Genomic DNA, 45,120 nt, shown 5'->3' with positions numbered 1-45,120 from the left:
GCCGGGACCCCATCATCACCGTTCACCTCAAGCTGCCGCAGCCAAATTGAATCAGCGGTCAGCTCCTCAAGCAAGGCGAGTTTTTCAACGGAATAGGTTCGAAGCCGACCTTCCCTGCACCCGCAACATAGCGAAAATTGATGCCCATCTCCCGAGAAACCATCCTCACTGCGCTGCACGCGCGGCTCTCAACGCTGCCCGCCACCGCGCTGCGCGGCGAGGTGCTGCCCGAGCGCGTTCCGACCGATGGCCTGCTGATCCTGCGCGATGGCGAGCCGGGAAAGCCCGAGGTGACACTGTCGCCACTGCGCTACCACTACCAGCACCGGGCCGAGATCGAAGCGGTCGTGCAGGGCATCGACCGTGACGCAGCCTTCGATACGCTGACCGCTAGTATTGGAGCAACAATTGCAGCGGACCGGACGCTAGGCGGCCTCTGCGACTGGGTCGAGGCGGAAGCACCGCGACCGGTCGATCTGCCCGTTGAGGGCACGGCCAGCCTGAAAGCGGCCGTGATCCCGGTGGTGCTGCATTATTCAACGGCCGACCCGCTGGCCTGATCCCGACAATCCAAGGAGAACACAATGGCACGAGCCCAAGGGGCGCGGGCGCAGATGGCGCTTGCGTTCGAGACGACCTATGGAACGCCGCCCGTGGGCGGTTTCACCAAGATGCCCTTCGCCAGCACCTCGCTGGGGGCGGAGCAACCACTGCTCAATTCGGAATTGCTGGGTTACGGCCGGGATCCGCTAGCGCCGATCAAGGATGCGGTGACCGCCGATGGTGATGTTGTCGTGCCGCTGGACGCCGAGGCCTTTGGGTTCTGGCTGAAGGCAGCCTTTGGTGACCCAACCACGACCGGCACCGGCCCCTGGACGCATGAGTTCCAGTCGGGCTCCTGGACGTTGCCCAGCATGTCCATCGAGACCGGCATGCCCGAGGTGCCGCGCTATGCGATGTATTCCGGATGCGTGCTCGACCAGATCAATTGGCAGATGCAGCGCTCAGGGCTGCTGACCGCGACGGCGCGGCTGGTGGCGCAGGGCGAGACCGTGGACACGACGACCAGCGCCGGGACACCCGCCGCTCTCGAATTGCAGCGCTTTGGCCATTTCAACGGGGCGATCACCCGCAATGGCTCGGCGCTCGGAAACGTGGTTTCAGCCGACATCACCTATGCCAACAACCTCGACCGGATTGAGACCATCCGCTCGGACGGTCGCATCGACGGGGCAGACCCCTCCATCGCCGCGCTGACCGGCTCCATCGAGGTGCGGTTCGCCGACCAAACGCTTGTGACGCAGGCCATCAATGGCGATCCCTGCGAGGTCGAGTTCGCCTATGTGCTGCCCTCTGGCGAAAGTTTCACCTTCACCGTGCACGCCGTCTACCTGCCGCGCCCGCGCATCGAGATTTCCGGACCTCAGGGCGTGCAGGCCACATTTGACTGGCAGGCCGCGCGCGACAGCACGGTCGGCCGGATGTGCACCGCAACCCTGATCAACGATATTGAGGTATATTGATGCTGACGCTCGATCTGACGAACCAACCGCGCTGGCATGACGTTGCGCCCGGCGTGCGTGTGCAGCTGCGCCCGCTGACCACGGCGCTGATGGTTGCAACGCGCAGCGATCCGGCCGTCGAGGCGGTTCCTGAGGATGTTTCCGAAGAGGAACGCGCTGTTGCCTTCGCCAAGGCGCTGGCGCGCCGGGCAGTTCTCGCTTGGGAGGGTATCGGCGACGCCGATGGCAATCTAATCGATCCCAGCCCAGAGGCCATCGACGCGCTTCTCGACATCTGGCCGATCTTCGAGGCTTTCCAGCTGACCTACGTCTCCAAAGGTCTGCTGCTGGACCAGGAAAAAAACGTCTCAGCGCCCTTGCCGAGTGGTCCTTCGGCGGGGGCGAGCGCTACTGTGAAGCGTGCGAAGCGGCCTGTGAAACCTGCCCGGCGCGGCTGAACCGTCCAGAAACTCCGGAGGGCTGGCAGGTCTGGGACCTCGTCGGCCGTCTTGGCGGCCAGCTGCGTGTTCTGCCCGGCGCGGTGATCGGCTGGGACATGTCGGCTGCACTGGCGCTCGGTGACGCGCTCGGCGTGCCGCCGCTCGCCATGGCCGAACTGCTGCCCGTCGTCGAGGCGGTGATGGTCGCGAAACTCAACGAACAGATGGATCATTCCAATGGCTGAGAAGCGCGTTTCTGTCCGCCTTGCTGCGGTAGGTGGCCGACAGGTGCGCGCCGAGTTGGAAGGCGTGGGCGAAGCCGGGGCGCGCGGCTTCGGCCGCCTCAGCCGAGAAATGGAAGCGGCCAATACACGGCTCGCGGCCTTCTCGCGGCGGGTCCGTGTGGCTGCCGCTGCCGCCGTGGCTGCAGCAGCCGCTGCTGGCGTTGCGATGGTCCGATCCGGGCTGCAAACCGTGGATGCGCAGGCGAAGTTGGCGCAATCGCTCGGCACCACCGTCGCCTCGATCCAGACCCTGGAGCGTGCGGGCGAACTGGCGGGCGTGTCGATGTCCGGCATCGAGCAGGCCACCAAGGATCTGACGCGCCGCCTCAGCCAGGCGGCCGCAGGGACTGGTCCCGCAGCCGACGCTCTGGACCGACTGGGCCTTTCCGCCACCGAGCTGATCGCTCTGCCACTGGACCAGCGGGTCGGTGCCATTAACGCCGCCATCGAGAAATTTGTGCCTGCTGCCGAACGCGCTGCCTTGGCAGGCCAGCTTTTCGGCGAGGAAGGCTCCATCGCCATGTCGCGGATCGACACCGCGACGCTGCGTCAGGCGACGGAGGACGTCCTCGCTTTCGGTGTCGTGGTCTCCGAGCAGGACGCCGACCAGATCGAGCGGACGAACGACGCCATCTCAAGGCTGGGGCTGATCTGGCGCGGGCTGTCGAACCAGCTGGCGGTCGCTGCGGCACCCGCGCTGGAAGCGGTCGCGAATGCCATGGCGGCCGTGGCCAGCCGCACCGGGCCACTCGGCATCGCGATCCGAGGCCTTTTCGACAACATCGGCCGTCTAACCACCTATGCCGCCACGTTTGTGGCTTTTCTTGCAGGGCGTTGGGTCGCCGGGATGGCGGTTGCTGCCCTGTCGGTCCGTGGGCTCGCCACGGCGCTGGTCCTATTGCGCGGCGCGCTGATCCGCACCGGCATCGGGGCGTTGATCGTTGGCGCGGGCGAGCTCGTCTACCAGTTCACCCGCCTTGTCTCCGGTGCGGGCGGCTTCGGCGAGGCGATGTCGCTCCTGAAGGAGCTCGCGGTCGACGTGTGGGACCGTATCAATATGGGGGCTGCAGCGGCGGGGGCTGCGGCCACGGCGATGTTCTTCGATCTGAAGGCCGATGCTGCCTCCGGAATGCAGAGCGCCATCGAGAGCGTGGTGGCTTTTGGCAACACTGCCGCGAACACGTTTGAGGGGGCATACGAGGCGATCAAGGCAATCTGGGGCATGCTCCCGGCGGCCATCGGCGATCTGGCGTTTCAGGCGGCCAACAGCCTGATCGACGGCGTCGAGGCGATGCTGAACGGCGTCGTCTCGCGGATCAACACGTTCATCGGCGGGATCAACCAGGGGCTGGAAGCGCTCGGCTCCGAGCGGCGCATCTCGATCATTCCCGATCTCGAACTGGGCCAGATCGAGAACCGCTTTGAGGGTGCTGCGACAGCCGCGACCACCGCCGCACAATCCGCCTTTGATCGCGCTTTTGAGGACAATCCGCTCACTGCGCCCGATCTCGGGCTCGCCGCGGCGGCCAATACTGCGCTTGCCACCGCCAAAACCTATCGCGGGGCGGCTCGCGATCTGGCCGAAGGCGCGCGTGCGCCGCTCGCCAGCTGGCAGGCCCTGCGCGATGCAGTGCGGGGCAGCGATGAAGGCGGCGCGGACGCGCTGACCGAGGCGACCAACGCAGCTGACCGCTTTGAGACAGCCCTTGGTGATGCCGGACGCGCCGCTGCCGGTGCGGGCGCAGCGGCCGGGGCTGCAGCGGCCGCCGCCGAACCCAATACCGAAGCCGCCGTCACCGGCTGGCAGGCGGTCACCGCTGCACTTTCCGACTATGCCAGCAAGGCCCGCGATATCGGCGGTGATATCGGCCAGGCGCTGGTTGGTGCATTTCAGTCGGCTGAGAACGCCGTCGGCGAGTTCGTCAAGTCCGGCAAGCTGGACTTCCGCGGTCTGGTCACCTCGCTGTTGGCCGATCTCGCCAAGCTGGCGGCGCGGCGGTTCATCCTCGGGCCGATCGCCAATGCGCTTTCCGGCGCGCTTGGGGGTGCGGGCGGGATTTTTGCGAACATCTTGCATGCAGGCGGCATGGTAGGTGCCTCCGCGCCAGGCCGGATGGTCCCGGCGATGGCGTTCGCGGCTGCGCCTCGGATGCACTCCGGCGGCGTTCTAGGGCTCCGCCACGACGAGGTGCCTGCAATCCTGCAGCGGGGCGAACGGGTGCTGTCGCGGCGTGAAGCACAGAGCTACGGCGGCGGTGGGGTCAATGTTACCATCATGGCCCGCGACGCTGAAAGCTTCCGGCAATCCCGCACGCAGGTCGCCGCTGATATCGCTCGCGCGGTGTCGCTCGGCCGAAGGGGCATGTGATGGCCTTTCATGAGGTGCGGTTCCCCGAAAATATCAGCCGCGGGGCGCGCGGCGGGCCGGAACGCCGCACACAGATCGTCGAACTGGCCTCCGGCGATGAAGAACGCAACGCCAGTTGGGCCAATTCGCGTCGCCGCTACGATGTCGCCTATGGCATCCGCCGCGCCGACGATCTGGCGGCCGTGGTTGCCTTTTTCGAGGCGCGCAACGGTCGGCTACATGGGTTCCGCTTCAAGGATTGGGGCGACTACAAGTCCTGCCTGCCTTCGGGCACGCCATCGCCGACGGATCAGTCGATCGGCACCGGCGATGGCACGACGACGGCCTTCCAGTTAGTGAAGCGCTACGCGTCCGGCGCACAATCCTGGACGCGCGCCATCGCCAAGCCTGTGACCGCAACCGTTCGCATCGCGCTTGGCGGGGTGGAGCAGCCCTCCGGTTGGTCCGTCGACACCACGACTGGCGTCGTCACCTTCAGCGCTGCGCCGGGCGCTGGCGTCGCCATCACCGCAGGCTTCGAGTTCGATGTGCCGGTCCGCTTCGACACCGACGCGCTCGACGTGACGCTCGACCTCGAGCGGCTTGGCTCGATCACCTCCATCCCGCTGCTGGAACTCCGCCGATGAAAAACATCACCCCCGATCTGCAAGCGCATCTGGACGACGGGACAACAACGCTCGCCTGGTGCTGGCGGATCATCCGTGCCGACGGCGTGACCTTCGGCTTCACCGACCACGACCGGACGCTCAGCTTCGACGGCACCGATTTCGAGCCGGAAAGCGGGTTGACGGCGTCAGAGGTCCGCTCTGGCTCGGACCTGTCGGTCGATGCGCAGGATGCTGAGGGCGTGCTGACCTCCGACCGGATCACCGAGACCGACATCCTCGACGGCCGCTGGGACAATGCCGAGGTCGAGGTCTGGCGGGTGAACTGGGCGGACAACGGCCAACGCGTGCTGATGCGACGCGGCGCCATCGGCCAGATCCGGCGCGGGCGGCTTGCCTTCGTCGCCGAGGTCCGCTCGCTCGCTCATGTGCTGGGCCAGACCGTGGGGCGAACCTTCCAGGCGACCTGCGATGCGGCACTTGGGGACGCGCGCTGCGGCGTCGATCTTGTGGATCCCACCTTCAAGGGCACTGGCGCTGTCATCGATCTCCTGCGTGATCGGGCCTTCAGCGCCTCGGGACTCGGCAGTTTTAACTCTGGCTGGTTCACCTTCGGCACGGTCGAATGGACCGGTGGCGCAAATGTGGGGCGGCAGGCAGAGATCATCGCACATGACCTGACTGACGGCATCGCCGTGCTGACGCTGCTCGAAGCGCCCGTGCGGTCTATCGCGGGCAGTGATGCTTTCACTATCCGAGCGGGCTGCGACAAGCGTATCGAGACCTGCAGTGCGAAGTTCGCCAATACCGCCAATTTCCGGGGTTTCCCGCACATCCCCGGCCAAGATGCGGTTCTGCGCTACGCCACCAAGGACGGCAGACACGAGGGGTCTGTGCTGTGAACGCCGATCCCACCCACGTCATCGCCATTGCTCGGTCTTGGCTCGGCACGCCGTATCACGACCAGGCCAGCCTGCGCGGCGTCGGCTGCGACTGCCTTGGTCTTGCCCGCGGCGTCTGGCGCGAGGTGGTCGGCCCTGAACCGTTCCCGATCCCGCCCTATAGCCGGGATTGGGGCGAGGCCGGCCCGCGCGAAGTGCTGGCCGAGGGCGCAAGGCTTATGATGCCGGAAATCGCACCCTCTGACGTCATTCCGGGCGCGCTGGTCCTGTTCCGCATGACGCCCCGCGCCATCGCGAAGCATGTCGGGATCCTGACCGGCCCCGACACCTTCCTTCATGCTTACGAGCGGCTTGGCGTGATCGAGGAGCCGCTCACCCTGTCCTGGCGGCGGCGCATCGCCTTCGCCTTCCTGTTCCCGCTACGCTGAGATCCCCACATGGCTACCCTTGTTCTCGGTGCCGCTGGCGCTGCCATTGGCGGCAGCATTGGCGGCGCGATCCTCGGCGTCAGTGCCGCCACCATCGGTGGCTTCATCGGCTCCACCATCGGCTCGGTGGTCGACAGCTGGATCGTGTCCTCGCTTGCGCCCACTCAGCGGATTGAAGGCGCGCGGCTGGACAATCTTCGCATCACCTCGGCCACCGAAGGAGCGGTGATCTCGCGCCTCTACGGCCGCATGCGGATCGGTGGCAACATCATCTGGGCAACCGATTTCCGCGAGGAGACCAAGACGACCACGCAGGGTGGCGGCAAGGGCGGCGGGGGTGGCGGCAAGGTCAAGACAACCGAATACTTCTACTATGCGAGCTTTGCGGTCGCGCTCTGCGAGGGTCCGATCACCGGCATTGGCCGGATCTGGGCCGATGGGAAACTGCTGGATACCGCCGGGATCACTTGGCGCTGGTATCCGGGAGACGAGAACCAGGCGGCCGATCCGTTCATTGCGGCGAAGATGGGGGCAGTAAGTACACCGGCCTATCGCGGCACGGCCTATGTCGTTTTCGAGGACCTGCCGCTCGGCAACTATGGCAACCGCATCCCGCAGCTGAGTTTTGAGGTGTTCCGCCCGCTTGCCGATCCGGACACGGCGGAGGGGCTGACACAAGCGGTCACCATGATCCCGGCGTCTGGCGAGTTTGCCTATGCCACGCAGGGCATCCGGAAGGGCAGCGGCGGGTCGTCCGAGCCCGAGAACCTCAACGCGCTGACCGACACCGCCGACATGGTGGTGGCGCTGGATCGGCTGCAGGCGATGGCGCCGAAAGTCGAGAGCGTATCGCTGGTGGTGGCCTGGTTTGGCGACGATCTGCGCGCGGGCTCATGCAAGGTGCGGCCAGGGGTCGAGGTATCCGCCAAATCGACCAGGCCGTCGGCTTGGTCCGTGAATGGCGTCAGCCGCGCCAATGCCTTTCTGGTCAGCCGCGATGATCAGGATCGCCCTGTCTATGGCGGCACGCCCGCCGATTTCGCGGTGGTGCAGGCGATCCAGGAGATGAAGGCGCGTGGGCTGCGCGTCACCTTCTACCCGTTCATCCTGATGGATGTCCCGCCGGGCAATATGCTGCCGAACCCGTATTCCAACAACGCCGCTGAGACGGGCCAGCCCGCTTTTCCCTGGCGGGGGAGGATCACCTGTTCGCCTGCGGCGGGATATGTCGGGAGCGTAGACAAGACCGGTACGGCCGCAAGCCAGGTCGCGGCGCTGTTCGGCGCGGCCACGCCCGCCAGCTTCAGCGTGGCGGGTCAGTCTGTCTCGTGGGCAGGGACGCCCGGCGACTGGGGCCTGCGGCGCATGGTGCTGCACTACGCACATCTTTGCGCGGCCGCAGGAGGGGTCGACGCCTTTCTGATCGGCACCGAAATGCCGGGGCTGACGACCATCCGCTCGGGCGCAACCACCTATCCGGCGGTGCAGGCCTATCGGGACCTTCTTGCGGACGTCCGCTCCATCCTCGGATCGGGTGTGAGCCTTGGCTATGCCGCCGACTGGTCGGAATATTTCGGACACCAGCCGGGCGATGGCAGCGGCGACGTGTTTTTCCACCTCGATCCGCTCTGGGCAGATCAGGAAATCGATTTCATCGGCATCGACAACTACATGCCGCTCTCCGACTGGCGGGACGGGTTTGACCATTCGGATGCGGTAGAGGGCTGGCCAGCGATCTACGACAGGGCGTACCTGCAGGGGAATATTACGGGCGGCGAAGGCTTCGACTGGTTCTATGCCAGCGCGGCGGACCGCTCAGCGCAGGTCCGCACACCGATCACCGATGGTGCCGCGGAAAAGCCGTGGGTCTTCCGCTACAAGGATCTGCGCGCCTGGTGGTCTAACCCGCATTACGACCGCCCGGGGGGGGTCGAGAGCGGGACGCCGACGCCTTTGGTGCCGCAATCCAAGCCGATCTGGTTCACCGAGCTGGGGTGTCCGGCCATCGACCGGGGCACCAACCAGCCCAACGTGTTCTTCGACCCGAAGTCGTCCGAAAGCTTCACGCCGCATTTCTCGCGGGGCTGGCGCGACGACACGATCCAGCGCGCCTATCTCGAGGCGACATATCTCTGGTGGGGCGAGGCCGAGAATAACCTGGTGTCCTCGGTCTACGGCGGCCGGATGGTGCATGTGCCGGACTGCGCCGCCTGGACCTGGGACGCGCGGCCCTATCCGTTCTTTCCGGCGCTGAACGACGTCTGGACTGATGGGGCAAACTGGCGACTGGGGCACTGGCTGACGGGGCGACTCGGGGCGGTGTCGCTGGCGGCGCTCGTCCGTCACCTCTGTCTGCGGGCGGGAATGCTAGAAGCCCGGATCGACGTCACCGGCCTGTGGGGCGCAGTTGAAGGCTACGCGATTGGTGCGCTGGAAAGCCCGCGCGCCTCGATTACCACGTTGTCGCGCCATTTCGGTTTCGACGCCGTCGAGACCGAGGGGGTGATCCGGTTTGTCATGCGCGGGCGCGCAGCGGTGGCCAGTGTGACACACGACGATCTGGTGGCCGCTCGCGACGGCGACGTTCTGGAGCTGACCCGCGCGCAGGAAACCGAGCTGCCGCAGGCGCTCAAATGGCAGGTTGCACGGGCCGACGAGGATTATGACGCCGCCCTCGTCGAGGCGCGGCGCATCACCGTGGACACGACGCGGATTGCCTCGGAGAGCTTTCCGATGGCGGTCCCGCCCGAGGAAGCTGAACGGCGTTGTCGCCGCGCGCTGATGGAAGCCTGGACCGGGCGGGAGACAGCTTCATTCCGCCTGCCGCCATCGCGGCTCGCAATGGATCCGGCGGATGTTGTCACGCTGGAACATGACGGGCGGCCAGTCCCGCTCCGGCTCGTCTCTATCACGGATGCCGAGGCACGCGGGATCGAGGCCGTCCGCCAGGATCGCGAGGCCCACGACCTGCCGCCCGGATCGCCACGGCAATCGTCCTTGTCAAAAGCGGTGGTGTTCGGCGCACCCGAGGTGATGCTGATGGACCTGCCACAGCTGACCGAGGATCAGCCCGCCCATCGCCCGTTTGTCGTGGCCCATGCCGTTCCATGGCCGGGCGAGATGGCAGTGTTCCGCAGCCCATCGACGGATGGGTTTGAGCTGCTGACCAGTTTTGGCGGCCGTGCCCGGATCGGGACGCTGGTGTCGGATTTCTATGGAGGACCGACTTCGCGCTTCGATCTCGGCAATGCGCTCGTAGTTGATCTGCTCTTTAGTACGCTGGAAAGTGTCACGGACCTGACGCTGTTCGGTGGGGCCAATGCGCTGGCCATCGAGAGCGCACCTGGCACTTGGGAAATCGTGCAAGCGGGCGTGGCGGAACTGGCACTTGGGAAATCGTGCAAGCGGGCGTGGCGGAACTGATCGCGCCGGGCCGCTATCAACTGACGCGCCTGTTGCGTGGCCAGCGCGGCACCGAGGGCGCGATTGGCAATCCGTCTTCGGCAGGCGCACGGGTCGTGGTGCTGGACGACGCTCTGGCATCATTGCCAATCGCCGAGGCGGATCTTGGCTTGCCGTGGAACTGGCGCATCGGTCCCGCAAGCCGGTCTGTCAGCGACGAGACCTATGTCGCCGCCAGTTTCATGCCGGTGGGTGTGGGCCTGAGACCATTCTCAGTCGCCCATGTCGAGCAGCCATGGCGGAAGCCGCACGCGTCCGGCGATTTGACGATCCGCTGGACGCGTCGATCCCGCGCGCTTTCGGCCGACAGCTGGGGTGCCGTGGAGGTGCCGCTGATCGAAGAGGTCGAAGCCTATGAGATCGAGATCCTCGATGGCGTTTTCGTGAAGCGCGCGCTGAGCGCGACCACGACCAGCGCAACCTACACCGCCGCCCAGCAGACCGCCGATTGGGGTGCGCCGCTCGGGCCCGGCGACACGCTAGATATCCGCATCTTCCAGCTCTCCGCCCTGATCGGGCGGGGTGCCGCCAAAACCGTCACGCTCCAGCTCTGAGGACCGCAATGCCCGACACCACAACCAACTTGTTGCTGCCCTACATTCTGGCGGCGCAGGCCCAGAAGCACGTCACCCACAACGAGGCGCTGCGCATCCTCGACGGGCTGATCCAGCTTTCCATCTTGGACCGGGATCTGACCGCGCCGCCCGGCAGTCCAGCAGACGGGGACCGATACATTGTCGCTAGCGACGGCACGGGTGACTGGGCGGGTTGGGACCTGAACGTGGCGCTGTTCACCGATGGGGCTTGGCTTCGCCTGCCACCTCGGACCGGATGGCGGGCGTGGGTCGAAGACGAGGCGCTGCTGCTGGTCTACGACGGTGCGACCTGGATCGGAACCACGCCCAACGCGCTGCAGAACCTCGCGCTGTTAGGGCTGGGCACCACCGCCGACGCCGCCAACCCGTTTTCGGCCAAGTTGAACGCGGCGCTCTGGACAGCCAAGACCGTGGCCGAAGGCGGGACCGGCGATCTCTTCTACACCATAAACAAGGAGGCCGCGGGCGACGATCTTGGGCTGACGCTGCAGACCAACTTCGTGACCAAGGCGCTGGTCGGTCTGTTCGGCTCGGACGGGCTCCGTCTCGCGGTTTCCGCCGACGGCAGCACCTTCTTCGATGGTCTGAGCGTCGACAACACGAACGGCATCGTCGATTTGCCACAGCTGCCGCGTTTCAAGGCCTGGACGAATTACGACAACTATGTGGGCGTCGGCACCTGGACGAAGATTGGCCTGAACAACACCGACTACAATGATCAGGGCGCGTTCGACGCTGGAACCGGCCTGTTCACCGCGCCAGTGGACGGCACCTACCTGTTGGGTGCGACGCTGCTCTACAAGGTCAATTCCAGCACCTCGGCCCGGATGCGCGGGCGGCTGGTGCTGAACGGGACCACAGAAATTCGCGGTTCCTTTGGCGAGAGTTCCGCCACCCATGTCTCGCTTGCCACCGCGATCTGGCTGCAGACGATGGTGCCGCTGACGGCGGGCGATACCGTTGAGCTGCAGGGATATTTCCGCGCGCAGGACGGCTACTTCGCGGCCGACCACACGTCCTTTTGGGGCTGCAAGGTCGGCTGAGCGGCGGAAGGAGGTTCTGATGACACCACCCCGATCTGATCAGGGCTTTGTCCGCATGCCCGATGCCGAATTCGAGGCCATGCTGGCACGCGCTGCTGAGAAAGGCGCCAAACGCGCGCTCGCCGATGTCGGCCTCGATGGTCAAGAGGCTGCGCTCGATATCCGCGACCTACGATCCTTGCTCGACTGCATCCGTCTTGTGCGCCGCACCGCGATGCAGACAGCCGTCCGAATGATCACCACCGGCGTGATGTTGGCGCTGCTCGCGGGTATCGCGATCAAGCTCAAGATCTTCGGCGGGGGCCCGTAGCTCTGCCGCATCCCAATCCGTTAGCCAAACCGACCCGCCCATGTGGCGGGGTTTTTCGTTTCTGGAGGACACCATGACCACGACCTTTTATGACCACTGGCGCGATGTACCCGAGGGCACTTGGCGCTGGCCCAACTTCTCCCCCGCCGAAATTGCCTGCCGCGGCACCGGCAAACTCCTGATCAACGAGCCCGCGCTCGACAAGCTGCAGGCGCTGCGGGATCGGCTGGGCAAGCCGCTGGTCGTCCGCTCCGCCTATCGCAGCCCGGAGCACAACCGCGCCGTCGGCGGCGCAACCCGCTCGAAGCACATGGACGGCGCGGCCTTCGACATCGCCATGTCGAACCAGGACCCGGTGGTGTTCGAAGCAGCTGCGCGGACAGTCGGCTTTCTTGGCTTCGGCTTCTATCCGCGCTCGGGCTTCATCCATGTCGATCTTGGCCCATCGCGCCAATGGGGCGATCGCTTCCCGGTCCGCGCGACTGCCTTCGCCGAGGAATTGCCTCCCGCGCGCGAGGTGCTGGCACAGAGCCGCACCATAAAGGGCGGCGGGGCGGCCGGTGTCGCAACGCTTGGCGCGGCTGGCGTCGAGGTGGCTCAGAGCGTTCTGGCTGACACGCAGGCCGCCGTTCTGCCGCTGGTGCCATACCTCGACACGCTTCGCTGGGTTTTCATCGCCGTGGCGCTCGGTGGGGTCGCAGTCACGATCTACGCGCGGCTGGATGACTGGAAACGGGGGCAGAGATGATCACTAGCATTCTCGGCGGGATCGCCGTCAATCCGTGGGCGAGAGCCGCGCTTCGCTACGGTGCAATCGCGCTGGCCATCCTTCTGTTCCTTCTTTCGATCCGCCGATCCGGCGAGCGCGTCGGACGCTTGGCAGAACGCCTTGAAACCAGGGAGAAGTCTAATGATATCCAACGCCGGATGCTGGAGGCGGCGGCTCGTCGTCCTCGCAATCGCGACGACTTGGTTGATCGGCTGCGCGACGGCAGGTTTTGAACAAGGCGGTACCGCGGCATGTCCGCCGGTCGTGGAATACAGCCGGGCGTTTCAGGTGCGAGCGGCCGAGGAATTGGAGTTGTTGCCAAACGGCTCGGCCGTGGTCGAGATGGTGGGCGACTATGCAGTTTTGCGGGACCAGGTGCGAAACTGCCGATGATCCCGAGAGCGCACTAGTTGTAAGTTTCGACCTTATAAATGTCGACCTTGGTTTCCAGGCATTTTCGAAGGCTCAGATCGTTTACCCCAACCTCAAACCAACTCGTAGGACGCTGATAAAAATCAAGACCCCGGCCAATTTTTATGACCCAGCCATTGTCCAGCCGAATTTCCCGATCATGCATGTTTGGGTTAAGCTTGACATCGAGTATGACGTCCACTTCGAGCAAGCTTTGTTTCAAGTCATCAAGTTTCTCGTGTATTTCTGCGAGCTGTGTCCGATCATCATAACCGGTGACGAGTTCTATCTTCTTTACCGTTCCTGATTTAAGTACTGTCTCGCAGAACCTGACAAAGTTTTGGATCTGATGCTGAAGCCTGATATAGGGATCCTCTATCACCACCGCCTTCGCACCTAAAAGATATGGGCCAAGAATTGACTCGTAGCTGTGCCCCGTGTCTCCATACATTATGGTGAAGTGCTGTTCGCGAGCCTGGGGCTGACTGGAGCTTGTCTCGTGCGCCACAGCTGGTGTTTCACTGTTCGAAACCTCAGGGGCGGGATTGGACGATGTCTCTTTATCATCGGGCTGAGCTTCAGTCTGCTCAGAAACGTTGAGCATTCTCCTTGTCGGCTCCTGAGTGGCCGCCGCGTCTTTCGACTCAGGGCAGTACACAACCACCTCTGTCCCATCTGAATTGAAGTACGATAGATTAATTAAGGCAAACTCATCATCTGGTTTGCGCTTGTTCATCTGTTCTTTTACCCGACGGCGGCATTCCATCGCATACGCTACATACTCCTCGAATTCATCATCACTTGGTGCGCCATTCGGATGAAGTATCTTTAGGAACGCCGCAACGGTTTTCTTGATGCCCTTCTCGTCACGCCCCTCAACAGCTTTCCCAAGCCGAATGCGTCGATTTACCTCTTCATATCTATTTGTGTGCTTGAATTGATAATGAAATGCCTCAGCAAGATAGTCAGTGATAAATCCGTACCTGCTGGTCAGAAATGAACTGCTATTTTTTGGAAACTCCCAGCCAGGAATATATGCTGCGAACCGGTCCATTATTGCCAGGTCAAGTTCGGGCGGCAGCGGCTGAAAGAGGTCGTATTCTGTCGAGTTGACGACCTGGCTCACGGACAGGTCGATGTTGCCTACAAAACTGAGACTGGCGTCAGCGATGACTTCCGCGCCGCGCGAAAATCGTCCATTTGCCATGAAGTCCTTCATGATTTGGATCGTATCCGGATCACGGACCTTAATCCCCCCAACTTCGTCAAATGCCACGGTGTCCCAGTAGCCAACCAAACCAACCTTACGACGAGCGTTGTTATAGAACAGCGTCGCCTTTGTTGCCTGACCGCCAGATATGAGCGTCGCGTAGGGCGAAAACTCACTGAAGAAATACGACTTTCCGGTTCCGCGAGGGCCCAGCTCGATATAGTTGTAGTTGGGCTCTACAAGGGGGGCCAAGCGGGCCACAAAGTGCATTTTAACGCGTTGAGAAAGCTTGGACGGTTCCAAGCCAACCGATCTCATGATGACGTTGAGCCAATCATCTCGTGTGAATGCGCTGCGGCCATCTGTGTACTGCTGAAAGTCAAAGCGCGAGAGCTGAATCGGGCGCAAGTCTTCTATGTAGAACGCGTAGTCATCTTCCTCGATGTCATTATGTGAAAGTGTTACCTCAGCCCAAATTCCACCCTCGAGGAGCCGTTCGTTGTCCCTATAAAATTTTTCGCCAATTGCAATTCTCTGGGAATTGAAGTTCTCCAGCGATGCCCAGTGCCGTTTTTCTTTTTCAACGTATCTAACGTGAACCTTATCAATGAAGCGGTGCTTTCCCTTGGTTGCCACCTTCGATTGAGCGGCATTGGCTTCGTCGGGCCTTACGTAATTATCCTGAAGGGTAGCAAGAACGGCTTCCATACCTGCATCCATTTCAGCCTGATCGTCGCTTGCGCAGTAGCGCGCCAAGAGAAACTCAAGCACGAATGTTGGGACGTTTGTGCCCTTTTTAATCCGATGAAGCAGATCTTTTCGAACCACCTTGCCATCGAAGGTTGACGTGAGGCTCTGGTCCAGTTCGTCCATATCATTCATACGGTATAGTCCGTCTCAAGATTCAGCGCGCTTAGGCTCGCTAGAGTTGTTGGGTTCAGGGACTTTATCGAGAATTTTCCCTCAAAGTCAGGATCCATTCGTAGCGCGATTTGCTTGCGCTGGCCCGGCGTCAACGTGATTGTGCGTGTTGCGGGGTTTACATCGCCACCGGCTCGCGGCTCACCAACCACATTCCCCTTTCCGTCCTGGGCTTCGATAAGGACCTCGACACTTTCCTCTTGAGAGAACATGTCGTCAGAAACCAATGCAATTTCCACTACTGGAACTCGTGTCGTAATTCGTTTCGCGCCGTTTTTGTAGCTGAGTTCGACACTCATTTTGGCGGCGCTCGCGTGCTCTTCATTATCGAGGCGGGCAATGATCACAGGTACAACGGCCTCCGCCAAGGAAGCTCCGCCGTGGAAGTAAAGATGTCCAGCTCTGTAGGGAGCCATGCTCTTGGGGAGCGCGACCTGTGCAAAGCTGCCTCGAATACCAAGCTTCTCAGAGTTTAAAACAACACTGTGAGAGTCGCTGTTTCCATTTCCAAGCAGGGCCCTGTCATGCGCATTTATCGGCCAATTTCCTTGTGGCTTGGTGCAAACGTCACCAGCTGCAGCGTGACCGTTTAGAAAAAATCCATGATCGGTGACAATCACGGCCTCTTTGAACCCCATTCCACGCAGCTTGTGCAGGGCGACACGAATGAGTTTCAAAGTGCTTGGTATTAAGCCGAGTGTGGTCTCAGGATTGCTCTCGAGCTGACTATCGATCTCGGTTGATCGTAGGACTAGGAGATCAACAGTGGACGTGATCTTTGGCTTTCCACGAACGAAGTCGCCCAGAGGCATCTCCTGGAACCGATCACCAAGTTTCTTTCGAAGCACATCCATTCTTTGGGTGACGTTCCCAACCTTGGCCGTTCCAAGTTTTGGGGCCAGCGCGTCGCTTTCGATCCCGAGCGACAGCTGTGTGCGGGCACCAGGAAGAAGGCTGGCCATACCGACAAGGGTTATCGTCGGTAATTGAGCATAGGCAGCCTGCAGCTCGACTGGCCCGTCTTCAGAGAGCCGCTTTTCAAGCGTCACGCCAAGCTCATACCGGAGGGCGTCGACCATGAGGTAAGCAACTCTTCGTCCGTTTTCTTTCAGACGGTCGGCCAGAAGTCGGTCATAGACGTCTGCATTTGCCAACCTGCCTTCCGGAGGCCATCCTGCACTCTCAATATGCTTAATGAAGATTGCTTGGATTTTTTCCGCCAGGCGGCGATACCGGGATCTGGCCTGATCAATGACTTCGTGCATGATGCCGTGTGGATCGAGAAAGTCTCCAACAGCCTGCTCAAATTCGCGTTGAAGGCGGTCCGCTTCGCGCAGGCTTCCAAGGTAGAAATCCAGCAAATCAGCTTGTGATCGGGCATGTTCCGGCAATTGGCGTTCGTTGTCGTCACAGCATTCAATCAGCGCTAGACCGGTGCGGATCAATTCCCACTGTGCTTGGCTTTCTCCTTTGCCGATCCAGACAGAGTTCTTATGGCGGCCGATAATGCGGCGAGTCGTGTCGGTTTCGTTGGTCGAGATGCCCTTGATCGCCGCCTTAAGGAAGGTGCGCTCCTCGAACGGGAACGTGTCACGATCGCCAAGGTCATCAATGTCGTGGCACTGATCTGGAAGAGAAAGCTCAACCTCGATGGCCTCCGCGCGCTCAATGTAGATGTCCCGAGTTGCGGGGTTGGTGCGGAGGCGATCGCACACATCCTCGACGATCGGCTTTGCTTCGATCGGTGAGTGAGGAACGCCCTTGAGAGACCCAGGCAAGGGAACCGGCAGATCAAAGACGAACTCGCTAAAAAGAACGAACCGCCACAGTTCGTCAGCGATCGACGTCCAGGTCTTGCCTCGCGTCTTGACGCTCATACCCAAGGTCGCGCGCAGGAATTCCCGGGCTTCGTCGCTCCAGCCTTCTTGAGACTTGAGGGCGTCAGCTTGCTTGGCACTCGGCGCCAACAGCGCCGTCAGGATTTCGCGGCCCGACTCCACCCTCAGCGCAGCCCTTAGTTGTGGCCAGCTCGCGCCACCGCCGATCGCATCAATCACAGAGAAGGACGGCCCATTAGGCGACCCTGCGAAGATACGGCGGATCTCCGTCGCATGATCTGGCTTCGCGCGCAGGCAAAGGCTCAAGTAGTCGTCACCATCGTCCTGGGGAAAAACTGCTCCGCTTTGCGCGTAAATCGAAAAGGGGTCAGACTGCTTTTCTTCATCGGTTTCCGTGCGCCGCTGCGGCACATAGACAACCAGCGCGTCAATCTCGCGTTTCGCCTTGCCGACTTCACGCAAGGCCATGATCGCTTCCTGGCGGCTCTCGATGCTGCTTTCAGAGGCGTCGATCACACGGATGCGGTCATCGCCAAGCCCCAAGCACAGATCGTGGTACCGGTGATCGGGGTCATAGACGACCATGCAGCCCGCTTGCAGAAGGCGGGGGCGCAAAACGGTGTCGCGGATGAAGGTGGCAATACTCATGCGTTACCCATTCTTTTTGCGGCCGCGGGCCTTTGTGGGTTTGGGCTCTGGCTCGACGTAGAGGTGTTCCAGGTCATGCGCGATGGCGAGGGATTTGTCGGTCTCGCACTTTTCGCGCACGCGGTCCGGCCAGTACGCCATGGCGAGGTGAGCCCAATCGTAGTCGCCCTTTTCCAGCTTGGCCCAGGTGTCCTTCAGGACCTTTTGCCATGGCTTGAGGCGGAACAGCTGCCAGAGCGGGGCGGCGGTGATCTGGACACCGTCGTCGTGGTTCGGGCGATAGGTTTGTGCGATGGCCAACAGGGTGTCGCGTAGCTCGATCAGTTCAAGCTCGAGCGCCTGGAGCGCCTCGAAGGCTTTCTCATCGTCGCGGGACCGGGCGCTGCCTTTGGTGCGCAGAGCGGCGACGTCCTGGCCGACCTGCTTCAGCTTCGGCTCGATGAAGTCGTTAACGGCTGTGAAGAGGGTCTGGTCGGTCAAGCTGGGATAGTACAGCCAGAGCGTGTAGCTGCCCGAACTGGTCGAGAGCGGCCAGTAGATCGGGGCCTTGCGGCGGCTCTTACTGTACTGACCGAGGTGGAACTTGAAGAAGTCGCGTTGCAGCCAACGGCGTACATCGGCGGGCACTGGGCCTTCGACGCGGGCAAGCACTTCCTCGATCAGGCGGGCGAGGTCATTCGGATGCCCCTGGTCGTCCACCAAGATGCCAGAATGGACATGGAACGGCTCTGCATCATCGGGCAGCATGCCGGGGCTTTTGGCTGGCAGCGGGTCGAAGGGTTCAGGCTCGGGCGGGGCTTCGCGTTCGCCGGTGGCCAAGCGCCAGTCGAAACGGCCGAAAGCGACACCAGCGGCCCAGCTGAGCAGACCGGCAGTTTGGTCGACCGCGTCGGCACCGTCGTCGTCTTCGCTCGCATCGTTGACGCCATCATCTTCGTCCACCGCGCCAGAAGACCCGAGCGCTGCGGCGCGGTCCGCGTCGCTGAAGCCGTAGAGATCAAAGGCGATGTCATCGATCTCGGCCTGGATATCGGCCAGTTCAGCTTCGATAGCCGGTGGATCGTAATCCCCGAGACGTGCGCACAATGCGGCTGGTAGGTGAAACGCGTGAGAGGTTTCGACAGCGGTGTCGAGTGTTCGCTTTAGAGACCATGCTCTTCCGGCGGTGCGCACCAAATCGGCTTCCCCTTCCCAGGGCCGAGGCGGAACGGGGAGCTTTAGAAATGGTCCGACGAGGAATTCGGGGTAACCAAATCGCCCCAGTGACATTTTGTAGACATAGTCAACCGCTCTGCCATTAAGCAGGCCGAGCAGGCCAGGTAACTCGTCGACAGGCGCAAAGCATGACTGCCCACGATTTGAAAAGATACAACCCGCTGGCAAGGCGCGGGGCTGAAATCGACTTGCTCGAAGTGCCCAAGTTATTCCAGGTCGATAGTAACAGTCTGCTCCGCGGCCATATCGTCCAATTTTCATTAAGCCGACTTGGTCTGCCCTCGAATATCCAACCACAAGTGCGATATCACCATAAAACGAGCCAAGCGATTCACCCTTTGCAAAGGGCACCCAACGGCCTGGAGTTGCACCTTGCGTAACTTCCCACCAACCGCGAACAAAACGATCATCTGCCGATGTCTGCAGCCCAACTTTGGCGGTTCGCGCGTCACCATCTTCATATGATGTCATAGTCACATGTAGATTTCTCACCGGCTTGCTTATCCAATAAGCGAAGGGGCTTCCTGGAATGTTCTCAAATTCAGACACATCAATATTAAAGATGGATGTGCTGGAATTCCCCTCTCGAATATCCTTTGAAATTGACCGTGTGGCGTTTTCTTTATCGCTTTCAGCAAGGGCGCGAATAAAATAGGTCATGCTGCTCGCTCCAGGACGTAGGCTGCCGCTTCGACCATGGCGTCATCCATGACGCCGAGTCCGAGATCAAGTACGATTTCTGGGTTGCTGGATTTAAGAACCACACTGCTTCGCCAATCCGTAAAACTTGACAAAAAGAAGCAGGTGCGTGAGGTGATCGCACCAATGCGACCACCGTTTCTGAGCAATTCCAAACCTCGCTCTACGAATATCCCCAACAGGTCGTTTTTGGTGAGTGGATAAGCCTTTAACAAATGTGCTTTTGTGCCTGTTGACAGCGCCCCGAATGGCGGGTTCATCACCACCACGTCGAATACCTCGCGGCAGTGGTCGATCATCCGAAGGCCCTGAAGTGCATCCTCCGCGAACAGCCGCCCCTGATAGGTAGAGCGTGCGGCGCGAGCGAACTCAGTCAGGGCCTCGCTTAGACGCACCTCAGCCTTCTGCCACTGCGCCATGTCCTCTTCGCGGAAGAGATCGCCATGCTCGCCAAACACCGCGCGCACTAGGGCAGGCAATTCCTTCTCAACCTGCAACAGCACCCCAAGCTCTGGCAGCCCCTTGAGCAGGAACAGCGTCTTCTCGAACAGCTCTGCATCCAGGGGGTCGAGCTCTTCCATGAACCGCTTGCGCAGGTCCACCTCGGCCGGGGGCGCGACCGCTGCCACCACATGTCCACGCCCCACCTGGGGCCGGTCCTTGGCCTTCACGCCTGCCTCGTGCCAGGCACGCTGCGCTCGCAGCCACAGCGCCAGCGAAGCGATCTGCGCCGCGCGCGGGTCAATATCAACGCCATAGATGTTGTGTTCGATGATCAGCCGCGGCACGTCGTGCAGGAACGCGTCCTGGTCAGCATAGGTTTGGCTGAGTGGTTTCAGATCAGCGCTGCCGCCGGTCTCGGTATCCAAGCAGCCGGGGCCATGGCTCTGCTCCCACGCCCAGGCCTCGCGATAGATCTCTAGGAACAGGTCAAAGGCGTAGAGCCCGAAATGCATCGACCCGCAGGCCGGATCGAGCAGCTTGATCGTGCGCGGATCGCGCAGGCGTTTGGCGGGCTCGGGCTGCTCATCCGGTTTCACAAGCAAGTATTGGCAGCGGTCGCGCAGGCCGGTCTGCCCGCCCGTCCAGTTGAACCAGAGCCGCCCCAGCGTGTTGTCGACCAGGAACTCCACCACATAGCGCGGGGTGAAGAACTGGTTGCGCACGGCCAGCTCGCGGCTGTTGCGTGGCGCCTGGGACGCATCGCGCATCGCTTTGCGCTCTTCCTTCGAGTTGAAGTACTGATAGATCCAGCCGATCGTCTCGTCCTCGGCCCAGAGCGGTTCGATCTCGCCGTGATTGATGAGGGCGAGGACCTGGATCAGCGCAGCCTCACGCGGGAACAGGCGGCCCTGAGGCGAGAAGCGGTCGAAGAGGCCGGGCAGATCCTGTGACAGCTCGTCGAAGACGCTCTGAAGATAGACGCGGTATGCGTCGCCGGTTTCACCCAGGCCAGTGCCTGCCAGGCGGGCGTAGAGCTGGAACCCCTTGGCCTGGTAGCCGTTGCCGACGGATTCCATCAGCAGCCCGCGGGCCTCGGCCATCCTGAGGGCCGCGAGGCGGTTCAGGACGGTGAATGCCTGTTCGCGCACGATGCGGTCGAGCCCGGCCTTCGTGTCGGTGTCCGCACTGGCGCAGTAGTGGGCCAGCGTGTCGCGCAGGATCCGCGCCGTCTCGCGCTGTTGGTCGTTGATGTGACGTAGGCTTTCGAGCGGAGAGGCCGTGCCGGAAATCGGGTCCAGCCCGTAGTCGTTCTGGAGCTGACGGGTGAATTCCTCTTCCAGGGTGCGGCGGGCATCGGTGACGAAGCGCTGGAGGCGGTTGCGGGTGGACTGATCAAACGCCATCCTTACTCCTCACTGCCGAAGCTGAATGAGACTTCGATCTCCTCATAGAGGGCGAGCTGGGCTTTAATCTCGTTGAGTTTGAGGATGAGCGCGTCCAGGTCGGCGGCCGTTGTCATTTTTGTGGGCACAGAAACCGATTGCTCGAATCTGGCCGGGCCCTTCTTGCCTTTCTCAGCGCGCTCGTCCTCGATCCGCTGGCGGATGCGTTCTTGGCCTTGACGTTGAATTGAGCGCCTGAGACCGTCGATCGTGCTGCTGATGTCATAGTCACGGGCAAGCAGCTTACGCAGGCCCGCAAGGTCGTGAGACGCCATCAGTTCAAGACCGTCCAGCTGGCAGATGGCGCTGCCGCGCTCTTCCTGGGTCAACTCTCCCCATTCAGGCACGCGTTGAAGCTCCACCGCACCTTCCTTGATGCGTAGTTTTTGCTGGTCCGAAAGCGAGATCACAGCCTCACGGACGCGGCCTTTGACATGCGTGAGCAACGAGCTGAAGTCTGCGCTATGCTTGAAGAAGTCCTCAGTTTTGAGGCGTTCGGTAAGTGCCGACAGGTCTTCGCTTAGTTCGTTTCGCAGTTCACCCGGCACGCCTGTATCCGGGAGCGCTTCGATATCTTGGCGGTGCGACTGAAGTTCGCGCAGGGTTCCATCAAGGCCATTGTCCAGCGCACGCTTTACCTCGAGTGCCCATTTGAGGTTGTCGGAGAGAGCGGACGTCTCCGCGCCTAGGCGTTGTGGCGCGTCTGAGGCGTCGGTGAACATGACGTCCGCGAGCTCCTGGTTCATCACTCGGACACGGTCGCCGCCAGCAAGCCCCAAACCGCCGAGCTTCTCTCCCAACGAGCCGTAGTCGTGTTGGAAGCGTGGGAAATGCTTGGCGGCGGCTTTGCTGATTTCCTGTTCAAGCGGAATGACAATGTCGCCGATCAACTCGGTTAGTCGATCTGCAGCGCGGCCAAGCGTTTCGTTGGACGGACGCTCATCCCGAAGGGCAACGCCAATCTGTTTGAACGAATTGTTTGTCTTGAGTGCGTCGATGGCCTGCTGACCAGCGGCGGTCACTTCTCGACCAGAGACCTTCAATTTGATCTCTCCGGCCATCAGCATGGCGGCAAGAATGTAGCGGGTCGTGTCAGGTGACCATCCGAAAGGATCGCTACTGAAGTCGTCGAGCAGCCGCTTTCCATCTACGGTGCCGCGTTTGTCGATGTAGTCCCGAATGCTTGTCATCGCCTTGTGGTCGGTCTTGAACGACGCTCGGCCGGAGGTTGTTTGAACAAGGCCAAGTGGATCAATCCCGCTGCTTATCGCGGCGGGGTTGGCCACCTTCAGGAATTTCTCAGCAGTATCGGTACCTGCACGAACAGGAGCCTCGATGTAGCGATCGAACACCTGCGTCGCCACATCGTTCAGGAGCTTCTTGGCTGCATCCAGCAGATTGGGATCCAGAGCAGACACAGCAGTCGCCTGGCCACGAAAGACGAACGATCCGGCCTGGAGCGTTTGCTTGATCTTGCTTTGAAGTTGCGTGGCCAACTTGGCCGCCCTGTCCAATTGGCCGGAACAGTAGTCGCGCACCTCCTGGTCGGGTTCGTTCCGATGAAGTTCGGCAATGCGTTGGCACCGATAGATATCGTTTGCCAAATCGTCCATTTCTGGGTTTGAGCGGGCAAGCAAGCCGATGATGTTCCGCCCGGTACGGCTGCGAGAATCGTCGAGCATCCTATTGCGCGCTGTGTCGTAGTCGGTGGCAGCTACCAACTCCAGGACCGTCTGGACGGTGTTTTGATCTCCAGCAAGGCTTGTTACGGCACTGCCAGATTGAACTTTGATCCCGGACGCAACAGCCAAAGTCCCGTGGAGGCTGACCCTTGGCAACGGGTCGAATACTTCACGAACAGAGTCGCTAAAGATCCGCCGAACATCGACGGAGCGAAGCGCCAACGCTCCACGCTCTTGCTCAATATCGCGAAGTTTCTCACTCAAGAAGACAAGGGTTCCGTCCTTCTCTCCGAGCGGAACCAACACGTCGCCCAGCATCTCATCAACAGCTTCTTTCACCTTGTCGAGTTGGGACGCTGAAGTGATTGAGGGATGCATCAAGCTGGCGACATTCTGGACGCTAACTGGCAAGTTCCCGAGGATCTGAAGAACCGCGACTGATTTAGCGATATCCTGATGGAGATCACCATCTGGGAAGCGAATGAGCACTTTCCCAACGGCCTGATGCACTGACGGGAAAGCCCGTCGAATGTCCTTCTCAAGTTCGTCGTAGAGCGTAACAGTCGTCGCAAGCCAGCCAATCGGTTGATCTGCCATGGCGGTTGATCCGCCTTCACCCTTCAGAACATCCTGGACGACCTTGATGGCCGATCGAAGGCCAATGCCGCCGGTCGACTTGGCTAGTGCACCGAGCAAATGGAGAAGAATGTCAAAGTGCGCGGGAAGGAAGGGGTACAGGTTTATGAACGTCTCACGGCTGAAGTCGGCATCGTAGTATTTCGCATCTTGAAGCCTCGTGTTGTGTCGAAGCGCTTGACCATGCGCGTCAAACAACTTCCCAAGTTGCTCCTCTCCGCTGGGTGATTTTCCAAGCAGGCGCCGGTAGCAGATTTCCTTAATATCGCTGGATTCGAGATCGATCTGAATCGGAAAACGATCCTTGAGCTTGTAGAGCTTGTCTGAGTTGAGTGCGGCCCGAGGATCGTCTTCCGTGAGCGTTTGCTGGGCCGTTGAGATGATCCAGGCTTTGCCATCTCCGAGACGTTTCAGGTTTTTCGCAAGACCATCCAGATTGAGGATCAGGTTGTCGCGCGAGGCAACATACTGACCCACCTCATCGACGATAAAGATGATGTTCTGCTTGCCACTCTTGGAGCGAACAATGTCGATCATCTCCTGGACGCGTTGGTCTTCAAACTGAAAGAATCCTTCTGTGCTCGAAGAGAAGCTCTTCGCCTCTGGGAACAACGCCGGATACATCTCGTGCGCGATTTTTGGGATTAGGCCATCAATGGCGAGGGGGTTGTTCTGGACACGATCCCATGTCGCTCCTGGCAGTGCTTCTGCGACAAGACGATATAGCTCCTCGGTACGGCCATCTTTTTCGACCATTCGCTCAAAAGCCGCGACCTTAAGGTTGCGGGAGTAGCCAGCCCATTGAAGCACTTTAAAGTAGAGAACGGTGGACACGTCCTCCATCGTCGCGCCTGCCAGCATTTCGCTTGCCAGGTCGAGCATCACAACGGCCGCGGGGAAACGCTGTGCAACCGTGTTCAGCAGGGCTTTGGTTTGCGGCTTATGCAGACGATCCTGCAGGTATTTGATGAAAGGCGTTCCTTCGATCGTGCGCTGGTCATCGAATGCGAGACCAAGGTACTTCGTGAACGAGCTTTTGCCCGATCCATAGAAGCCGGAAACCCACACGCCCACTTCATTTTCGCCGCCTGTCTCCATTGCGAGTTGCATGCGATCGAGAAGCCGTCTGAACTGCTCCTCTATGCTTTCAGTCACAACGTATTCGGCAATCTCCGACTTCAGGCGGTCTTCCTGAGCAGCGCCATAAGTGATGACCTTCTCGATGGTCCTGTAGATGTCTTTGCTTGGATCGAAGAGAGATCTAATGCTCATTTTGGTATCCCTGAAACCTTTCTGCCTCTAGCCGCCAACGTGGACAGAGCGGTAATTGCCGTCTTCGGGGTAGAACCCGAGAAACTTGAGGCGGGTCTTGCCGGTGCGAACCCCTGGGTAGAGGAAGATCGTCGGCACATGAAACTGGCCTTGGAGTTGGCTCTCGATCGCGCCAATCCGAAGGAAAGGATGCAGCGCCTCAAGGTCTGTGACCAAAAGCAATGCGCTTGGGTTGCCCTCAAGGGGCTTTAGAGCGTCCTCCAGCCTGCGCAATAGGCCGCCACCATTTGCAACAATATCTGCCAGCGCCAGGTTTGTTCGAGCCCAATCGCCTGGGGAAGCTTTGTCTTGTTGAACGCACAAGGACCAGAAGGGGTCTTCCTGCAGAAGTCCCCATAGATTTTCGGTCACCGAGAAGACGTGAACGTCCCATCCTTCTTGGTGCAGCTTTGCCTCCCAAGCTGGCGTTTGCCGCTTAACTTCCAAAATTTGGTCTGGAGAAAAGATGAGGTAGTAGATCGGCTCGAAGCTCGCATGCCCGAGCTCGCGGCCATGCCGAATCCTCTCACGAAGTTCGTCAAAGTCAGCCCTTAGCGAGGACATCGCAAAGCTCCTCCATGTCGTGTTGCTTCCAGCCGACCCGCACGACATCTCCCGCGGATTGGATAATGATGAGACCTTTCAGTGAAAGACGCTTCATTTCTTCAAGCACGTCGTCCCGCTCCAATCCAAAGAGCTTCCAGTCATCATGGTTCAGAATGGCGTTGTCGCCGATGCCACGGAAATGTAGCTCGTAGGCAAGATATGCGCTCGTCGTGGCTGAAATCCGAAACGGAAGAATGCGCCGACTTGACCGTAGCCCACGCTCGAGCAATCCGTAGTCTGCGCAACATCCAGTTAGGTACGCAGACACTCGTCGGATCGTTGATTCAGACCAGCGTTTCGATGTCTTCCCATCGTCAATTCCCCGTTCCACGAAGGCTCTTGCGTCGTCGCTGGAGACCTCTTGGTAGCCGCCCGCGTAACGTGCCCAGTAGACGTCGCGAATAAAGTCGCCAAGAATGGGGTTCGCTCGGCTGGTAAAGATGAGCATGAGCTGAACAAGCTCTGATGCAGGGAGTTCGGCGGATAGTTTCTTCAAATGCAGCGCGGGCTCGCCATCAGCCGTCAGGTAACGCGGCGCGAAGCACTCTGAGACAATGTTTCGTAGGCGGCGCGCAGTAATCTCCGGAAATCTCCCAGATTTCAGAGCAATATCATGCAGCTGGCTCGCCGACATGCTAGGTGACCACAACTCGAGAAGAGCTCTGGTCTCGTTCACAAGACCCAGCCCTGCCTGCAATTGAGTTGTGTATGGCGCCCGTTCCATCATACGACCAAGTAAGGAAGAGCTTGCGTGTCGGATGACAGCGCCATCCGGTAGATCTCGGCAATCTTGTCCAAGAGAGCGGATGAGCGGAGGTCGTCGATCTTTCCAACCAGAACAGGTCCGACAGCCTCATCAGCTGTTCCATTGCTGATCTTCGCAAGAGCGCTCAGAGCGGATGCCTGATCAACGATCAAGCTGGGATCAAAGAGCTCGAGCAGTTGTGCCTGGACCATTTCGTGCAGGTCTTGTTCGATCTCTTCTGGAAGCCGGAAAATATGGAATGAACCCACGCTCAAGTTTTCGTCGTGGAACCGACGTGCCGCTTCCACTGCGCCATGGTACTGTGCCAGAGGAGCCGTTCGCGAAAACACCGGTTCGAGAAATCGAATGCTTGAAGCCTCGTAAAACGATGTTGACCACCAATTGCACTGAGACTTCTCGCCGAGGAACCCGACAAGATATCGAAGCTTTATTATTCGCTGCATAAAATCAAACTGCTCACGAGGAACCATCTAGCCCTCTCTTTCTATAGAACTGCCTGGTGCCAGGCCTGCAATTGGGGACACCAAGACAATTTGTTGTTCTTGGGGAGGGCGGGCAGCAGCGTTGCTGTCGAGCCCAAGCCGTTTGAGCGCGTAGTAAAGCAGCGCGCGTCGAACCTTGATCTTCGCCTTGCCATCGCGCATCCCATAGTCCAGCGCGATCACCTTCTTCTGGTCCTCGGAGAGTTTAGGGTGGGGGCAAATCTCAAGCGTGACGTGCTCTTGCCAGTCCGCATCGGCAGCATCCGTGACCGCACTGGCTTCAACACTGCGCGTCGAGATGATGCGAGAGAGCAGGAAGTCCTTGAATACCTCGTCCGTCCTACAGAACGCCCGCGTGTGCCAGCGGAAGCCGTCGAACCCGATGGCGTGAGGCGCGATCCAACGCCAGCTCGGCTCGGGGCGCGAAAGGGACTGGTACTTCACCTCGATGGCCTCGGATCGGCGGATGGCACCGACAACGGATCGCAGGGTGACAGGGTTCACGCCACGGGCCGGGGTTGGCGCAGCATCATAGGATGGCAGTTCAGCGATCCAGGTATCGTCGCTGTCCATGATGCCATCGGCCAAAGACCGTAGCTGCGCGAGGTAGCGGCTGGCGTCAGGTTTCAGAAACTGTGCAGCGTAGTCGGGACCCCGGACATACGTCCGCGCGCTCTTGTCATAGACCATGTTGTCAGGCGCAAAGCCGATGTAGCGATTCAGGTCGGCGGACGCTTGGTTTACCGACAGCCCGAACTGCTCCATCAAATCGCTGCGGTTCACTCGCCCCTCCCAAAACAATCGGAACTCGATGAACTCGAGGCGCTGCGCGACTCCCCAACGAAGCTCTGATTTGTCACTTTCCACTTAGCACTCCCAGCTCGGCGCGTTTGATTAATATGCGCGTCCAATTTTTGTGCTGACTGGAGGCTAGCCGGGAGTCATGTCGCGTTCAATCGAAATGCTTCGGAAGATTGTCTTTTTCGCGATGTCGCAACCCTGGGAGGGGCGAGGTAGGCTGCTCAGCTTTCAGCCGGTAGCTCGTCCGGAAAGCTCTGAACCTCGCGTTCAAAGGCCTCGACGTCGGACACTCTGTATACAACCCGGCCGCCGATCTTCAGGTATCGCGGACCTTCCTGGGCCCAACGCCAGCGTTCAAGTGTTCGGTGGCTGATCTTCCATCGGGCCGCTAGTTCGATCTGGCTCAGACATACTTCGCTCATTTTCGTCTCCTTTTGCGCAACTCACTTCGGTCGCAAGAGAACGAATGCGTGAGAAGAAAACCTATTCAAGTCGGTATGTTGCGTGCTCGGAGGCTATGTTTGAAACAGGCGGGGCGGGGGTAAATAGGCGCAAGTCATCGGAGCCGCGTCGGAACGATCGTGACGGAGCGGACCCCATCGATACGGGTTCGGACACTTTTCTCAAGATTTCAGGGGTTTTCGTGGCGTCTAGACCCGATCCGAACTGCCAAAACAGCCGATTTAATTGTCGAGTCATTCCCTCCGCCATTTTCTTCAAGTTCGGCATCTTATAACTACCAGATAGTAGGGAGGAATTCGGCGTTTTCGCGCTGAAGGCCGTGTTTGGTCCACTTGATTTGCTGCACATTTTGCTACACAATTTGCTGCACAAATGGGGGATTTCTCCGCCATAAGCATCGCGAAACGAGGCCGTCTCTATCACCTCCGCCGCCGCGTCCCGCGCCGGTACCGGAGTATCGAGCCGCGCGAAACCGTCTGGATCAGCCTGCACACCGACTCGGAGACCGTCGCGCGGAGCAAGGCGGATCGCGCGTGGAGCCAGATGATCGAGGCGTGGGAGGCGCGGCTGGCCGGGAACAGTGCCGACGCAGAGGCGCGCTACGAAGCGGCGCGCGACCTCGCCCGAGCACGGGGCTTTCGGTATCTGGATGCGGGGGCCGTGGCCAAGTTGCCGATTGAGGAAGTCGTCGAGCGCGTCGAGGCCATTCCCGCTCCAGCGAACCAGCCCGATGCCATCGAGGCCGCCGCTCTTCTCGGCACGGTTCCCGAACCCCGCATCACGGTCACCAAGGCGCTCGAGCTCTACTGGACTCTCGCCAAGGAGAAGACCCTCGGCAAGAGCGAAGACCAGCTGCGCAGATGGGAGGCCCCGCGCAAGAAGGCGGTGAAGAACTTTGTGGCTGTCGTCGGCAACAAGGAAATCGCAAACATCACCCGCGACGACATGCTGGATTTCCGCCAGCACTGGCTTGACCGCATCGAGGCGGGCGAGGTCACCGCGAACTCGGCTAACAAGGACCTGATCCACCTGGGCGATGTGCTCAAGACCGTGAACACGATGAAGCGGCTCGGCCTGTCGCTGCCGCTTGGCGAGTTGTCCTTCAAGGAAGGTGAAAAGCAGACACGCCCGCCCTTCAGCGAGGACTGGATCAGGACGCGGCTGCTCGCGCCCGGTGCGCTGGACGGCTTGAATTGGCAAGCACGCGCTTTACTGCTGGGGATGATCAACACCGGATACCGCCCTTTCGAGGGCGCGGCGCTAACGGCGGACACGATCCGGCTCGACTGCGACGTGCCGCACATCTCCATCGAAGCGGAGGGGCGGCAGTTGAAGAGCCACTACGCCCGCCGCGTGATCCCGCTGACGGGCGTCTCGCTGGAGGCCATCAAGCAGTTCCCCGAAGGATTCCCCCGCTACCGGGACCGCGCCACCCTGAGCGCGGTCGTGAATAAGTTCCTCCGCGCCAACGGCCTGCTCGAGACCCCGCGCCACTCGATGTACTCCCTGCGCCATGGCTTCGAGGACCGCATGCTCGCCGCCGGGATCGATGACCGCATCCGCCGTGACCTATTCGGTCACCGGCTCGACCGCGAGCGATATGGCAAGGGCGCGTCGCTGGAACATGTCGCCACGCTCGTCGCGCGCATCGCCTTCTGAGCCAGCAGCGCGCGCGCCCGGTGCTGCGACTCCGACAGCCGCCTTTCCCTCTTCACGGCCGCGGCCAGTTCCGCCTCCAACCGCTCGAAGACCGGCGCGAAGGCCGGTTCCTGCGTGACCAGTAACGCGACCTTCACCAACGCCGCCTCGATCCGCGCGGCATCGACCGATTGGGCCGAGCGGCTGCATGGTGAGGAAGGGCGAAACGATGGGCTCATGTCGAAAAGCATGAGGGTTTCGTCGTTCTTTGGGCAGGACCTCAGAGCCATCGTCGTGGAGTGAGAAGGTACGTCGCGCGAAACGGAGGGGCCGCGGCTTCCATGCTGCGCTCCAGCTAGCGTGAGTTCGTGAGCGTCCGCGAGCGCACCAAAAGACTGCAAGATAAAAGAAGTGCGGCATTACATGCCCAGGTCGGTGTTGTTGATGGGAAAATCAAACGGCAACTCTCCAACCCTTGCCGCCCAAAAGGGCCCAAATATCTGATTACGCGTTGAAATCATCGCCGCAGAAAGCGCCAATGAAGAATGCGCCGCTGAATTATTGCTTCATCAGCTCCGGATCAACCGACGGTCGCCCAGTGGAGCTGTAGAATGGCGCAAGGTGCTGCCGGATGCCCGTCAGGTCGACGAACCGATCCACAGATCTGAGCATATGGTCAGGCGGCACATGCGCTTCGATACAGAACTCGTAGAACAGTGCGCCTTGCGCTTCCTGCCGGGACCCCATCATCACCGTTCACCTCAAGCTGCCGCAGCCAAATTGAATCAGCGGTCAGCTCCTAAAGCAAGGCGAGTTTTTCAACGGAATAAGCCCACAATGACCGATGCTGCACTCCGCATGAACGGCATCTTCAATCGAACAGCTATTATTCTGAAAGGTGTTCTGCTAAGAAACGGTCGGCTATGCTCCACGCTCTTTGCGTGGCTTTTTCGCTGTAAACGATGCCTTCAGCAGGAGCGTCTGCCCGGGGATGAGTGAATGCGTGGCTCGTATGGCCCAATGCAAGAAGCTGCCAGTCAGCGGACGCCATCGTAAGTTCATCTGTGAGACTGATAACATCGTTTGGTTTGGCGAGCGGATCATCCCATCCGTGCAACACGAGAACAGAGGCCTCAATTACATCGGGAGGCGTTGATGCCCATGCTGGACGGTCAAATAGTCCGTGGAACGATACCACCGCCTTGAGCCCCACGTTTGCGCGCGCGGCATCAAGCGCACATTTTCCGCCAAAACAGAAACCTATTGCGGCTGTACGGTCCGCTGCAACGTTTTCCATCTCTTGCATGGCGGTATGTGCAGCCTTCAGCCGTTCAAGCAAAAGGACCCGATCTGCGTCCATCTCGCCCATCAATGCTGTCGCTTCATCACCTGTCGTGGCACGACGACCTTGACCATACACATCAATAGCGAAGCCGACGTAGCCCAGTCGGGCTAGTCGTTCAGCATGGGTCGCTTCCACATCGGACTGACCGCCAAACGCATGGCAAACCATCACGCCGCCTCGTACCGACTTTGTATCCTCAAAGGGCCGACTAACTATACCTTCGAAGGGACCACCTGGGCCGTCATACACGAAAGGCTTGTTTACGATTTCGGATATCATTTGATTGCCCTGCAAAATGGAACTTGGACTGAGGCTAAACACATTGAAACCGGACCTCCATATTTCCTCAACGGATGCCCAGTTTGTCCTGTGGTTTCAACTGATCGCTGCAACACAGGCTTCAAATTTCTCGGCTGGCGTTTGGACGTGCGCTTGGAGCAAGCGGTCAGACGCCGCGCATTTAAGGTATTATCGTATCTGTCCGCTCCGGGGTCTGCCACCGCCATGCTATACCAACGATGGCAATTAGAGCGATCAACTGAATACCCATGAAAAAGACATTGTCGAGGTCGGGTTTGAGGTTCATCGCGACGATCATGGCCATCGTCAAAAGGCCCACACCAATGTTCGCCCATCGATTTGCGCCACTTGGCAACAGCAATGCGAGAACTGTCATCAAAATCGGGATCTCTATCATGATCCCCCCCAGCAGCATCAAGATGTCAGTCACGACGACCCCGTCAATCGTGCCGGACATCATTTGCTCCAACATGCCGGGGCGGCCCAACTCATGAATGTCACGGGCAAAGAAATTCATGATAACGAAGATCCAAAGGATCGACAAAAGGATGCGGGGATTACGATTTTCGTATTTCATTTCAAGTTTCCCTTCGTAGTGTTGAGCTCGGCGTAGGGGGTAATGACGAATTACTTCGCAGTCCTTTCGCTGGCCTGAGCATGGAACGGATCAAGATTTCCGCGACCAGCAGATTAAGAACCCAAGCAAAGATCATCAGCCCATCGCGCAGCGGTCCCATCGCCTCAGCGCCGGTCGTGATGATCCAGGCAATGCCTAGGACAGCCTGGGTCGATGCGCCTTGGCCAATGGCATAGGCCCGTAGCATTGATGCGCTGTGTTGAAGGGTGTCACGGGCTCTGATGGCAACCACAGCCCAGACGATGAGCCCGATCATTGCCGTGCCCAAGACAATCCGAACCCAATAAAGTGCTGGACCTTGCAGCGCTTCGGAAAAGACATAGAACTGCGTCATCCACAAACCGCTCAGTGCAGAAACACATCCGGCCACGGCAATCACCCGCCCGTTGATGCGATGTGCCGTCGGATGTTGCCGTCGGAAGCTTGGCAGGAACTGAACCACCCCGACGATGCAGAACAAAAAGCTGCTTACGATGTGAAGAATAATCGGTTTTGGGGCAAGCAAGGCCCGCCCGTTCACGGGTGCGATTTGTGGCCCCCCTACAAGTTCCAGTACACGGATCAAACCGCCAAAGGCAGGAATGAACGAATAGACTAGGATAAGGCCCAAAACGGCCCATTCGGCTTTTTGCAAACGTATCATGAGAAATCTCTCAACTGGTTTCCATTCATGCGGGCCGCCGTGCCCAAAAGGCCGTGCTTGCGACCCCAGCACACGCGCCAAGGTGGACCGGTTCGTATCCGACATCGGCGAGCTGACAATCATGCAACCACGCCACGCCCTGCTTTTCTGTAACTGCCCAGGTGCGCCATTTTAATTGGATCAATGTGCCGAAGAGTGAGGGGCGTGTTGCGCAAACGAACACCATACCACCCGGTTTCAGAACGCGGATCATTTCCCTGAGCGCGTGTTTCGGATCAGGTAGATGTTCAAGAACATGCGCGGCCATGACCACGTCAAAAAATTGATCATCATAAGGCAATGACAAAACATCAGCTTGTCTATAATGGGCACGCAATCCGGCGACGTGCATCTTTGATCGGGCCTGCACCAGCATCTTGGCAGAGGTATCTATGCCATGGAATGTGACCCGATCCGTGAGGATACTATCAAGAGCAATCGACAGGCTTCCGCTCCCGACACCGCAATCAAGGACCCGCGCCTCTGGCCCTACTTGTCCGAGAACCGTTGCTATATGGGAGGTCAAAAGCGGTTCTTTATAGGCGGCTTCCAGTTGAAAGCGAGCTGCCATGCGCTCCCAACTGCCCGAAGCAGCATCATAGCGGTTGGCAAGATCGACAGAAGAGAGCGGCCGCCTGGTCACGAGGACTTCCCAAGAGCCGATGCGACGAGAGGCCATGAGAATTGCGTCTTCCATCGAAGGGGTGTGCGATGGGCTGAGGCCTTTGTTTTCGAGCTGCGTCATGTTCACTGCCTGTCTTAGGGTGGTTGACGGCAGACATAGAATGCGGGCCGTTAATACGAAATTGCGCATCCTTCTTGGTTTGGTATACGTGAATGATGGAGTGGAAACGATCAGCCTTCGACTGGAATCAAGCAAGGGCATTTCTCGTTACCGCCGAGGAAGGATCTCTGTCCGCAGCCGCGCGTGCGCTTGGGTTGACGCAGCCAACGCTAAGCCGACAGGTCGCGGGCCTCGAAGAGGCTCTTGGCGTGACCCTCTTTGAACGGACATCGCGCGCGCTCTTGCTGACACAATCAGGCGTAGAATTGCTTGCGCATTTTCGGATGATGGGTGATGCGGCGAACACCATATCCGTTGCAGCAACAGGTCAATCCGAAGCCGTCACCGGACATGTGTTGATCTCTGCGACAGACATGATGGCGACGTATTTTCTACCACCTATCCTTAAGAAACTGCGCAAAACCGCGCCAGACCTTCAGATTGAGATTATCGCATCAAATGAAGTAAGCGATCTGCGCCGGCGTGAGGCTGATATCGCGATCCGCCATGGACGACCTACAGACGAGGCACTATTTGCGAAGCGGCTCAGGGATACAACAGCGCATCTTTTTGCATCAAAGCAGTATCTTGATGAAGTGGGACGTCCGAAGTCGCTCGCTGACCTGTCCAAGTTAACGTTTGTTGGTTTCGACCAGCCAGAACTGCGGCTTGGTTTAATGGCGTCACGTGGCGTCAATCTAACAACGGCCAATTTCAATTTTTTGACGTCGAGCGCAACGCTCATGCTCGAACTTGTCCGGCAGGGCTTTGGGATTGGCATTCTTCCGGTTGAGATAGGAGCGGCTTATCCCGAACTCGAAAACCCTTCCTCAGCGTTTGAGCCGCTCCGTATCGAGACATGGCTGGTGGCCCACCGCGAGTTAAAAACAAATCTACGAATTCGCGTGGTTTTTGATTTGCTCGCTGAGGGTATTGGTTAGTAACGTCCAAGCTCCCCCCCCCCCCTCAGATTGGCCGGCTTTGTCAGACAAACTCACCTTGAGGCGTGGTAGAGTGCTGGCTAGCGTCTCTGCATGACCAACCCCAACCCCTTCAAGTGGTTCAAGACGAGCCCAGAGATCATCCGCCTGGCGGTGATGCTGTACGTCCGCTTCCCGCTGTCGCTCCGGAATGTCGAGGATCTTCTGCATGAACGGGGTGTCGATGTCAGCCACGAAACGGTCCGATATTAATGGCACCGCTTTGGTCCGATGTTCGCCGAGGAGATCCGAAAACGACGGATCGAAGGGATGAAATCCAGCCGCTGGCGTTGGCACCTCGACGAGATCTTCGTGAAGATCAACGGCGAACGGCACTACGTATGGCGGGCGGTCGATCATGAAGGCGAGGTGCTGGAAAGCTTCGTTACGAAGATCCGGGACAAAAAGGCTGCGTTGAAATTCCTAAAGAAAGCAATGCGCAAGCACGGTCGCCCAGAAGAAATCGTGACTGACAAGCTCCGATCCTATGGCGCTGCGTTGAAGGCGCTTGGATCCGAAGGTCGGCAAGAAACCGGCCGCTGGAAGAACAATCGCGCAGAGAATTCACACCTGCCATTCCGACGACGAGAGCGGGCGATGCTTCGTTTCAGGCGGATGCGAAGTCTTCAGAAATTCGCCGCCGTCCACGCCTCTGTCTCAAACCACTTTAACCAGGACCGCAGCCTCTCCAGCCGACCTCACTTCAAGGCCAACCGCGCTGCCGCTCTCGCCGAGTGGCGCGCTCTTTGCGCGACATAAGGGTCACCGTCACTGTCCTTGCTGAGACGAGTTCGAATTCGTCTGGCAGCACCCGCTGTCTCAACCTGACAGGATAAGGACAGCGCTCAGAAGGATGAGGCCGGACATGAAAAGCAGGAGGCCGCGGCTCCAGATGCCGGCCGAAAATCGCGCCAGCAGTACGCGGCCGCCCAGCAACCAGGTTCCGTTGCACAAGGGGGCGACGATCATGAAGGTGAACGACATCAGCGCTGCGCGATGCCACGCAAGGTCGGCCAGATCCGAATAGGCGGCCGTGACCGCCGCAACCATGGCCCAGGCCTTCGGATTGACCCATTGGAACAGCGCGGCCTCTATCAGAGTCATCGGACGCGCGCCCGAAGACTGGCCGACGGAGCCCTCTGCGGCTTTCTTGGGAAACAACGCTGGCCTTGCAAGTTGCCAGGCGAGGACGCAAAGCCAGGCAATCCCCGCCCATTTCAAGGCCACTAGAAGGAGCGGCCACCGGTCAAGCATCGCACCAAGGCCGAGCGCGACAGACGACAGCATGACTGAGAATCCGAGTGCAATGCCGACGATATGCGGAGCCGTTGCGCGTATCCCGAACGCAGCGCCCGAGGCGGCAACCATCAGGTTGTTGGGACCCGGCGTTATGGACGCGACAAAGGCGAAATTCACAAACGCCAGAAACACGGAAGGATCGAAAAACGTCATTGCGAAGCTCCTATTTGGGGCGGGATACACGGGCCAGAGAGCGCGCACCCAAGGGGGGCGCCGAACCCCGGACGGGGCAGTCTCCGTTAGGCGGCCTCGCGTATCGCCCGGGCTTCGATGAAGCGCCGGTTGGCAGCGACCAGCTGGGCGATCTGCTTGCGGATTTGCCACTTCATCAGCGGCCCAATAATGCGTCCAAGCACGCCCAGCTTCGGGACGAAAGACAAGCTGAAGGTCAGCTCCGTGCGGCCTGTCGCAAGGGGGACGAGGGCGATGCGCGCAGTCGCCGATTTCAGAGGAATGGTTCCGTCATAGATGTCGACGACCATCAGTCGTTCCGGCACGTATTCGACGATGCGCTCCTTGACGTGGTTCTTGCCATCCGCGAGGTCGCACTGACGCTGCGCACCCAGTCCTGTACTGGCGCTTTTGTCGATCAGGAACGATCGCTTCAGGTTCGGATTGAACTTGTCGATGTGCCCGAAATTGTCCCATGTGGCCCACACCTTGGAGACCGGGGCTTCGATTACGGTTTTGACGACGGCTGTCGGCATGGTTTGGGTCCTCTCTGAGGTTTGCATAGTTGGCATGTTGATGTACTCGGAGCGGTCCTGTGTCCGCTCCGGTCGTCAGGTGGTCATCATTCGGCGGGGGGGACGAAGGCCGGCGCGAGAACTATGTTGTTGAGCGAGGTGCTGGCAATGCGCAGTTCGATGGCCTCCTGATAGGCGTCCGAGTTATACCAGTCCTGCTTGGCGGCCTCTTCAGACGGAAATTCGATCACCACAGTCCAGTTGCCGCTCCATGCGCCTTCGAGCGTGTCGACCGTGGGCGAAGCCACAAGAACGCGTCCGCCATTTCCGAGCACCTGCGGGCCCGCTGCGGCACCGTATTCCTCGAAGAAGGCAGAGTGATCCTCGATCTGGATTTGCGCGATCATGTAGATGGGGTCGGCCATGGCCGGTGCGGTGAGCGCTGTGGTTGCGATGGCAATCGTTGTCAGGGCCTTGAAGATGGGGTGCATTGAAGTCTCCTTGCGGGTTTTGTGATTTCACTCTCCGTGAAAAGCTGTGTATTCGGGGCAATATTGCCAATCAACGCGAGGTTTTGCTCTTTCATGGGCAAGAATACACGTAGCTCACTGCCTTGGTCCGACGCACCATTCCTGCTGGCTCTAGCGAGATCCGGCAATTTCATGGCCGCCGCGCGCGAGCTTGGGGTGGACAGAACGACCGTCGCGCGAAGGCTTGACCGTCTCGAAGAGCGCCTCGGGACGAAGTTGTTCGAGCGAATTTCCGGGGAGCTCGAATTGACGCTTCACGGCCGCCGGACGCTGGCCGTCATGGAACGCGCCGAACAGGAACTTAGTCATCTCTACCCCGACACGGACGACGCCCGGATCGCTTTCGGCAAGGTTCGCGTGTCGCTTTCGCCGCATGTGCTGGCCGGGTTCTCCGATGAAATCATCCGCTTTTCGGCGTCGCATCCCCAGATATTCCCGGTGCTGACGACGTCGGATCGCTTCGTCGATCTGCATCGCTATGAGGCGGATATCGCGCTGCGTGTCGCCGTGACACGGCCGCACGATCTGCACAGCATCGATCTTGGCCCGATCCGCTTCGGCCTTTACCGACGAAGTGATCAGAGCGGCCCCGTGCGCGCCGTCTTCACGCCGCCGGGCCAAACGGAACTGTCCCGGGATTTCGTGCCGCAAGACGAGATGCCCATCGTCGTCGCTAGCGTCGATGGCGTCCTGCCGACCCGCGAACTCGTTCTCGCCGGGGGGGGCGCAGCGCTTCTGCCGCAATTCATCGCAGAAGACGATCCGCGCCTGGCGCGCCTGTCCGGCCGTCTTGCGGAAGGGCGACACCGCCTTTGGATAAGCTGTCTTGCTGAGCAAAAGGCCAATTCCCGGATTAGAACGGCGATGAAGGGGCTATCGGGCGAGATCGCGGAGCGGCTGAAGGCACTCGATGCGGACGGGCCGTCATTCGCCCCGGGTTGAACTCTCATGGCCGGTGTCGAGGCGACATCGGGCGGGAGCGCCTCCCGATGCCGGTCGGGTACCAAGGCGCGCCCAACCGGGCTTCGATGTCGGGTTCAACTTCACTGGCCCTGCAACGAAAGCAGTTGCGCCCGTTCCTTGCGCTCCGCCCGCAGGCGGCTGATCGCGATGAAATGGAAGCCCATGAAGATTGGAACGAAATAGGCGGGAAACAGCGCCAGCGGGTAGTCGTTAATGATGTTTGTTGCATCCTTGGACAGTATGTGGAACATCCCCTCCGATGTCATGACGCCAAGCACGACAGCAAGCGCGAAGTCCGCAAGTCCTATGGTGTTGGCGCGCGCCAGTTTCCGGCGCGCATCGGGCGCACCCGCGGCCAGAGCCCGGGTTGCCTGATATCCAGAGATAGCAGCCCAGATGTCGCCCAAACCCGCGGGAATGGCGAATTCCGGCGGCACACGCCCCATCAGACAGCCGATGAGAAACAGGCCTCCCATTACCCGCGCAATCTGAACGGATGCAATTGCGCTGAGCGGCGCGGCATCGGTGATCTGTCGCCCGGTCGATGTCAGCCGCGCGAGCGCCCATACCAGGGCTGCGCCGCCGATGAGAAAACCGATGACCAGAGGCGGCTCGGCGAAGCTGTCGGGTACACGGAACGCCCCGATCTGTGACAGCGGCACACTGGCCGCGAACCACGCGCCACCGATCAGCGCCGTCCAGATTACCGCCTGCGCCATCCGGAAACCCGAGAGGCCGGCGCGCACCGCACCAAGGGCAAGGATGGCCATGACCCAAACGGGCAAGGCCACGGCGAAAACGCGCACGAAAATTTCCAGAACGTCAAACATTGGTCTCTCCCGGGTAAGTGCCTTGCGTGACGGCAGTGTTGGGGGGGGGGAGGATTGCGAGATCGTCGGCGTACCACGCTTCGATCGCCTCGCAGATCGGGCCGGGTGCATCCTCCTGAATGAAGTGGCCGGCATTGCGCAGGGTGATGTTCCTGTGGTTCGGGAATGCCGCACGGAACTGGTCCCGCTCTACCGTCTTGAAGGCAAAATCGCTGTCGCCCCACAGGATCAGAGCGGGTTTGTCCGCGATCTCCGGCAGCGCGGCCTTGATCCGGGACAGGAACGGGCCCGCCCCAACCAGTTGCCGCGGGAAGATCGCCGTCGGGCGGCGGGTGTCGTGCTGGCGGAATGGGGCGAGATACATGGCCCACTCCGCCCGCGTCAGTTTGTTCATAACTCCGACGGTAAAGAACCATCGGACCACGCCGTTGAAGGACCATGCCGCGAACCGTCCCGCTGGTCCCCCCATGATGGCCGAGAAGACGCGCGGCCCGCGCCGCCGGAACGGCCCGGCGAACGTGTTGCCGATGATCAGCCGATCGATCCGGTCCGGTCGCGCCAAGGTCGCAGCAAGCCCGATCGGCCCGCCCCAGTCCTGCATCATCACGCCCGCCCCGCTCAGATCGAGCGTGTCGATGAAGGCAACGATCGCCTCGCTCTGCTCACGGGCTGTATAGCCGTATCCGCTCCGGGCCGTGGATAGACCGAAACCCGGAAGGTCCGGCGCGATGCAGCGAAAGCGGCGGCTCAGCCGCGGGATGATTTTGCGATACAAGAACGACCAGGCCGGGTTCCCGTGTAACAGCAACAGAACCGGCCCAGACCCTTCATCGACATAGTGGATCCGAGTGCCATCGGCGAGCGTCAGCCACCGCGAGGTGAACGGAAAGAGTTCCGGATCGGGCCTGAAGCTCATGGGTCATTCCGCCATGGGCACAGCGGCGCCGACGTTCGCCGCGCGGTATTCGGCAAGGCTCTTGACCGGCGCGACCTCCTGCACCGCTCCGGTGGCCACGTCATATACCATGGCTGACACCGTCATCTCGCCGGGCATGCCCGGCGCATCGGCAAGACGGCCGATATCCGTCATGAGGTCGGCAGCCTGATCTGTGACCGCATATTCAGAGACATCGATGCCGAATTTCTGCTGCAGCATGCCCTGCAACTGCGGGTCCGCCAGGCGCTGCGCGCCGCAATTGGTGTGCTGGAGCAGGACGATATTGAACGCCGTCTCCTGGCCGCCCGTCGCTGCGCCGACGAGGACGGTCAGGGTCAGTATTTCTTCGATGACGGCCCTCGTCACCCGGCCACCGTTGTTGCGGGCCACGATGGCCTCGCCCAGATCGAGGCCGAGGATATGGGCCGGATCGACCCGCGCATCGATGCAGGTCACAATCAGGGTGCGCAACTGCGGCAGGATAGGCATGTCGCCAAGCTCGAACGTGGCCGCGAAGCAGGCGTTGCGGGCCATCAGCTCATTTTGAATGTTCATGAGGAAGTCTCCATTGTATTAGTTGGAGGTGCTGTGAGCGCGGGGGATCAAGCGACGCGCAGGTGCGCGGTATCGCGGAGGCTGTGACCGCCCAGCCATTCGGCGTCGTCCTGCGCGTAGGCCGGCTTAGCGATCCGGACATAATCGCGTGCCTCCTCGGCAGCTTGCAGGTCGAATGGCCGGGTCAGGAGGATCTTGGCGAACCCGCCCATGGCACCCAAAGTGCGGGCTGCACTGCGGCGCACTGCAGGGCGTTCCTGCACGTATCTGCGCACGACCGTCTCGAAAGGTTCGGGGTCGCGCCCGCCGATCCGCGCCACATGATCGGTCGGCGCGCCGACGGCAAAGGTGCCCCGGCGGTATTCCTCGGCATAGAGTGCTAGTTGCGTCACCGCAGCGACGGAATAGTTCGAGGGAGGGTGCGCCTTGAGCGCTTTGATCATCATGCGCTCGGAAATGTTCATGTACCGGACCTTGCGGCCCAGCGCGCGGCCCATCGCCGCCGCGATCTCGTCCGGAGACAGAAGCTCCGGTCCCGTCGGGCGATACGTCTGGCCCGAATGCGTGTCGGGATCGATCAGCGCCGCCGCGACCACACGCGCGATATCCTCGTTCGAGGGCGCAGCGTTCTTCTTCACGCGACCATCTCCAAGCGGCATGGTGAAGACGCCCAGATGCGCCGCCATATCCAGAACCATCAGGTAGTTGTCGGCAAACCAGCCCGGATTGACGGTGGTCACCGACATCTCGCCCCGCATCCCGATCAGAATATCGCTGATGTAGACCTCGCGGGTGAACAGCGACGGGTGGTTCGCGCTCGACAGCCACTGGCTGAGTGTCACCACGTGTTCCAGCTTGGCCTCAAAGGCCGCGGCGGTGAAGACCGCGTTGAAATGCAGGCCATTGGGCGCGGTCGGTGCGCATTGATAGGCCCTCTGCACGCCGCGCATCGCCGAGCGCATATCAGGCAGCGCGTATTGATTGGCGACCATGACCTCGGCGCCTGCACGCTCCAACCGCTCGGACCGGTGGTCGCGCCTCCGAACGAGCGCCCGGACGGGAAAATCCCGATGCAGCAGCATCAACGCAGTTTGCAGGCCGGTTTTTCCGCTGGCGCTGGTGACAAGGATCTTTGGCTTTCTGGACATCGGGCGGCACCTCTTTTGGATGTTGGTTGTAATCTATATTTTTAGATGATACGCAAAATCCAAACTGTCAAGCCCCGGAGGTCGGCCCGATGCCGAGAATGTCAGCGGACGAAAAGCAGAAGACCCACGAGCGCATCCTCAAGGCGGCCTCGCAGCTCTTCCGAGAGCGCGGGATCGAGACGACCAGCGTCGCTGATGTCATGAAGGCCGCTGGGCTGACCCATGGCGGCTTTTACCGGCATTTTGCATCCAAGGAGGCCTTGGTCGCCGCAGCGTTCAGCCACGCGGTGGACGAGGTGCTGTCAGATGTCGAGGCGGCGCCTTCTGGTCCGGACCATGCTTCCGCCTTGGACCACTACGTCGCACGCTACCTTTCGGCCGAGCATGTGGCGGATCGTGGTCAAGGGTGCCCGCTTGCCGCTCTGGGTACCGAAATTGGCCGTCTCGACGGCGCAGCGGAGGCCGAAGCATCGGATGCCGTCGAACGCATGGCCCGACTGCTGGCCGCGGACGAACGCGCAGCGACGGACAAGGGGGTAGCAACGATGGCATTGCTTCTGGGCACCATCACACTCGCCCGCCTGGCCAAAAACCGTGAGCTTGCAGACAGGATTCTCGGTGCAGGAAAGCGAGGGACCGCGCTAATCGAGCAGCGCTGGTGAAGTTGCCTAGAGAAATCGCGAGAGGGCGATCGCTACCCTTCCGAGCCGTCCTGCCCTACCGAAGCGCGTCGCAGACTGCCCGGTGAAATATTGAACTCCCGCCTGAATGCGCGGCAAAATGCTGCCTCGGATTGGTAGCCGAGGTCGTGTGCGATGACCGCTTGCGGGTCTGTGGTGCGCGCGATGCGATTGCGGGCGATACTCAGCCGCCAGTGTCGGGCATAGGCCATTGGCGCCACACCCACCTGAGCCGCAAACCGCGCGGCGAAGGCAGAGCGCGACATTCCCACCGCGTTTGCCAGACCGTTGATCGACCAGTCAGCACCGGGATTGCCATGGATCATCGCGAGGGCCCGTCCGATCTGCGGATCACGAAGAGCGGCCAGCCAGCCCCGCCGCGCGTCGGGCGCGTTGTCCAGCCAGAACCGCAGGGCCTGAATGACGAGGATGTCCGACAGACGGGTGATGACGGTCTCTCCGCCCGGCCGCAACTCGGCCGCTTCCCGTGCAGCAAAGCGCAGCGTGCTTTGAAGCCACGTCCCCATATCGCCATCCCAGCTGTCGATATGGATGACCTGTGGCAAGTGTTTGATGAGATAGTGCGCCGCGACATGGTCGAAGCGGACGCAACCATACATTGTCCGCGTCATGTCTCCGCCGCCCCCATGGCGCAGGATCTCGAGCCGCTCTGAGATTTTCTCGATAGGAATGTCGAACAGAGGAACAACGGGGACACCAACCTCGCTGCAGACGGTATGCGGCGTGCCGTGCGGCAGGATCACGAGGTCGCCTTGGTCAACGCGGATAGGATCCTGACTATCGAGCACCAGAAAGCAACGCCCCTGCGTGACGACCAAAAAGGACAGGACATCGTCTTGCCGAGGGATCGAGATGCTCCACGGAGCCGTGAGTTCGCTGCGGTTGTAGAGCGTACCCTCCAGCCGCAGGAGATGCAGGCTTGCGCCAAGCGGATCGGACAGGTCTGTCGGGGTGGAGGCGGAAACAGTCATACCACTCGATAAACCGACTGTTGCCCGCCGTCTATCATTCTGGACTAATTGCATATGATGATAGAGCTTCTGTCATAGCGTGTCCCGACATCTCAGCTTAGCTGATGTGCATTGTGCAAACGGCATAGGGACCTTCATCATGCACTCTCTTCCCATCCTCGTGATCGGCGCGACCGGAAAGACCGGCCGCCGCGTCGCCGATCGTCTTGAAGCGGAGGGCCATGCGGTCCGCCGAGCATCGCGGAGTTCGCCAACCCGTTTCGACTGGGACGAACCAGACACATGGACCCGCGCCTTGCAGGGCATCTCGGCGGTCTATATCAATTATTACCCCGACCTTGCCTTCCCCGACGTGCCTGCAAAGATCCAGAAGCTGACCGACATGGCCGCCGCGGTCGGGGTCGAGAGACTGGTGATGCTAGCAGGCCGGGGCGAGCCACGGGCCGAAGCGTGCGAGGAGATCGTGCGTCGGTCCAACCTCGACTATACACTGGTTCGCGCCGCTTGGTTCGCACAGAATTTCTCCGAGGGTTTCCTTTACGACGCGGTGACGGAGGGCATGCTGGCTCTGCCGGCCGGAGGAGTCGCCGAGCCTCTTGTCGACATTGATGACGTCGCCGAAGTCGTGGCCGCTGCGCTTATCGATCCGCGCCATGCCCGCCAGGAATATGACGTGACCGGCCCGCGCTTGCTGAGCTTCCATGACGCAACTGAGGAGATGAGCCGAGCGACAGGTTGGACCGTGGCCTATCAGCCAATCAGTCTCGAACAGTTCCACGCCGCGCTTATCGAACTCGATGGTCCGCTTCTGGCGGATGTCTTCACCGAAGTCTGCCGGCAGATCTTCGACGGACGAAACGCAAGGCTCGGCGATGGCGTGCAACGCGCCCTTGGGCGCAAACCGCGCGACTTTGCCGCGTTCTGCGCGCAGGCTACGGCCGTAGGTGCGTGGAATAGGGCCGCGTGATGCAAGGCTCCCTGGAGCCCGCCTTGCTGGCGGGCTCCAATGGATATCATTATTTCAACGAGTTGAGAGCAGAGAAGGTTCGACGTCAGGCCCGTCCCCTCCGCCATTATCCTGGCTCTATCAGACAAACTCAGCTTGAGGCATGGCGGAACGCTACTCGCGCCCCTGACCTGCCTCAAGCTGAGTTCTTCTGACAGAGCCGCCGCAACGACAGGTTCAGTCGGCCGGTGCTTCGTCTCGATCCTGAAGGGTCTGACGTATCTTTCTTAGAGCCTCGATTTGGGCCGCAATGCGCTGGCGGGCACTGTCAGAAGAACTTGGCTTGAGCTGGAGCAGGGTTGTCTCGTAGCCTTCCCGCATGACCAAGCGCGGCCCATTCAAGTGGTTCAAGACGAGCCCCGAGATCATCCGTTTGGCGGTGATGTTGTACGTCCGGTTTCCGCTGTCGCTTCGAAATGTTGAGGACCTACTCCACGAGCGTGGCGTCGACGTGAGCCATCAGACCGTGCGTTTCTGGTGGCACCGCTTTGGTCCAATGTTCGCCTCCGAGATCCGGAAACGCCGGATTGAAGGCATGCGCTCCAGCCGCTGGCGATGGCACCTCGACGAGATGTTCGTGAAGATTAACGGCGAGAGACACTATCTATGGCGAGCCGTCGATCACGAAGGTGAGGTACTCGAAAGCTTCGTGACGAAGACCCGAGACAAGAAGGCGCCGCTCAAATTCCTAAAGAAAGCAATGCAGAAGCACGGTCAGCCCGATGTCATCGTTACGGACAACCTGCGGTCCTTGCCCGCCGTCTGCATTGAAGCGCGACATGCCAAGGCTGCGATGGTGGCCATGAACCGCAACAAGAATGACCGCAACGACGCTCGATCTCTGG

Annotated in this window: 41 protein-coding genes and 3 pseudogenes; 21 read left to right on the top strand and 23 right to left on the bottom strand. The window is 60.4% G+C overall.

Annotated features, from left to right (window positions below):
- Positions 1-140 precede the first annotated feature (140 nt).
- The 13 genes and pseudogenes from BW990_RS19970 (at position 141) to BW990_RS19915 (ending at position 12,942) form a co-directional block, all read left to right on the top strand.
- A complete protein-coding gene (locus BW990_RS19970; RefSeq protein WP_076451108.1) occupies positions 141-560 on the top strand; it encodes an acyl-CoA transferase in 420 nt (139 codons plus the stop codon).
- A gap of 24 nt (positions 561-584) precedes the next feature.
- Positions 585-1,523 carry a phage tail tube protein gene (locus BW990_RS19965; RefSeq protein WP_076451106.1) on the top strand — a complete coding sequence of 313 codons (939 nt, stop codon included), beginning with the start codon at positions 585-587 and terminating at the stop codon, positions 1,521-1,523.
- Positions 1,523-1,960 carry a hypothetical protein gene (locus tag BW990_RS19960; RefSeq protein ID WP_076451105.1) on the top strand — a complete coding sequence of 146 codons (438 nt, stop codon included), beginning with the start codon at positions 1,523-1,525 and terminating at the stop codon, positions 1,958-1,960. Before BW990_RS19965 ends, BW990_RS19960 begins: the two co-directional genes overlap by 1 nt.
- A 98-nt stretch (positions 1,961-2,058) precedes the next feature.
- Entirely contained in the window at positions 2,059-2,187 is a 129-nt protein-coding gene (locus BW990_RS22485) for a DUF7697 family protein (protein WP_268794346.1), read from the top strand.
- Positions 2,180-4,594, top strand: coding sequence for a phage tail tape measure C-terminal domain-containing protein (locus tag BW990_RS19955; RefSeq protein ID WP_076451103.1), 2,415 nt, complete (start codon positions 2,180-2,182; stop codon positions 4,592-4,594). Before BW990_RS22485 ends, BW990_RS19955 begins: the two co-directional genes overlap by 8 nt.
- Positions 4,594-5,220, top strand: coding sequence for a DUF2460 domain-containing protein (locus BW990_RS19950; protein WP_076451101.1), 627 nt, complete (start codon positions 4,594-4,596; stop codon positions 5,218-5,220). Before BW990_RS19955 ends, BW990_RS19950 begins: the two co-directional genes overlap by 1 nt.
- Positions 5,217-6,101, top strand: a complete 885-nt coding sequence (locus BW990_RS19945) for a DUF2163 domain-containing protein (RefSeq protein WP_076451099.1) — start codon at positions 5,217-5,219, stop codon at positions 6,099-6,101. The genes BW990_RS19950 and BW990_RS19945 overlap by 4 nt, the downstream gene beginning before the upstream one ends.
- A complete protein-coding gene (locus BW990_RS19940) occupies positions 6,098-6,529 on the top strand; it encodes an NlpC/P60 family protein (RefSeq protein ID WP_076451097.1) in 432 nt (143 codons plus the stop codon). The genes BW990_RS19945 and BW990_RS19940 overlap by 4 nt, the downstream gene beginning before the upstream one ends.
- Before the next feature lie 9 nt (positions 6,530-6,538).
- Positions 6,539-10,545, top strand: a pseudogene (locus BW990_RS19935) (baseplate multidomain protein megatron).
- A gap of 8 nt (positions 10,546-10,553) precedes the next feature.
- On the top strand, positions 10,554-11,630 hold the full coding sequence (locus tag BW990_RS19930) for a DUF2793 domain-containing protein (RefSeq protein ID WP_076451095.1): 1,077 nt from the start codon (positions 10,554-10,556) through the stop codon (positions 11,628-11,630).
- Between the two features lie 55 nt (positions 11,631-11,685).
- Entirely contained in the window at positions 11,686-11,940 is a 255-nt protein-coding gene (locus BW990_RS19925; RefSeq protein WP_200798080.1) for a DUF6127 family protein, read from the top strand.
- Between the two features lie 73 nt (positions 11,941-12,013).
- Complete coding sequence (locus BW990_RS19920; RefSeq protein ID WP_076451118.1) at positions 12,014-12,688, top strand: YcbK family protein; 675 nt, start codon at positions 12,014-12,016, stop codon at positions 12,686-12,688.
- A complete protein-coding gene (locus BW990_RS19915) occupies positions 12,685-12,942 on the top strand; it encodes a hypothetical protein (RefSeq protein WP_076451091.1) in 258 nt (85 codons plus the stop codon). Before BW990_RS19920 ends, BW990_RS19915 begins: the two co-directional genes overlap by 4 nt.
- Before the next feature lie 173 nt (positions 12,943-13,115).
- On the opposite strand, the gene brxL is transcribed toward BW990_RS19915, so the two are convergent.
- From brxL to BW990_RS19860, 10 genes are all read right to left on the bottom strand, one after another.
- Complete coding sequence (gene brxL / locus BW990_RS19905) at positions 13,116-15,212, bottom strand: BREX system Lon protease-like protein BrxL (RefSeq protein ID WP_200798079.1); 2,097 nt, start codon at positions 15,210-15,212, stop codon at positions 13,116-13,118.
- Positions 15,209-17,737, bottom strand: coding sequence for a PglZ domain-containing protein (locus BW990_RS19900; RefSeq protein ID WP_076451086.1), 2,529 nt, complete (start codon positions 17,735-17,737; stop codon positions 15,209-15,211). Before BW990_RS19900 ends, brxL begins: the two co-directional genes overlap by 4 nt.
- A gap of 3 nt (positions 17,738-17,740) precedes the next feature.
- Positions 17,741-19,612: a BREX-1 system adenine-specific DNA-methyltransferase PglX gene (locus BW990_RS19895; protein ID WP_076451083.1), complete on the bottom strand. Its 1,872-nt coding sequence runs from the start codon at positions 19,610-19,612 to the stop codon at positions 17,741-17,743.
- Entirely contained in the window at positions 19,609-21,498 is a 1,890-nt protein-coding gene (locus tag BW990_RS19890) for an Eco57I restriction-modification methylase domain-containing protein (protein WP_076451081.1), read from the bottom strand. The genes BW990_RS19895 and BW990_RS19890 overlap by 4 nt, the downstream gene beginning before the upstream one ends.
- Positions 21,499-21,500: 2 nt before the next feature.
- On the bottom strand, positions 21,501-25,127 hold the full coding sequence (gene brxC / locus BW990_RS19885; RefSeq protein WP_076451079.1) for a BREX system P-loop protein BrxC: 3,627 nt from the start codon (positions 25,125-25,127) through the stop codon (positions 21,501-21,503).
- Between the two features lie 27 nt (positions 25,128-25,154).
- Positions 25,155-25,730 carry a BREX protein BrxB domain-containing protein gene (locus BW990_RS19880; protein ID WP_076451077.1) on the bottom strand — a complete coding sequence of 192 codons (576 nt, stop codon included), beginning with the start codon at positions 25,728-25,730 and terminating at the stop codon, positions 25,155-25,157.
- A complete protein-coding gene (locus tag BW990_RS19875; protein WP_234990323.1) occupies positions 25,711-26,496 on the bottom strand; it encodes a DUF1819 family protein in 786 nt (261 codons plus the stop codon). The genes BW990_RS19880 and BW990_RS19875 overlap by 20 nt, the downstream gene beginning before the upstream one ends.
- The gene (locus BW990_RS19870) at positions 26,496-27,008 is read right to left on the bottom strand and encodes a BrxE family protein (RefSeq protein WP_076451073.1); all 513 of its coding nucleotides are present in this window, start codon (positions 27,006-27,008) and stop codon (positions 26,496-26,498) included. The genes BW990_RS19875 and BW990_RS19870 overlap by 1 nt, the downstream gene beginning before the upstream one ends.
- Complete coding sequence (locus BW990_RS19865) at positions 27,009-27,887, bottom strand: WYL domain-containing protein (protein ID WP_076451071.1); 879 nt, start codon at positions 27,885-27,887, stop codon at positions 27,009-27,011. It lies immediately after the preceding gene.
- 155 nt (positions 27,888-28,042) lie between these two features.
- A complete protein-coding gene (locus BW990_RS19860) occupies positions 28,043-28,243 on the bottom strand; it encodes a helix-turn-helix transcriptional regulator (RefSeq protein WP_076451069.1) in 201 nt (66 codons plus the stop codon).
- 430 nt (positions 28,244-28,673) lie between these two features.
- Here BW990_RS19860 and BW990_RS19855 point away from each other — a divergent pair, with 430 nt between their 5' ends.
- Together BW990_RS19855 and BW990_RS21985 are read left to right on the top strand one after the other, a co-directional pair.
- The gene (locus BW990_RS19855) at positions 28,674-29,942 is read left to right on the top strand and encodes a DUF6538 domain-containing protein (protein WP_076451114.1); all 1,269 of its coding nucleotides are present in this window, start codon (positions 28,674-28,676) and stop codon (positions 29,940-29,942) included.
- Positions 29,943-30,056: 114 nt separating this feature from the next.
- The gene (locus BW990_RS21985; protein WP_159441702.1) at positions 30,057-30,224 is read left to right on the top strand and encodes a hypothetical protein; all 168 of its coding nucleotides are present in this window, start codon (positions 30,057-30,059) and stop codon (positions 30,222-30,224) included.
- Positions 30,225-30,488: 264 nt separating this feature from the next.
- Here the strand turns inward: BW990_RS21985 and BW990_RS19850 are convergent.
- The 5 genes and pseudogenes from BW990_RS19850 to BW990_RS19830 form a co-directional block, all read right to left on the bottom strand.
- Positions 30,489-30,671 (bottom strand): annotated as a pseudogene (locus BW990_RS19850) (IS5/IS1182 family transposase); the annotation flags it as partial.
- A 136-nt stretch (positions 30,672-30,807) separates the two neighbouring features.
- Positions 30,808-31,545: a dienelactone hydrolase family protein gene (locus BW990_RS19845; protein WP_076451067.1), complete on the bottom strand. Its 738-nt coding sequence runs from the start codon at positions 31,543-31,545 to the stop codon at positions 30,808-30,810.
- Positions 31,546-31,726: 181 nt separating this feature from the next.
- Positions 31,727-32,143, bottom strand: coding sequence for a DUF6326 family protein (locus tag BW990_RS19840; RefSeq protein WP_076451065.1), 417 nt, complete (start codon positions 32,141-32,143; stop codon positions 31,727-31,729).
- Between the two features lies 1 nt (position 32,144).
- The gene (locus BW990_RS19835; RefSeq protein WP_076451063.1) at positions 32,145-32,846 is read right to left on the bottom strand and encodes a DUF2306 domain-containing protein; all 702 of its coding nucleotides are present in this window, start codon (positions 32,844-32,846) and stop codon (positions 32,145-32,147) included.
- 25 nt (positions 32,847-32,871) lie between these two features.
- Positions 32,872-33,630: a class I SAM-dependent methyltransferase gene (locus BW990_RS19830; RefSeq protein WP_076451061.1), complete on the bottom strand. Its 759-nt coding sequence runs from the start codon at positions 33,628-33,630 to the stop codon at positions 32,872-32,874.
- A gap of 92 nt (positions 33,631-33,722) precedes the next feature.
- On the opposite strand from BW990_RS19830, the gene BW990_RS19825 reads away from it, so the two are divergent.
- Both BW990_RS19825 and BW990_RS19820 read left to right on the top strand, forming a co-directional pair.
- Positions 33,723-34,610 (top strand): LysR family transcriptional regulator, encoded by an 888-nt coding sequence (locus BW990_RS19825; protein ID WP_327214289.1) that lies wholly within the window; start codon positions 33,723-33,725, stop codon positions 34,608-34,610.
- A 93-nt stretch (positions 34,611-34,703) separates the two neighbouring features.
- A pseudogene (locus tag BW990_RS19820) lies at positions 34,704-35,408 on the top strand (IS6 family transposase).
- A 60-nt stretch (positions 35,409-35,468) separates the two neighbouring features.
- On the opposite strand, the gene BW990_RS19815 reads toward BW990_RS19820, so the two are convergent.
- The 3 genes from BW990_RS19815 to BW990_RS19805 all read right to left on the bottom strand — a co-directional run bounded on the left by BW990_RS19815 (position 35,469) and on the right by BW990_RS19805 (position 37,125).
- Entirely contained in the window at positions 35,469-36,101 is a 633-nt protein-coding gene (locus tag BW990_RS19815; RefSeq protein WP_076451059.1) for a LysE family translocator, read from the bottom strand.
- A gap of 86 nt (positions 36,102-36,187) precedes the next feature.
- Positions 36,188-36,655 (bottom strand): SRPBCC family protein, encoded by a 468-nt coding sequence (locus tag BW990_RS19810; protein WP_076451057.1) that lies wholly within the window; start codon positions 36,653-36,655, stop codon positions 36,188-36,190.
- Between the two features lie 86 nt (positions 36,656-36,741).
- Entirely contained in the window at positions 36,742-37,125 is a 384-nt protein-coding gene (locus BW990_RS19805) for a DUF1330 domain-containing protein (RefSeq protein WP_083950741.1), read from the bottom strand.
- Positions 37,126-37,218: 93 nt separating this feature from the next.
- Between BW990_RS19805 and BW990_RS19800 the strand changes: the two genes are divergently transcribed.
- The gene (locus BW990_RS19800; RefSeq protein WP_083950740.1) at positions 37,219-38,106 is read left to right on the top strand and encodes a LysR family transcriptional regulator; all 888 of its coding nucleotides are present in this window, start codon (positions 37,219-37,221) and stop codon (positions 38,104-38,106) included.
- 101 nt (positions 38,107-38,207) lie between these two features.
- Here BW990_RS19800 and BW990_RS19795 read toward each other — a convergent pair whose 3' ends face one another.
- From BW990_RS19795 to BW990_RS19780, 4 genes are all read right to left on the bottom strand, one after another.
- Entirely contained in the window at positions 38,208-38,957 is a 750-nt protein-coding gene (locus tag BW990_RS19795; protein WP_076451053.1) for a hypothetical protein, read from the bottom strand.
- Positions 38,950-39,873 carry an alpha/beta fold hydrolase gene (locus BW990_RS19790; protein WP_076451051.1) on the bottom strand — a complete coding sequence of 308 codons (924 nt, stop codon included), beginning with the start codon at positions 39,871-39,873 and terminating at the stop codon, positions 38,950-38,952. The genes BW990_RS19795 and BW990_RS19790 overlap by 8 nt, the downstream gene beginning before the upstream one ends.
- Before the next feature lie 3 nt (positions 39,874-39,876).
- Positions 39,877-40,428, bottom strand: coding sequence for a carbonic anhydrase (locus BW990_RS19785; RefSeq protein ID WP_159441701.1), 552 nt, complete (start codon positions 40,426-40,428; stop codon positions 39,877-39,879).
- Positions 40,429-40,496: 68 nt separating this feature from the next.
- Positions 40,497-41,597, bottom strand: a complete 1,101-nt coding sequence (locus tag BW990_RS19780) for an NmrA family NAD(P)-binding protein (RefSeq protein WP_076451047.1) — start codon at positions 41,595-41,597, stop codon at positions 40,497-40,499.
- Between the two features lie 98 nt (positions 41,598-41,695).
- Between BW990_RS19780 and BW990_RS19775 the strand changes: the two genes are divergently transcribed.
- The gene (locus BW990_RS19775) at positions 41,696-42,259 is read left to right on the top strand and encodes a TetR/AcrR family transcriptional regulator (RefSeq protein WP_159441700.1); all 564 of its coding nucleotides are present in this window, start codon (positions 41,696-41,698) and stop codon (positions 42,257-42,259) included.
- Positions 42,260-42,291: 32 nt separating this feature from the next.
- Here the strand turns inward: BW990_RS19775 and BW990_RS19770 are convergent, their stop codons facing one another.
- The gene (locus tag BW990_RS19770) at positions 42,292-43,269 is read right to left on the bottom strand and encodes an AraC family transcriptional regulator (protein ID WP_076451043.1); all 978 of its coding nucleotides are present in this window, start codon (positions 43,267-43,269) and stop codon (positions 42,292-42,294) included.
- A 139-nt stretch (positions 43,270-43,408) separates the two neighbouring features.
- Between BW990_RS19770 and BW990_RS19765 the strand changes: the two genes are divergently transcribed.
- Both BW990_RS19765 and BW990_RS19760 read left to right on the top strand, forming a co-directional pair.
- Positions 43,409-44,236: an NAD(P)H-binding protein gene (locus BW990_RS19765; protein ID WP_076451041.1), complete on the top strand. Its 828-nt coding sequence runs from the start codon at positions 43,409-43,411 to the stop codon at positions 44,234-44,236.
- A gap of 358 nt (positions 44,237-44,594) precedes the next feature.
- The coding region (locus BW990_RS19760; protein ID WP_234990322.1) for an IS6 family transposase at positions 44,595-45,120 on the top strand (526 nt) is incomplete at its 3' end.

Source organism: Roseivivax lentus (assembly GCF_900156805.1).
GTDB lineage: Bacteria > Pseudomonadota > Alphaproteobacteria > Rhodobacterales > Rhodobacteraceae > Roseivivax > Roseivivax lentus.
Note: the sequence above shows the minus strand (reverse complement) of the source record. Positions and strands in the feature narration are given on the sequence as shown.

Excerpts from the sequence above, each read along its gene's own strand:
- BW990_RS19775 (WP_159441700.1), top strand. The coding sequence starts at position 41,696 with ATGTCAGCGGACGAAAAGCAGAAGACCCACGAGCGCATCCTCAAGGCG.
- brxC (WP_076451079.1), bottom strand. The coding sequence starts at position 25,127 with ATGAGCATTAGATCTCTCTTCGATCCAAGCAAAGACATCTACAGGACC.
- BW990_RS19780 (WP_076451047.1), bottom strand. The coding sequence starts at position 41,597 with ATGTCCAGAAAGCCAAAGATCCTTGTCACCAGCGCCAGCGGAAAAACC.
- BW990_RS19930 (WP_076451095.1), top strand. The coding sequence starts at position 10,554 with ATGCCCGACACCACAACCAACTTGTTGCTGCCCTACATTCTGGCGGCG.
- BW990_RS19960 (WP_076451105.1), top strand. The coding sequence starts at position 1,523 with ATGCTGACGCTCGATCTGACGAACCAACCGCGCTGGCATGACGTTGCG.
- BW990_RS19770 (WP_076451043.1), bottom strand. The coding sequence starts at position 43,269 with ATGACTGTTTCCGCCTCCACCCCGACAGACCTGTCCGATCCGCTTGGC.
- BW990_RS19845 (WP_076451067.1), bottom strand. The coding sequence starts at position 31,545 with ATGATATCCGAAATCGTAAACAAGCCTTTCGTGTATGACGGCCCAGGT.
- BW990_RS19785 (WP_159441701.1), bottom strand. The coding sequence starts at position 40,428 with ATGGCCCGCAACGCCTGCTTCGCGGCCACGTTCGAGCTTGGCGACATG.
- BW990_RS19810 (WP_076451057.1), bottom strand. The coding sequence starts at position 36,655 with ATGCCGACAGCCGTCGTCAAAACCGTAATCGAAGCCCCGGTCTCCAAG.
- BW990_RS19945 (WP_076451099.1), top strand. The coding sequence starts at position 5,217 with ATGAAAAACATCACCCCCGATCTGCAAGCGCATCTGGACGACGGGACA.
- BW990_RS19875 (WP_234990323.1), bottom strand. The coding sequence starts at position 26,496 with ATGGAACGGGCGCCATACACAACTCAATTGCAGGCAGGGCTGGGTCTT.
- BW990_RS19915 (WP_076451091.1), top strand. The coding sequence starts at position 12,685 with ATGATCACTAGCATTCTCGGCGGGATCGCCGTCAATCCGTGGGCGAGA.
- BW990_RS19900 (WP_076451086.1), bottom strand. The coding sequence starts at position 17,737 with ATGAGTATTGCCACCTTCATCCGCGACACCGTTTTGCGCCCCCGCCTT.
- BW990_RS19950 (WP_076451101.1), top strand. The coding sequence starts at position 4,594 with ATGGCCTTTCATGAGGTGCGGTTCCCCGAAAATATCAGCCGCGGGGCG.
- BW990_RS19890 (WP_076451081.1), bottom strand. The coding sequence starts at position 21,498 with ATGGCGTTTGATCAGTCCACCCGCAACCGCCTCCAGCGCTTCGTCACC.
- BW990_RS19825 (WP_327214289.1), top strand. The coding sequence starts at position 33,723 with ATGATGGAGTGGAAACGATCAGCCTTCGACTGGAATCAAGCAAGGGCA.
- BW990_RS19925 (WP_200798080.1), top strand. The coding sequence starts at position 11,686 with ATGCCCGATGCCGAATTCGAGGCCATGCTGGCACGCGCTGCTGAGAAA.
- BW990_RS19965 (WP_076451106.1), top strand. The coding sequence starts at position 585 with ATGGCACGAGCCCAAGGGGCGCGGGCGCAGATGGCGCTTGCGTTCGAG.
- BW990_RS19970 (WP_076451108.1), top strand. The coding sequence starts at position 141 with ATGCCCATCTCCCGAGAAACCATCCTCACTGCGCTGCACGCGCGGCTC.
- BW990_RS22485 (WP_268794346.1), top strand. The coding sequence starts at position 2,059 with ATGTCGGCTGCACTGGCGCTCGGTGACGCGCTCGGCGTGCCGCCGCTC.
- BW990_RS19840 (WP_076451065.1), bottom strand. The coding sequence starts at position 32,143 with ATGAAATACGAAAATCGTAATCCCCGCATCCTTTTGTCGATCCTTTGG.
- BW990_RS19830 (WP_076451061.1), bottom strand. The coding sequence starts at position 33,630 with ATGACGCAGCTCGAAAACAAAGGCCTCAGCCCATCGCACACCCCTTCG.
- BW990_RS19860 (WP_076451069.1), bottom strand. The coding sequence starts at position 28,243 with ATGAGCGAAGTATGTCTGAGCCAGATCGAACTAGCGGCCCGATGGAAG.
- BW990_RS19795 (WP_076451053.1), bottom strand. The coding sequence starts at position 38,957 with ATGTTTGACGTTCTGGAAATTTTCGTGCGCGTTTTCGCCGTGGCCTTG.
- BW990_RS19815 (WP_076451059.1), bottom strand. The coding sequence starts at position 36,101 with ATGACGTTTTTCGATCCTTCCGTGTTTCTGGCGTTTGTGAATTTCGCC.
- brxL (WP_200798079.1), bottom strand. The coding sequence starts at position 15,212 with ATGAATGATATGGACGAACTGGACCAGAGCCTCACGTCAACCTTCGAT.
- BW990_RS19790 (WP_076451051.1), bottom strand. The coding sequence starts at position 39,873 with ATGAGCTTCAGGCCCGATCCGGAACTCTTTCCGTTCACCTCGCGGTGG.
- BW990_RS19805 (WP_083950741.1), bottom strand. The coding sequence starts at position 37,125 with ATGCACCCCATCTTCAAGGCCCTGACAACGATTGCCATCGCAACCACA.
- BW990_RS19870 (WP_076451073.1), bottom strand. The coding sequence starts at position 27,008 with ATGGTTCCTCGTGAGCAGTTTGATTTTATGCAGCGAATAATAAAGCTT.
- BW990_RS19955 (WP_076451103.1), top strand. The coding sequence starts at position 2,180 with ATGGCTGAGAAGCGCGTTTCTGTCCGCCTTGCTGCGGTAGGTGGCCGA.
- BW990_RS19895 (WP_076451083.1), bottom strand. The coding sequence starts at position 19,612 with ATGACCTATTTTATTCGCGCCCTTGCTGAAAGCGATAAAGAAAACGCC.
- BW990_RS19880 (WP_076451077.1), bottom strand. The coding sequence starts at position 25,730 with ATGTCCTCGCTAAGGGCTGACTTTGACGAACTTCGTGAGAGGATTCGG.
- BW990_RS19765 (WP_076451041.1), top strand. The coding sequence starts at position 43,409 with ATGCACTCTCTTCCCATCCTCGTGATCGGCGCGACCGGAAAGACCGGC.
- BW990_RS19800 (WP_083950740.1), top strand. The coding sequence starts at position 37,219 with ATGGGCAAGAATACACGTAGCTCACTGCCTTGGTCCGACGCACCATTC.
- BW990_RS19920 (WP_076451118.1), top strand. The coding sequence starts at position 12,014 with ATGACCACGACCTTTTATGACCACTGGCGCGATGTACCCGAGGGCACT.
- BW990_RS19835 (WP_076451063.1), bottom strand. The coding sequence starts at position 32,846 with ATGATACGTTTGCAAAAAGCCGAATGGGCCGTTTTGGGCCTTATCCTA.